Source organism: Sorangium sp. So ce362 (assembly GCF_051519845.1).
Taxonomy (GTDB): domain Bacteria; phylum Myxococcota_A; class Polyangia; order Polyangiales; family Polyangiaceae; genus Sorangium.
Window position 1 is genome coordinate 4152371 of sequence record NZ_CP150332.1, and the last position, 57671, is coordinate 4210041.

Genomic DNA, 57671 nt, shown 5'->3' on the forward strand with positions numbered 1-57671 from the left:
GCGCAAGGCCGCAGAGGCCGCCCGGACGAAGCAGCTCGACGCGCTCGCGAGGCGGCTCGACGCAGCGTGGAGCGAGCTGGAGGCGCTTGTCGCGAAGAGCGCCCACGACGAGGCGCTGAAGCTGGCCATCGACCTTCGCGACCTTGCCGCGCGCGATGGCACGAGCGCTGGGTTCGCGGAGAGGTTCGAGGTGATGCGGAAGCGACAGTCGCGGCGCCGGGGCTTCTTCGACCGCTGGAAGCGGGAGAACGCGCCGAGGCGATGGTGAAGATGGTGAAGAAAGACGAGGGCCGAGCCAGGCGCCCGCCGCCGCAGCCAGCGGAGCGTCCGCTCGACGACGGCGTGCGCTACGGCCCGGAGACGTGGCGCGAGATCGACGGCGTCGCCTTCTGCCACTGGGATCGGTGGCTCCTGCGGCTGGCGCTGGCGGAGCCGCGCGGCCTCGCTGCGATCCAGCGTGAGCTCCGTGCGCGCACCGCGAATCGGCGCCTCGACCGCGACGTGGCCGAGGCGATGCTGGCGCAGGTGGTCGACCTTCGTGGCCGGCTCGCGCGCCTCGCGCGGACCCCGGAGGCGATCGGGCGGCGATGACGGTCATCATCGAGATGATGGACCGGGTCGACGACTCCCTCGCGGACATGAGCCAGGTGTTCGCGGCGAGCGAGCGCGCGTACCTCGCGCTCGCCCGCGAGCATGCCGGGCTCGACGGGCTCCTGCGCGACCTCCTCGAGCTCGCCGCGTGGGAGAACTACGGGCTCCTCCGCGGCGTCGACGACTTCCTGGGGGCACTCAAGGAGGAGCACGCGGACCTCGCCGTCCGTGAGCTTTCCGGGATCATCGCGGAGCTGCGGCGAGAGCGCCTCGATGACCAGCTCGCCCTTGCGCTCGCGCTCCGCAAGGCGGTGCTGGCCCCCTGGGGATAGGATGGGAACCGCGGCGCGCCGGCCTCGCCCAGAGGAAGTGACCTTCGGAGCGCGGCGATTCCCATCCTGAATCGCCGCCGTCCGCGCCATGATCGGCGAGACGCTGAGTGCGCTCGTTGCGCGGCCGCGCAACGCGGCCACAGCCGGCGCGCTGAGAAGGGGGGTGAGGGGCCCAGGTGTGGCGGAAATTCGGCGGCGGGGTCGACGTCCACGTGTCGCTCGCGGAATCGTGGATCTCGGCGCGCTCGCCCGCATCGACGAGGCCGCGCGAACGCAGTGGATTGCGGTCCGGAGGGGGTCCCGAGGCCGCGCGAACGCAGTGGATTGCGGTCCGGAGGGGTCCGGACCCCCCATCTGGCACAAAAACTGGCGCTTCCGAGGGGGTGGTGGCGCAGATTTGCGCGGTTTTGGACGCTGTTTGGCACAAAAATCCACCCGAAAGACGGTCCGTGGCACGTTCCGGAGGGGTCCGGGACCCGGTGTGTCGCAATGCATTGCGTCTGTGCCGGTGCCGGACCCCCCTCGCTTGGCACAGGATCGAGCCGTTTGGCACACCCCAGGCCGGTGCGCCGTTGAAATTGACACAGAGCGCAGCGCCGATCCACGCGAACGACGTGGAGTGCTGAAGTGCCTCGCGATCGCCGGGAGCGGGATCGTGGCGATGTTCGACTTTCTCGCGAAGGAAGCGCTGGCCGAGGGGACGCTCGTGACCGTGCTCGAGGAATTTCGGACGATGAGCTGGCCGATTCACGCGCTGTATCCGAAGAATCGGCATTTGTTGCCGAAGGTTCGGGTGTTTATTGATTTCTTTGCGGAGATCTTCGCGCCGTCAGGGCCGCGGCGGCGGGGAGAGCGCCGGCGGAGCGCGCGGCGTGGGTGAGAGGGGAGTTGATGGCTCTGGTCTGGCGTCTTGGACCGGGCGTCGCTACGCCCCGAACTCCGCGATTGACCGGCAGACGCGGCGGAGCCGGTCGCGCAGCCACCGGTGCGCGGGGTCGGCATCGAAGCGGGGGTGCCACGCCTGCGCGATGGTGATGGCTGGCGTGGTCGCGGGCAGCGGGAACATGACGAGAGCGAAGCGCGGGGCGGCCTGCGCGAGCCAACTCGACAGGGACGCGCCGCGAGTGGCACCTGCTGCTGCGCGGCAGGAGCTCGAAGCGGCGGCGGAGGAAAGGCTGCAGCAGATGAAAGAGGCTGCCGAGGAGAGACGACAGGCGAACCCCCGGGTGCAGTGCTGAAGACGGCTTCACCGTGCGAGGCCAGGTACAGAGCGCTGATCGCGATCAGCCGATCGCTGATCGCGATCACCTGTCGCACACCACCCGCGGCGCCTCGGTTGGGCCCGTCCCTGCGCGGTAGCTTCCTCGCGCACGAGCAGCGGCCTTTTTCTTCCGCATGCCGGATCCTGGCTGCCGGCCGGCTCGTGATGCCGGTTGCCGCAGCCGCAGAAAGGCGCGCATTTTGAGGTGGCAACGAGGCTGGCATCGCTCGTGCTCCTGCCGATGCCCAGAAGGACGGACCCATGGCAGAGCTCTTCTTCCAGAACCTTGTGAACCACCGCCCGGACGTGGTCCTGACGGCGACGTACGAAAACCTCCAGGCGTTCTACCGATATCTCGAACGCGCGAAGCACCACCTCGATCGCACGCGCTTCGAGCTCGGCTGGACGCTGCTCGGTGCGGTCGTGCGGCTCGACCCGCCACGCGGCGCGCGTGACGCGTCTTCGTGGCGCGCACAGCTTCAACAGCTTCTCGGGCAGCGCCGTTTGTTGCTGCGCCCCGCTCGCGGGCCTGCGCTCGCCCCGATCCATGTTCACGCCCAGGGCGGCTTCGTGGTGCTGGACGCGGCGCCGCAGCCCGGCGTGGAGATCGAGGTGAGCGTCGAGGGGACAGGGCAGGCGCTTCGAGCACTCCCGGTACCGATCAGTGCCGACGAACACATCCTGCCGGCGCTCGCCGATGCGGGCCCGGTGTGGATTGAGCTCGTGCAGCCCGCGGACGAGAGGAGCACAGCCGCGATGGACGCGTTCCTCGACGAGGACACGGACAAGGTCTACGAGGTTGTGTCGGGCGAGCGCGAGCGCGATGCCTACGCGGCTGCGCGCCGGATTGGCGTGCGGGAGCGCGACCCCGACCGTTTTGCGCTCCTGTTGACGCGTCTGCCGCGGACCCCTGTCCTGTGCATGCGCCCGAACACCTACGTGGTCGACTGCGAGATGCGCGCGATCCAGGCGCTGGAGAATCAGCCGCTGGCCGGGCATCGTCCGCTGATCCGGCTGTTCGAGAACCGTGAGAAAGTCGAGTGGCCGCGGCCATCGCCGCCCGCCGACTCCCCTGCCTGGCAGGTGCTGACCCGTGAGGAGCGGCCTGGCACACGCGATCAGCGCGAGTTCGTCGAGCGTGCGCTCCGGACGCCGGACTTCCTGCTGCTCGAAGGACCGCCAGGGTCGGGGAAGACGACAGCGATCGTCGAGCTCATCCTCCAGTTCGCTTCGCGTGGCCAACGTGTGCTGCTTTGCGCATCGACGCACGTCGCCGTCGACAACGTCCTCGAGCGCCTGAAGGACGCGAAGCGCCCCGGCGGCCCGGTGCTCGCGGTGCGCATCGGACCCGAGAAGCGCGTCGGCGAGAAGATCAAGGACTACTGCCTGAATCGGATGGTCGCGAAAGAGCTCGCGAACGTGCGCGCGGCCCTGGAGGAGACTTCGGAGCGAAGTGCGGGCCAGACGCACATGCTCGAGGCGTTGCGCGCCGAGGATGGCTCCGAGACGCTCAAGAGGATCCTGCTCGACTGCGCGGAGGTCGTATGCGGCACGACGATCGGGATCCTCAAGCACCCCGATATCGAGGGGAGGGTCCGGGGGGGCGGCGTGTGGGAGCCCATCTTCGACGCGCTCATCCTCGACGAGGCGAGCAAAACGCCGTTTGCGGAGTTTCTGGTGCCGGCGCTGCTCGCCCGGCGCTGGATCATCGTCGGTGATCGTCGCCAGCTGTCGCCTTATGTCGAGGAGGGGTGGATCGAGACGAACGTGGAGGCTGCGCTTCCCGCGGCGTCGCGCGAGGAGACGGGTCGGGTACTTCTGGACGCGTTCACGCTCAGCCGGTCCGAGGATGGCGCCCTGCTCGTGGCGTCCGAGAGCGAGGAGGTCCGTTCGGTCTACGCAGAGCGGATCGTGGAGCTTTTCCCCGGTGAGCCCGTCGTTCGTCTCGATGCCGGTGAGCTGCCTGGGCCGCTGCTCCTCGCCGCAGCCCGCGCGGTCATCGGGACGCCAGCCCAGCTTGCAGCGGTCGAAGAGAAGCTCCCGCTCCCCACCTGCGCCGTCCGCCTTCCGGCCGGCGAGCTCGAGGCGACACGACGTCGGCACGAAGCGCGGGCACGGCGCCGCCAAGATGACGAGGAGTCCTGGGCGAAGTCCGTGACATGGCGACTCGTGCGCGACTACGAGCTGCGTCTGTTGCCTGAGCTGCTGGGTGGCGAGGAGGGCACCTCCGTCGCGCAGAAGTACGCGCGGGAGCTCGATCTGCTGCTGCCCCGCGCGGGTGGCTCCCATCTGTTCGCGCGGGTGCGCGAGAACATCGAGCGTGTCCGTCGGGTCGCGCTGCCGTCGATCCTCGAATCGCTCCAGGTAGGCTTCGATCCGGCGCGCACGGCGCAAGGGCGGGGCTTCTGGAGCAACACGCTCGCCCTGGGGCTGACGCCGGCGGAGAAGACGGAACGGCTCGTCTCGCTCCGCTACCAGCACCGGATGCACCCGGAGATCGCCAGTTTTCCACACAGGCACATCTATGGCGGCGAGCTGCTTGAGACTCCCGAGGGCATGGCGGAGGATCGCCCGTTCCCATGCCCGAGGTATCGCTCGCGGGTGGTGCTGCTCGATGTCCGTGGACAGGAGACGAGCCGTCCTCCTCTCGCCAACGAGGCCGAAGCTTGCGTCGTCCTCGAGGAGCTGCGCGCGCTCGTGACCTGGGCCGCAGGCGTGCCGCGCAGGGAGCCTTGGTACGTTGCCGTGCTGACGTTCTACCGCGGGCAGGAGCGGCTGATCCGAGACCTGCTCCGCGCAGAGACGGGCCAGCACGGCCATCAACGGCACTTCACGTTCGATGACGAAGGTCGACGGCTCCTCGAAGTCGACCTCTGCACCGTCGACCGGTACCAGGGGCAGGAGGCGGACATTGTACTGCTCTCGCTAGTCCGCACTCGGAGCCCGGGCTTCCTGAACAGCCCCAACCGGCTGAACGTGGCGATCACGAGGGCGCGCTACCAGCTCGTGCTCATCGGGCACGGGCAATTTCTGGCGAAGCAGAAGGAGCGCGCACCGCTCTGCTCCCGGCTCGCATGGGATCTCAAACACCGGGGTTACGTCGAAATTCGTTACTAGAAGGGATGAGCCATGAACATCGTACTGCGACGGACTGTCAACGTCCAATGGGCGCTCGTGCAAGGGAAGGTCGCCTTCGCCGAGAGACGCGTGGCGGAGCACGCCGTGGTGGCTTGGGCGGCGGAGCGGCTGCGTGACGGACTCGAGACGCGCGCCGAGCAGCTCTGCGAGCCCGCGACACAGGGGCCGCTCCTCGGGCTGCCGCCCGTGGTGGGCCGGAGGCTTGCCCGGGTCTGCGGAGAGCTCGGCTTGCTCCACCTCGACAAGGAGCGGATTGTCCGGCTCACGCCGGAGGGCGAGCGTGTGGCGGCGAGTGACGAGCCGCGTGTCTTCGTCCCGCAGAGCGGCGCCTGGTGGGTCTTCTGGGCCGAGGATCCCTTGATCTCCCAACCGCTGCTGCGCGTCGAGCCCGGCAAGGAGCCGCCAGCGCACAAAGAGCGCCAGGCGAGGAACGGAGAGCGCGGCGAGGCGAGGCGGCAGTTCCATGACCTGCCCGACCCGATCGCGGCGCTCTGCGATGAGCGCGGCGAGCGTCCGCCGCTGGAGCTCCCGGCGGCGAGGGATGGCCGTCCGGTCCGCATCGTCGCGCTCGAGCGCAAGGTCGAGCTCCTGCGCTCGGAGGACCGGTTCACGGTCGAGCTGAGGTTCGAGCCGGATGCGACGGAGGGGTTGCTCCGGCTCCGTGGCCGTGTGGCCGACAGCAGCATCGATGGGACGCTGCCACCGCTGCAAGGTCGGGAGCACGCGCACGTATGGCGCACGCTGCTCGGGTCGAAGGGAGCAGAGGACTGGTGGAATCCGCGCTCGGGGAAGCTGCAGGTGCCGTTCAAGGGCCTGCGCGACGAGGCCCGGGAGAGCTTCCGGCTCCAGATGTCCTTCAGGACGCCGGAGCTCGATCGGCTCGGGCGATTCGACGACACGGTGGTCGACGGCATTCCCATCGAGCCGGCCACGCCAGGCGACGCGCAGCGCTGGTTCGAGTGGCTGCTGGAGCGACGGGCCGACCGCACGCAGTGGCCCGACGTCTTCACGTCCAACGCCGTGGAACTGATGCAGCTCTTTCCGGGCCTCAACGTCCGTGCGCAGGCCCAGAGCGATTTCGCGCGCGGGGTCCGTGGAGCGGAGCGCCCACGCGCCGCGTACTGGCATCTTCAGGCACCGCTGGACCTTGATGGAGGGGTATCGTGATCAGCAGCAGCATACCAGGCACACCCTGGGTCGAGGATCGATCCAGTGACGTCATCGAGGACATCTGGGCTCCCACGGGCGCGGCCACCGCGGCGCGGGCGCCGTCGACCGGCCGCATCCTCCAGGCGGAGGAGAGCGGGATGCTGGGCCGCGCCGTGGCAGAGGTGGTCGAGACGGCTCGCGACGTGGTGCTCGTCTCGAGCTTTCTCTTCGCCGATCCTGACACGGAGCGTGCGTTGCTCGACGCCGCCAGGCAGCGCCGCGTGAGGGTCTACCTCCTGGTCGCCTCGGAGGCGCGGCTCGATAAAGAGGTCCGCGCCGACGACGCGTTCGCGACCAAGACCGTCGAGGAGCACAAGCGGCTGCTCGATCGGCTCGCGGGATGGGTCTATGTGCGCTCGGCCGAGCACTTCCATGCGAAGTTCGTCATCGCCGATCCGAAGAGTCTGCCGCGGGGTGTGCTGCTCACAGCCAACCTCACCCGCGCTGCGCTCACACGGAATCACGAGCTCGGTATACGCTTGCGGCCCGAGGAGGCCCGAGCGCTCTCCGGGCTGTTCACCTGGGCCTTCTGGGAGTCGGCGCAGCGGGAGCTGCTCGAGGAGGGGCGCCTGCCACCGGTGGCGGCGCCGGCACGGCTCCCGCTCCCGGCTCCCGCGGGCGGCATCGTTGCGACAGCTGGAACGAGGCGTGATCTGCGCGCTGCCGTGCTCAACCTGATTGCGCAGGCGAAGCGCTCGCTGGTCGTCGCGACCTTCGGAATATCGGACCCTGAGGTGGTGGGTCTGATCGAGGCGCGCGCTCGGAGCGGTGTCGCGGTCACGCTCCTGGTTCGCCATCCTCGCTCAGCGATGTTCGAGACCCTAAGCCGGCTCGCGCGCGCGGGCGTGGAGGTGCTGGGCGTGAGCCAGTGGCTGCACGCCAAGGCGATCGTCGCCGACGGCGCGCGCGGCCTTCTGCTGACGGCGAACCTGGAGGCGCACGGACTCGAGCAAGGCTTCGAGGCAGGCGTGCAGCTCGCGGGTGACGACGCCGGCGACCTCGCGCGGGTGCTCGCCTCCTGGCGAGCGGCGGCTGCGTCGCGGCTCCGGGCATCGGAGCGTCTCGGTGAGCTGCGAGGAACGGTCCAGGTGATGAACGGCAAGGGTTACCGCGATCTCACGGTCGAGGCGAAGGGGCGGCTCGACGACGGCGTCACCAAGGTCGACTGCTGCACCCGGATCGCGAGCGCTCAGCCTCCCCCGCAGCGCCGCGCGCCGGACGGGAGGCTCTATCAGCAGGTCGAGCACGTGTGGTCGATCGAGCCGCCGGTCATCGCCAAGGGCGCGCGCCCTTCGCCTGCCCCGAAGGATGCAGAAGGGCCGGTGCCGCCGTTCCCGATCCACGTGGAGCCCGGCGGTCGGCGCGTCTTCGCGATCGACGGCCTCGGCGAGCTCGACGCCGCGCGGGCGGCCATGGCGGCGTTCGGCGTCCAGGCGGTCGTGCTACGGGGGTGAGCGATGGGTGTACAGGCGACGGAGGGGCTGCTTACCTGGGCGTCGATTGGCGGCGGGCCGGCGGTGGTGGGGGACGTGCTGCGCCTCTTGCGCGAGAAAAATGCGCGGATCCGCCGGGTGCTGTACCTGATGCAGTCCGCGGACATGCCACTGCCGGCGAGGGGGGACCTGGGCAACGTCGAGCTCGATCGGATCCTCGTTCCGCTCACAGATCCGACCCATCACCGCGTCATCCATCATGCTCTTCGAGAGATCGTCCTTCCGCGACTGCGCGCGCTGGACGGGCCGCTGCATATCAACGTGTCATCGGGTACCCCGGCGATGCACGCCGTGTGGCTCGTGCTCCACGCCGGGGGCGCGCTGCCGCCAGGTGTGCGGCTCTGGTCCGCACAGCGGCCAAGGACCGGCCCGACGCGGCTTGATCCGGTCGACTTCCCGATCGACACGTATCTTGCGGAGATCCGCCGCAGCGCCGCAGCTCGCCCCGCGGAGGCGCATTACGACACTGAGTGCCGCTCGCCTCGGCGGCGACGAGCGCTCGAAACCCTTGCCCGTTACGCCCGGCTCCCGCGGGCGCCGCTGCTGGTGCTCGGGGAGCGGGGGACGGGGAAGACACGGCTGGTCGAGACGTTCGTGGGGCCGCTGAAGAACCGGACGAAAGTGATCACGGTGACGTGCGGCACGCTCGATCCGCACCTCGCGATGAGCCTGCTCTTTGGACACGTGCGGGGCGCGTTCACCGGCGCAGTTCGCGACCGGAAGGGCTTCATCGAGGAGGCGGCCGGCGGCGTTCTCTTCCTCGATGAGGTCCAGGACCTCGAGCGGCCGGTACAGCGGCAGCTCGTGCGCACGCTGCAGGATCCGGAGCGCCGATTCCGCCGCGTCGGCGAGACACAAGAGAGGAAGGCCGATGTCGAGGTCGTGTGTGCCTCACACCTTCCGTTCGAGGCGCTTCGCAGGCGGCTCGACCCCGACCTGTTCGATCGCTTGAGCCTGCTGCTCATGGAAATTCCGCCGCTGCGCGAGTGCCGCGAGGATCTGCGAGACGACTGGGCCCGCGTATGGGGGGAATCGCGCTCCTTCGAAGATCTCTCCCTGGAGGCTCCGTGGAGCACGGCCATCGCTCGTGCCCTCCAGGAGGACCCGTTACCGGGGAACCTGCGGGACTTGCAGCGCCTCGCGTTGATCCTCATGGCGCGCGCCGTCGGCTCGCCTGGCGGTGGGGACACGGAGGAGGGGCTGCGCGAGTGGAGGGGGTTGCAGGCACAGTTCCGCGGCGCGGAGCATAAGGGAGTGACGAAGCTCGTCGGGCTCGGAACGGGGACGTGGGAAGACCGCGTGCACGGGTTCAAGCGGAGGCTTGCCCGCGCGGCCCGGCAGGAGCACGGGTCGTACGTGGCGGCGGCTCGGGAGCTCGGCGTCAGCGAGCGGATACTCCGCGAACACGCGAAGAAGAAGGAGTAGGGGGCGACGACGCGGCACGAGGGGCGCCGCTACGAACCTTGATCAGATCGGCAACCTGAGCGTAACGTCGACGGCCCGCATGACGACGCCGATCCCGGATGAGATGCTCGACGCGATCCTCGCGATGCAGGTCACGATCGCGTGGGCGGGCGAAGGTCGATGCTCGCCGCGGCGCCTCGGCTGGTGGGACACGGATCTGATCGACGACGCCGGTGGCGGCGACCTCTTCGCGCGGCTCCTGCCGCAGACGCATGTCTGGGCGTCCCTCGAAGCCGTGCGTGAAGCGGCCCGGCGCACCGATGCGAAGGCGCGCGCAAAGATGGCCGATCCCGACAAGCTGCGGACGCTCTACTTCCTCGGCTTCGAGCTCGACGAGCAGCTCGGAGATCGCTTCGCAGCCCACAAACGCTCGGTGCGCCCGCCCGCGGAGGTCCTGCCGCTGCCGCTGCCCCTCACCGCGGACTTCTCGAAGGAGAAGCTCGTCTCGGCGCTCCAGGGAGGCGACGTGCCCTTCACGACGGTCCCGAACGGGCGGCAGCTCAAGGGCAAGCGGCCCGACACGGCCGACGGGCTCGCCAAGCGCCTCTGCGCCGCGCTCGTGCCGCTCGCCGAGCAGTACCCGCTGCCGTTCTACAAGCTGGAGGGGTGACCGGCGGGTGGAGGCCGTGACGATCGCGACAGACCCTCCGGGCGGACCCGCGGCACGCGCCTCCGAGGCGACGGAGGTCCACACGCGCATCCTCCGCCTCGCCCTGGGGATCGAGGACTCGCGCGCGTACTGGGAGCACGTCGACCCCACGGTGCTCGCCGCCGAGCGCGCCCTCCTCGCCTTCGAGCAGCGGTGGTTCGGGAGCAAGAGCCTCGAGCGCGTCCGCTTCCTCCTCTCGAGCTTCGTGCACCGATACGCGACCGCGGAGGCGCGCCTTCACGGGCGCGCCGTGACCAGCCACCCTTCTCGCTCGAGACGCTCCACCGTCCGGACGATCGCCTGGACGAGCGGCCCCGTTGCGCGAACCCCGAACTCGATGTTGTTCCGGAGGCCGCCCGCCGTGAAGTTGGCGGAACCCACCAGCGCGACATGGGCATCTGCAACGATGGCCTTTGCATGTAGCATTGCGGGGATCTGCATCGCGGGCTCCACGTTCTCGAGGGCCCGCAGCGGACGGGCGGCTGCCGGCCAAGAGCGCCGGAACTGGCGCGCCGAGCCTCGTTCCCGATCCCCGACCACCGTCACGTGGAGCTGGTCGAGCCCCCGGCGAGCCAGAAGCCTGTACAGCGATGGTTCGGTTATCTCGAAGCCCACGATGAGGATGCTCTGCTGCGCACCTTCCAGAAGTGTGCGCACCACATCGGAGGTCGATAGCACGCTCCGGTCTGGCGTCGGCAGGGTCGCGACGAGCTCGACCGTTGTGTCGTGGCTCTTGACGCCAGAACGCTCCCGCAGCGCGAGGGCTCGAAGCGCTTCGAGCAGGGTGACGGATGGGGTGTGATCGAGTGCCTCCGCGGGCAAGCCGAGGGCTGACCAGCCGGGCAAGCCCGGAAGCGCCCTCATGACGCCGGGCGTGAACACGTCGAGGGCGCGGGACCTCGCCAGTTCCCAGGCCGCCACGAGCGTGCGAGGCGCGATGCGGCTCATCATGTCAGCTCCGCCAGGAGATCGCGGAAATACCCCACATGCGGTGCCTCCGGGGTGCCGACTAGCATGGCTCGGTCGAGTCGCAGGTTGAAGTGCTGGCAGGAGGTCTCGGGGGCCAGCAGGCACGCGTGGCAGGCGGCGAGATTACCGGGGGACGACAGCGCGATGGTGCCCGTGATGCACAGGGGGTCCGAGGAGCACCAGTCCATCGAGACCAGCATCTCGCGGATAGCGTTCTCGAGGCGCTCCTCTTGGCCCTGTCGGACGAGGCCGCCCAGCGTGCCCTCCGAGTCCGCGCTGCCGGTGTGGATGAGCACCCCGGCCATGTCACGCGGCTCGAAGCCGACATACAGGCGCTCGCGCAGCGCCGCGCTGCTGTAACCACATGTGAGCGACAGCTGGCGCATCAGCGCGTGAGCGAACGAATGCAGCAGCAGGAAACGTGGCGAGGTCTTGCGGGTCTCCTCCATCGGGTCGGTCTCACGTGCGCCGCGCCGTTCGGCGAGCAACCTGGCCCTCTCGGTGACAGCGAGGTTGGTCTCCCAGAGATGGAGTGTCTCACCCTCGAAGCGGATGAAGATGCCCTCGCCGCGCAGCTCGACGGCCGGCAACCAAGGGAGAGCCTGCCCGTAGAGCATGCCCATCCGGCTCGTCGGTGAGCGGAACGAGGTCGACGGCGGATTGACCCGGGTGAAGCCGACCTGCGCTCGCACCTCACGGAGCCGCCGGGCAAGCACGACCCCACCGAGGTGGGTACCGAATTCGGGGGGAACAGACTCGGGGCGCGTCTGGAACTCCCCCTGATCGACAGGCTGCTTCTCCGACGTCAGCAGCTGAAGATACTCCGCCCACTCGAGCGGCACGTCGGGCGAGTCGGCGTCGAGGGCCTGCTTCCAGTCGGCGAACAGACGCAGGAGCACATCCTTCGGCTTGCCGGTCTTGCCGGTGAGGTCGAGCATGTCGATGAGATCGGGCCACCTCTCCGGTGCGTTGCGCGTCACGTCCGCTGCGTAGATGCCGACGATCTGCGATAGGTCTGTCGAGAAGGGCGGGATGTCGAGCGCGGACTCGATCACGGGGTAGTAAACGTTCGAGGCCCCGCGTTGCAGCACCCTGGGCGTCTCCTGGCAGGACTCGGGCGCGAGGGGTAACCAGGGACGTTGACCGGTGCAGTATCTGAAGCGGAGTGGAGCGAGCGCGCCGGTGGAGAAGGCACCCTCGAGGCTCCGGCGTGTGGACCTGCAGTCCTTGCCTGCGCAGCTCACCAGCTTGCCGGCAAGACCGGCTCCGACGGTCTCGAGCTTCAGGCGAGGTTTCTCGCATGTGCAGCCGATCCAGCGTATCCAGGGGAACTCGGTGATGTGACCGCGCTTGCAGGCGACGATGAAGCGCACCGGCACGGCGAAGACCTTGTTACCGCCATCGGTACACACGCCGCACCAGCGTTCGGGGCGGTTCGGCTCCTGCAAGAAGTCGTCGTCGCGTGCCAGTTTCTCGCACCGGGGACAGAGCAACCAGCGGGGGAAGCGCACGATCGGGAGAACGTCCGACCAGAAGGTGTCGTCGTCGTCCTTGACCGGAGGCAGGCGGAAGCCACCGACCGAGAGTCGCTTCTGGAGCCGGGGCTCGTTTGCTCGCTGGACGTGCAGAAGCCCCGCGTGGCCCTTCGGCGCGGCGTCATCCCACTCCTCCAGCCCTGCTACGAGGCCGGAGAGCGGGGCGCCGGTGGGTGCACGCATGTCGACGACGGCTCCCGCTCCGAATGTGCTGGCCACGTGGCTGCGACGCACCTTGCCGATGATCCTCGGACCCTGCGGGGCCGTTGGGCCGGAGGTGGGCGTGGCCGGTGTCCTCGGGCGCTTAGCCTTCCTGGTCTTGCTTGCTGCCACTGACATCTCCTGTGGTGCTCGTCGGGGCCGCTGTCCGCAACGCGTGGACCATGCGAAATCGCACGCTCGGTTCCACCTCGCGCATCGAGTTGGGGGTGCTCAGTGCGGCGTGCCTCCAGCCCCGCGATGTTGCCTTCGCCTCGGCGACCCTCTCGGCCGAGACCAGCAGGCTACTCGCCGGGCGATAGTCGTCCCAGAAGTTCGCGAGCGGGCCACGGGCGGCCCACATCTCGAGCAAGGCCGAGATCTGGGTGCGGGTCTCGTCTGCCTCCCCGCGATCGCAGTGCGACGCCCGGTCATACAGCGCGTGGGCGTACCGATCGAGCATCTCCCGCCGCTCGTCGGTGAGCTCCGCGTCCTCCTGCATTCCGGGCACCAGATGGCGAGCCAGTGCTACCAGCGCGGCATGGAGCGCCTTGTCCCGGGCCCGGGGAGCGAAGGGCGTCACCGACGTGGCCTCCACCTCGCGATAGAGCGCCTGATGCCAGGTCCGGAAGGATTCGTAGTGCGCCCGGTCTCGCGCGCGACCTGCATTGTAGACGGTGAAGATGAGCCCGGGAACTTGATTCCGGCCGACCCGCGAGCTCGCCTGGATGTACTCCGCCATGCTCTTCGGCTGCCCGTTGATCACCATCAGGCCGAGCCGGGGGATGTCGACGCCGACCGAGATCATGTTGGTTGCCAGCACCACACTCACGTCCTGGTCAGGCAGCGAGCGCTCGAGCCTCACGAGGATGTCAGGGATCTCGGCGGAGGGCACGCGGCTCGTCAGCTCGAGGGGCTCCTCGATACGGTCGCGAGCATTCCTTCCGTGCGAGCGGGCGTACACAGCCATGCTATCGTTGACGTCATCGAGCATCATCACGAGAGCGCCACCGAGCTCGCGCATCGAGTTGAAGTAGGCAAGCAGCGTCCAGTAGGGGTCTCGCTGCTCGTCGCAAGCGAAGAGCCCCTCGGTCGGCGCTGCTCTCTGCATCGCAGCCGCGCAGGTGGCTTGAAGCGTGAACTTGGGGCTGCGCCCGACGGTTGTCACACCCACGTACACCCGGCCCGGCACGGAGTCATCCTTCACGGCGAAGCATGAGTCCTCCCAGTCGATGGCGGGAGGCGGGAACTGCGACACATCGCGATCGAAGAGTCCCCGAACCTGCTCGCGTGCACGCCGGATCGTTGCTGTGCTGCCGATCACCTTCGGCGGGATGCCGTCGCGAGCGCAGATCCTGTCGATCGCAGCCTCGTACAGCCCGACGACGGTGCCGAGCGGCCCGGAGATCAGGTGGAGCTCGTCCTGCAGGATGAGGTCGGGGGGCAGGCCGTTCCTGCCCAGCAGGCGGCCGGTCGCCGCCTTGCGGACGATCTGGGCAAACTTGTCGACTGTGCCGATGAGGAGCGAGGGGCGCCGCTGGTAGACCACCTCATCGATCGTGAACACCGGGAGGGGCGCCCCGTGCAGCGGGCACGATGACAGATCGCACTCGACGGTGTAGTCGGGTCCAGTGCCGGCCCTGTCCCAGACCAGGCCCGGGCTGCGGCAGGCGGGGCAGCGTGTGAGCTGGCGAGCCTTGCGCATCTCGTCGGCGGAGGAGCGTGCATCGGCGAGCGTGTTTGGCGTCGCCTCGGCTCCGACCCATAGCCCGATGCTGAAGGGCTCGGTGCCGAGCGAGAGGTCCTCTTGCTGTGCTGCCTCACGGCGGAGCAGCTCGCAGGCGAGCACCATCCTTGATGCACGCTCGAACTGCTGGACCGTGAGCAGGCGAAGCGTGTAGCGCATGATGGCGGCGACACCTGCGCCGTCGTCCGGCCGCGGCTCGTGACGGAGCCTGCGGTGGAACAGCAGGAATGCCACGAGCCCGAGATAGGCCTCCGTCTTGCCGCCGCCGGTGGGGAACCACAGAAGATCCATCGTGCAGCGCTCGTCGGTGGGCCTGCCGTCGCGCTCCGCGGTGACGAGCCCAGGGATGCCAAGCAGCTGGAATGCGAGCTGGAATGGCCTCCAGCGAAGCTCCTCTTCGTCGTTTCCGGTGGTCCAGCGCCTCTGCAGGAGCATGGCATCCTGCGCGAGCTTGAAGGCCCGGAGCGCGGGCTCATCGTTCGCGAGCAGCTCGATGCAACCGCGCATCCGCGCCGCGATGTGACCTGCCCGTGCAAGGTGCTGTCGCGCCTGCTGGGCATGTCCGGGTGGCAGCGCTGACGCGTCATGCTGGCGTGCGTCGATCCAGCTCGTGTAGGCACGAGGAATCACCTCCAGCATCGCGAGAAGTTGCTCTCGCGATGCACTGGCCAGACCGCTCGCGAGGAATGCGCCGGTCCGGGAGCCGGTGACGGCGCTGGATCCGGCGGCGAAGACCTCGTGGCCGTCGGGGTTCATGGCGGGTACGTGCTGCTCTGGAACCCAGGTGGCCTCGACGAACCGGCCCCGCTCATCGCTGCCCCAAGTCGCGGAGCAGGTGTGGCCGACGGCCCATTCCTCCATCCCGCGGTAGATGAGATTGCTCGAGGCGAGGTCCTCGTCGGCGCTCGAGGTGCGCGTTCTCGCCGGGCGACGCGGCACGAGCTCGGCACCCTCGCCAGCGCGAACCCGGAACGAGACCTGGAAGTACGAGGACTCCTCGAGCTCGATCCGCCCCTTGACGGCAGGTCGCACGTTCTCCAGCACGACCGTGACCTGTAGGCCGTCGCCGGACGGCAGGGTGCGTGTCCACCACCTCAGACCGTCCACGGCGGCGTGCGGCATGAGCCTGCCGTCGCCGAGCTCGATGTCGATGGTCAACTCGACGGGCTCACGCACCCAGCATTCCTTGCTCCGATGTCCCTCGTTCTCGGTGACATCGTCACCTTCCAGCCACCGTCGAGCGTAGCGGCCCGCGGTGCCCTCCAGCCTCATCGAGCTCCCGCGCAGCGAGAACGAGACACCCATCGATGAGGGGCGCCGCATCGCGCTCATCGGTATAGGCACGTCGGGACCACCGTCGTCGTCCGATGCCTCGCCGCGATCGTCGTCTTCCTCGGCGTTGACCTCGGCCTGGAAGAGCTCCGCCTGGTCGGGATAGAGGATGCCCGTCAGGTAGCGGTCGGATGGTCGCTCTCGCACGAGGCGCTCGCGCTCTCCACCTACCGGACCCACGAGATCTGCCTTGACTGCCTCGATGAACGCCTGTCGAGTCTGATTCATCGCATCACCAGTATCGCTTGATGAAACCCATGCCTGCTATCACAGGTGCGAGCACCAGCCTGGTGTCGCGCCACGGGAAGGGGAGTCTCTCGACGTGAGAATGATCCTGCCCCAGCGCGACCGTCGTCACATCGAGCCAGGTCAGGTGTCCTACTCGCATCGGTGCGCTCACTCGCCTGCGTGCGCGCGCGCTGACGACCGATCGAAGCGCATCGCCGCAGCCGTGCGAGAGTGCGCCGATGACCTTTCCGTCGTCGATCTCGAGCTGGCGCGTCCAGGTACCGCCTCTGTCGGTGTTGACGTGCACCGAGGCGAGCATGCCGTCGAACGAGGCGAGGCGCTCCTGGATGCTCGTCGCATGCGCGCTCCCCTTCATCAGCATCCCCCAGACGGGATCGGTGTCTCCCTCCCGTCCGATCTCGACCTGCAATCCGTTGTGGGTGGAGTGCCAGGCCCTGTCCTCATGGTATCCGCACACCGCGGCCTTGTGCCGGCGAATCTCGAGGCTGCTGATGGCGCGGCTCGCTGCCACGTACATCACGCGTGCCTCCTCGTCGGCGGCATCGATATCCGTCGGCACGGAATCGTCATCGGGCAAGCAAAAGACGACGCGATGCGCCTCGCGGCCCTTGGAGCCGTGCACCGTGCCCACGATGGGACCACCAGGGCCGAGCTCCCTCGTGAAGGCTTCATCCGGGACCACGGTCGCTGCCAGGCGATTTGCCACCTTCCGCAGATCCACCATCGTGCCCGTGGCGCCCATCCGGAGCAGAAGGTTCCAGGCCTGCTCGGCGGTCCAGTCGCGCGCCAGCCAGCTGTCACTGCAGGCGACCGCCCACGCATGATCGAACTGTCCGCGCGAGATGCTGCCGGGGGACCGGCCCTGCGACACCAGCGCGTTGCTCACCGATGCGATCCACGGTGCCGCGACGCGCGGGAGGCCGCCGAGACGAAGGCGGCAGATCAGACCGGCGGACCTGAGATACGAGAGTGCGAGGAGTGCATCCACGCGGCGACGAAACAGGACGAGAGAACGCTCGGCATCGGTCGCGAGCTCGTCGACGACCGGCGCGAGCTCTCTGGTGTGAAGCACCTGTGGTGCCGCGTGCGTCGAGAGAAGCGACCGGATCGGCGCGAGCCGCTCGCCGCGAGGCGTATCCATCACCATCCCGCGGGCCCCGGCGAGGAGTCCGAGGAGCGCTGCGTTCGAGGTCCGGTGGACCTTGACGAGCGATGGTCGCGATATCTTGCCATCGAGGCGACCCAGGACGTCAATGAACCGCTCCCCGTCGGTCTCGCTTCCGGCATCCGTCGACCAGCCATAGATGGCCTGCGCGGGGTCGAGGAACACGGTCCACCCTGCCTCGGCACGCAGTGCATTGAGCAGCTCGATGACGAGCGCCGCGCGTACGCCGACGAGGTCCTGCGCCTCGTCGACGAAGACGTGACTGAAGTGGTAAACGTACTCCGCGAGCTCTGGGTCCTGGCCGGAGCGAGCACGCTGAAGCGCGGCCATCGCACTCTCGATCGACTCGCTGTAGGAGCCGACTGGACCCGTCTCGCGTGTACCGGTGGCCACCCGCCATGCAAGAGAGTCCAGTGTGCGGATCTCGACACCACGGGCGAGCGAGGCACCCCGCCTTGCCATCCCGGCGATGCGATTGCGCAGCTCGTGAACCGCGGTGCGTGTGAAGCTGAGAAGGAGGATGCGCTCGGGAACCTCGCCTGCGTCGAGCAGGTGAGCGACGCGAGCGCATGCGACGTGGGTCTTGCCGCAGCCGGGACCCGCCTCGACGAGCTGCCTGGCGCCAGGCCTGGCAGTCACCACGGTCTGCTGGTCAGCATCGAGCATCAGGGGGGATCTATCCTCGGCACGAGTGAGTCACGGTAACATCGGCATCCCGTCCATGAGAACACGTAGCGATGCCTTGTCGAGGAAAAGTTCCGCCTGGCCGGTCGCCCGATACCTCATTCCGGCGGGCGCCTGTAAGTCAATCAGCGTCTGTGTCGGATCTCCACCGTCGGGTGTACGTCGTCCATCAAGATCTCTCCTTGCGGGAAGACAGCAACTCTGATAGTGGAGGGACCTTCGCGGCGAGATGGGACGACGCACCAGCCGATGGAGGATCGCTGTCGAGCGCGAGACGGTCCTCCGCCCGCGCACCTCGAGAGGTGGCTCGCCAGCTCATTGACAGGACCGCCTCGGTCGCCGGCCGAGATCTGCGTGCCCGTGTCATGCGTCGCGCAGCGCACCCGCGATGCGGGGGTCGCGCAGGCCCGCGCACCCGCCGGCGCGCGACGGACTTGACCCGCGCCGCGGGTACTATAAAAAGCGAAGACCGTGACCCAGCGCGACCTAGTCGGCAACGAGGGCAGTGCCGAGACTGCGGCGCTTGTGAAGCGGATCCGTGCGCAGCGCGGCCTCACGCAGGAGGGGCTCGCACGTGAGCTCGGCGTCTCCTTCGCGACGATCAACGGCTGGGAGAACGGACGGCACCGTCCGATCCCCGCACTCGCCCGGCGCCTCGCCGAGCTGGCCTCGTCGGCGCACGACGCTCCGGTGCCGCCGCCGACGAGCCCGCCTGCATGCATGTCCGCTGCTCCGGCCGTCGCCTCGCTCGATGTCGCGGAGGTCCTGCCGCCGGCGGTCCTCGCCGACGTGCCGCGCAGGGTTGCGTCCAGTGGCTGGCCTACCGACGAGCGAGAGCGACGGGACTTTCACCACCGACCACGTGAGTTTCCCCCAGGGGTGAATCGCTGGCGCGCCGCCATGATCGCGCGCCTACGCGATGAGCCCGAACGTTCCCCTCTGGCCGCGCGGGCGGTTCGCGCCGCGCTCGCCCGCGCGCGCAGGGCGGCCGTTGAGAAGCTGACCGGCGAGGCCGAGGAGCAGCTGATCGTCGAGACACTGCGCGCCCTGATCGACGACCTCCTCTCCGCGCTTCGCGAGGTCGCCCGCATCGCCGCCGTTCTGCATGGCACGCCGCGTCTTGGCAATCACGACGACCCTGTCGACGAGCTGATCTACATCATCCTCTCGCGCAAGACGCGCGAGGACGCCTACCAGCGGACCTTCGCCGCGCTGAAGTCTAGGTTCCCTCGGTGGGAGGACGTGCTGGATGCACCTCCCGACGAGATCGAGCGCATTGTATCGCCCGGCGGGCTCGGCGAGAAGAAGGCCCTCAGCATCATCGGTGCACTCCGTGCGGTGAAGGAGCGCTTCGGGGCCTGCACGATGGAACCGGCTCGCTCGTGGAGCGACGCCGAGCTCGAGGCGTTTCTCGTTTCGCTGCCCGAGGTGAGCCGGAAGAGCGCGTACTGCGTGATGATGTTCGCGTTCCACCGCGAAGTGCTTCCGGTCGATGCGCACGTCGGTCGCGTGATGTCAAGGCTCGACCTCTACCGCGATCTCGGGCTCGGTCTCGAGGGGCTCGATCACAAACAGCTGCAGGCGATCCTCCCGGAGCTGATCCCGCCCGATCTCCGTCCTGCACTTCACGTCAACCTGCTCGTTCACGGCCGGGAGATCTGTCGCGCGCAGAAGCCGCTCTGCACCGAGTGCGATCTGCGTGGCTTCTGTGGTCACTTCCGTCGCGGCGAGGTCCAGCGCGTCGAAGCGCTTGGCAGGCCACGCGTCGTCGACCTGTTCGCGGGAGGCGGAGGGCTCTCGGAGGGGTTCGAGCGAGAGGGGTTCGAGGTTGCGCTCGTCGTCGATGCGGATCCGGTCGCGATGCGCACCTACCGGTTCAACCACCCCGCGGTGCGCGAGGACCGAATCCTGTGCCGCGACATCAGATCCTTCGAGAAGGGTGAACTGCGTCGCCTCGCTGGCCGCCGGCACATCGACGTGCTGATCGGCGCCCCGCCTTGCCAGGGTTTCTCGCACGTCGGGCACCGATCGAAGCGGACCAAGACCGGCTACAGCATCCGCGACGACGCCCGGAACTATCTCTACGAGAACATGGTTGCCGCGGCGCTCGAGCTGCGGCCGAGCCTGTTCCTGATGGAGAACGTGCCTGGCATGAAATCGGCCCGCAAGGGCGATATCTCGTTCCTCGACGAGGCCTCTCGCTCGCTCGAGCGTGCGGGCTTCAGGACGGCGACGTGGCGACTCAACGCGGCGGCGTTCGGCGTTCCGCAGGACCGAGTCCGGTACTTCCTCGTCGCGGCACTCGATGCCCGGTTCCCGGAGCGACCGATCGAACTCTACCAGGACAGCCTCGCGAGGGAGTTCGATCCGCACGCCCTGCCACCGATCACGTTCGATGAGGCCACGTTCGACCTGCCACCGCTCGGCGCTAATGACGGCGATGTCGTCAGTCTCTGGCCCCGCCGCGAGCGGATCGATGACGATGCGCGCTTCCGCCGCTACCTGCAGAAGCTCGGCATTCTTTCCCGCTCACGGCTGCTCTTCAATCACACGGTCCGCTACCACAACGAGCGGGATCTCGAGCTCTATGCTCTGCTGCAGCCGGGCGAGGACAGCGTCCATGCGATCGAGCGTTACGGCCGCGCGGACCTCATGCGGTACCGTGCGGATGTCTTCGATGACAAGTACGCCCGTCTTCGGGGCGACAGGCCTTGCAAGACGATCGTTTCGCATCTTGCGAAGGATGGTAACGGGTACATCCACCCGTCACAGGTACGTTCGATCAGCTTCCGGGAGGCCGCGCGGATCCAGTCGTTCCGCGACGACTACGTCTTCTGCGGGTCGCCCACGGATCAGTGGGTGCATCTGGGAAACGCGGTGCCGCCCGTGATGGCCGCGGCCATCGCCCGGAGCTTTCTTGCTGCTCTTGCGAAGGAAACATGATGCAGATAGACCAGATCCAGTCGGGCGTCGCAGCCTTCGAGCCACGCGCCAGGCTGCTCAAGCTCATTGGGGCGGAGCTCATCAGCGACGACATCGTCGCGCTGACCGAGCTGGTGAAGAACGCGCACGATGCGGATGCCTCCACGGTGACGATCCAGTTCGTCGGCGTGACGGGAGATCAGGGTGAGATCCTCGTTCGCGACGATGGCCACGGCATGGATCTCGCCACGCTGATGTCGCGGTGGATGCAGCCGGCCGGCAGCGCGAAGGGCCGTGAGGGCCGACGCTTCAGCCGGGGCGGTCGTCGCGTGCTGGGCGAAAAGGGCGTCGGCAGGTTCGCCGCCGACAAGCTCGCAGCGCACCTCGAGCTCGTGTCTCGCCCGTCAGACGCGTCGGCAGAGATCCACGCGGTGTTCGACTGGGATCAGTTCGAGTGCGACGATCGCATGCTCTCCGAGATCCACAGTCGCTGGGAGGTGAGGCCGCCTGACTGGCTGGAGTCGCAGGGCACGGTGCTCAGGCTCACCAGACTTCGCGCTCGCTGGAACGAGCGTCTCTTCCGGCGGCTGTCGACGCGGCTCTCCCGGTTGATCTCACCGTTCGGGACGGGTGCGAAGGGTTTCTCGATCTGCATCGAATCGGACGAGTTTCCCGACTACTCGGGCGAGGTCTCCACGGGTTTTCTCGACGCGGCGCCCTACACCCTTGAGGCCGAGTTCGACGGCGAGGCCGCCATCACGCTGCAGCTCAACGGCGGCCCCAGGCTGACGCAACCTTGGTCGGCGCGGTCGCCGCCGACGTGCGGGCCTGTCCGTGCCCGTATCTTCGCGTTCGACCTCGAGGCCGACGCGCTCGCTCGCATCGGCCCGCGCACCGAGGTGCGGGCGTGGCTGCGCGAGTGGTCCGGCATCTCGGTGTACCGCGATGGCTTCCGCATCTGGCCCTACGGCGAGCCCCATGACGACTGGCTGCGCCTCGATCAGCGGCGCGTGAACAACCCCGTCGTGCGCCTGAGCAACAACCAGGTCGTCGGGTTCATCGAGATCTCCGCCGACCACAACCCGCACCTCCGAGATCAGACCAATCGCGAGGGCTTGATCCACAACGCGGCGTTTGACGACCTGCAGCGGCTCGTCCTTCACGTGATGCTGGTCATCGAGGCCGAGCGTCAGAGCAAGCGGCACCCTGGCGGGAACAAACCCGAACGCAGGACGGGCAAGTCAGCAGCCGGGGAGCTTGACGGTCTCACCGAGACGCTCGAGCGCCTCGCCCGGAAGGCCGACGGCCCGCTCAGCGACGAGTTGCTTCGTGCCACGGAGCGCGTGCGCATCCAGATCGAGAGCCGGGAACTGGTACACCGGCGCACTCTCGACGGTTACTCGGATCTGGCAGCAATCGGACACACCGCATCACTCCTCGGACGCAGCGTGAACGCCAGTCTGGCCGACATGCGTGCGCGCGTGTCGTTGCTGCGTTCCAGCATCGACCGCCGACGTGGTGCCGACCCGGTGGAGCTCGTGACCAGGGTTGACGAGCTGGAGGCGACGCTGGACAGCGTCACCGGGCAGCTCGCGCTTGTATCCGCGGCCGGATCGGGGACTGCGCGGCGGCGTCGCGGCATAGAGATCCCGGCGGAGCTCTTCCGGCTCCGTGTCTCGCTCCGCCCGGTGCTGGTGCAGGAGGAGGCGTCGCTCGAGATCGAGGCGCCCGAGGAGGGCGTGCTGCGGACGGAGATGCGACCCGAGACGTTCGCATCGGTCATGAACGTGCTCGTACGTAATGCGCTCGAGTGGCGCGTGCCCGATCGGGCGCTCAAGATGAATGTCGTCCTCCGCGAGGCGGACGATGCACTCGAGATCCAGTTCTCCGACAACGGCCGAGGCGTTCTCGCCTCGCTCGAGAACAAGCTGTTCGAGCCCGAGATCTCGGGCCACAATGCGGCTGGCATGGGCCTGACGATCGCGAGGAACGTCATCACCGCGCACGGCGGCAGCATCGTGCTCGTCATCGATCGCCGCAGGAAAGGCGCGACCTTCCGCATCCATCTGCCTCGCAAGCGATCTCGTGCCACCTCACCTCGAACCGCATGACCGGCGAGCAAGCGACGGTAGTCGACCTTTTCAGCGGGGCAGGAGGGCTGTCGCTCGGCTTCCAAGCAGCGGGCGCGCGCATCCTCGCCGCCGTCGACGCGAGCGAGGCGGCGGGCCGCACCTTCAGGAAGAACTTCGATGTTCTCCAGTCCGATGCGCCTCCGCGCGTGTTTATCGGCGATGAGGGCGATATCGAGGACCTGGATATCGAGCGGATCGCGCGGCGCGATGCGGGGCCGGATATTCTCGTCGGTGGGCCACCCTGTCAGGGCTTCTCGCGTGTGGGCCGGGCCAAGCTGGCCAGCTTGGCTGACGATCCGGAGGCGGGCGACCCCCGCAACGAACTGTACCACCGCTTCGTCGGGGCTGCGCGCTTCTGGAGGCCCTCGGCGGTGGTGATGGAGAACGTGGTGGGCATGCTCTCGGTGAAGGGCGAGAATGTCGCCGAGGCGGTGTGTGACGAGCTGGCGGGCTGCGGTTATCGGATCGGCTATGCCCCGCTCAACGCCGCCTGGTACGGCGTGCCCCAGTTTCGAGAGCGCCTCTTCTTTGTCGCGCTGCGCGAGGATCTCTGCCTTCTGCCGTCAGTTCCCGATCCGACACACCGGGTCGAGACGCCGTCCGGCTATCTCCGGCCCCCGGAGGCCATAACGCTGTCGCTGCCTTTCATGCCGCATTTCGAGCTCGAGGTGCGCACGGCGCGTGGGCGTGCTTCCGCCATTACCGTATCCGACGCCCTCGATGATCTGCCGCGGATCACCGAGCACCTGTCGTCGACGCCCCCGAAGGCTCGCCCCGATGATTTTCGCATATTGCGGCTGCACGAGCGCGAGCCGACGACATCGTTCGCCAAGCTGATGCGCCGCTGGCCAGGGCTGCCGGAGCTCGATGGAGTGCGCGATCACGCCATCCGCCGCACTCCTCGCGACTTCGAGACGTTCCGGCGCATGAGGCCCGACGACCGGTACCCCGAGGCGATGCCCATCGCCCGAGAGCGCTTCCGCGAGGAGCTGGCTCGCCGTGCCGCCACTGGCGATGCTCCTGTCGAGGGCACAGCTGCGTACGAGGAACTGCGTAGGCGCTTCGTTCCGCCGTACCCGGAGGACAGATTCGTCGACAAGTGGCGGAAGCTGAACCCCGACCGCCCATCGTGGACCGTGCCCGCCCATCTGTCGCGCGACGCATATTCTCACATTCATCACGACAGCGAGCAGGCCCGCGCCATCTCGGTGCGCGAGGCCGCCCGGCTGCAGTCGTTCCCTGACGCCTTCGAATTCGTCGGCAACATGGGCGACTGCTTCACGCAGATCGGCAACGCCGTTCCTCCCGTGCTTGCATGGGTGCTTGCTGACCACATCCTGCGCTTGCTCGGCCGCCCGTCGCTGCCGTGCCCACTGTCGGTCGCGACGCGCGGATGATCTGCGCTGTCCGAGCAGAGGTCCGGATCAATCCTGTACAGTTTGTGTATATTGCCTCGTCGATGAGGGTGCGAACCGCAGGGAGGCTGGCCGTGTTTCCTGTCATCCCGAGGGTGGCGGGACGACGATGCGCAGCCCCATCTTGGCGTGATTTTTCCTGTACACCTGCATCAGGAGCCTGCGGTGGGCAGTGAGTTCTCCGAGCTGCCGCCTCGCGCCAGCGCCGTCCTGCACTCGCTGCGAGCGGTGGGCTACGACCTGCCGACGGCGATCGCGGACATCATCGACAACAGCCTTGGTGCCAGTGCGACGCACGTCCGCGTGACGATGCAGTTCGATGGCGCCTCGAGCCATGTGCGCATAGAGGATAATGGATGTGGCATGTCGGCCCACGTGCTCGAGGCTGCGATGCGCCTGGGAACCCATCATCCGTCGGTCGCGAGGGCGTCGAGCGACCACGGGCGCTTCGGGCTCGGCCTGAAGACGGCTTCCTTCAGCCAGTGTCGCCGTCTCACCGTGAGAGCACGGTCCCTTGGAGGTGCACAGGAGACGCGTTCGTGGGATCTGGATCACATCGAGAACGCGGACGTCTGGGCTCTCCGGCATGGCGCGTGGGACGCGACGTCCGAGGCCCGCCTAGGCCACGTGCCGGAGAATGTGAGCGGCACCATCGTGCTCTGGGAGAAGCTCGACCGCGTGATCGAGGCACCGCAGAGAGCGAAGGCACACGAGGATTTCGATCGCAAAATCGGCGAGACGATCGAGCACCTGTCGATGGTTTTTCATCGCCTGATCGACGCGAAAGAGGATCGGCTCTGCCTCGCGGTGAACGGCAGGCAGCTGCAGGGCTGGGATCCAACGCTGCATCGCCACCGGCTCACCCGGCAGCTGCATGATGCGAAGCTGCCCGTTGGCGGTTCGATGATGCACGTCGTGCCATACGTGATTCCGCCCGAGAGCAGGCTCTCTGCCGAGGACGCTCGTCGAGCCGCAGGTCCGCACGGGTGGCTCGCTCACCAGGGCTTCTATCTGTATCGCAACCGCCGCCTGCTGGTGACGGGCGGCTGGCTGGGCCTCACCCGTCGTGATCCGCAGTGCTCCCTGGCCCGCATCCGGCTTGATGTCGACAACCGGCTGGATGACCTGCTTCGCATCGACATCCGCAAGGCGAGCGCCCGCATCCCCGACCAGGTGCGTCCCCGCATGCAGAAGATCGTCGAGAAGACGAGGCTGGCTGCCGCGGAGGCCTGGCGAGATCACTCGGTGTCACGTCGGCACCTGACCGCTCGTGGCGAGGTGCACCCTGTCTGGCTCGTGGATGCCACGCTGCCGTCGCCGCGGCTGCGCGTGAACTCTGTACACCCCGTTGTGGCCCTGCTGCGAGGCAAGCTGGGCAACGATGATGGGTTTCTCGACGTGTTCCTGGCGCTTCTGGGAGGATCCGTTCCCGTTGACACACTCCTGCAGCTTGGCGGGGATCCGTCGCCGTCGCGGCAGCCGTCCTCTCAGAAATCGGTTCCCGAGGAGCTCCGGTCAATGACCAGTGAGGTGGTGAATCTGATGAAAATGCATGGAATGACAGCGGGCGATATCGAGAACCGGCTCGCGCTCGTCGAGCCCTGGTCAGCGCTGCCGCGGTCGGCGCTCCAGGCTCTGCTGGAGCAATTGCCGTGAATGCGTCGCTGAACGACATTGCGAAGAAGATCTATGATCATGCTCGTCTAGACGGCGCCGCTCACGACGCTGCCATCGACCGAGTCGCCGCCGCGCTGCCGGTGATCTCGCCTCGAGCGACGCCAGCGGAGGTCGCCGCGACAGCTGCGTTTCTGCGCGAACAGGTCCGCTCTCAGGAGGCGCCCACCGTGATGCAGGGTGAGCTGCCCTTCGCACCCTGGTTCGAGCCGTCGATGAAGGACGGTTGGCTCCGCTGGCGACGGTACCGGCGCTACCTGCTCGAGAAGAAGGGATGGGCCTTCGACAGTGTGGCGGCGCTGGACGCGAGCTCCGACGACATCGTACGCCAGCTCGGTGATCCGGCGTCGGGGGGCGCGTTCGACCGACACGGCCTCGTGGTTGGCTCCGTGCAATCGGGCAAGACCGCGAGCTACATGGCGCTGATGAGCAAGGCGCTTGACGCGGGCTACAGCGTAGTGATCGTGCTCGCTGGCATCCACAACAGTCTGCGTCACCAGACCCAGACGCGCATCGACGACGAGATCGTCGGCATCGGGACACAGCTCGGTAGTACACAGCGCGAGGTGGTCGGCGTGGGGTTGCTCGATCCGAGGGCAGAGCACCCTCCAATGCAGTATCTAACAGGTCGCGGCGAGGACGGCGATTTCTCGGCGCAGGTCGCCCGCAAGGTCGGCGTACACCTCGGCCAGACCCCGCTGTTGCTCGTGGTGAAGAAGAACGTCGTCGTCCTCGAGAATCTCATATCTTACCTGCGTGGCCTTCCCGTGGCTGTGAACGTTGGCCACGGCATGAAGCAGCTGCAGCGAATCCCGTTGCTGCTGATCGATGACGAGGCCGACCAGGCATCTATCAACTTTCGCCCCGTGCGGGGCGACCTCGATGAGTTCGATCCGTCGCTTGACCCGAGCCGCGTGAACGAGCAGATCCGAAAATTGTTGGTCACGTTCGCGCAGCGCACCTACGTCGGTTACACCGCCACGCCATTTGCCAATGTGCTCATCCCGCCCGAGGGCGTGCACCCGATGCTGGGTCCGGACCTGTTTCCGCGCGATTTCATCGTCGCGCTGCATCCGCCCGACGACTACATCGGCCCTCGTCAGGTCTTCGGGACGGGGCTTCTGCCAGACGGTACCGAGGTCACGGGCATGCCTGTGGTGCGCGTCGTGAGCGATCACGAGAAGTTCATACCCGAGAAGCACCGTCAGGAGCACGCTCCCACAGCGGTCCCGTCCTCGCTCCGCAACGCCGTTCTCTCGTACCTGATCGCCGGTGCCGTGCGATGCTGCCGGGGTCAGTCGACGCGGCATCATACCCTGCTCGTTCACGTGACGCGATTCACCGCCGTGCAGCAGCGAGTGGCGAGCCTGATCGAGCGACTGCTGGCGAGACTGTGCTCGATCCTCGAGTACGGCTCCGGCGCACCCGGAACCCCGGAGAGCCCCGGTGCCCTGCTGGCCGAGCTCAGATCTGTCTGGGACCGAGACTTCGTACTAACCTCTGGCGCGATGAACGCAAGCCTGCCGCCCTGGGAACTGGTGCAGCAGCAGCTTCTGCCCGGGCTCAGGCGTGTCAGTCTTCGCATCATAAATGGCGATGCGGCCGATGTGCTCGACTACGAGAGGCAAGCGAGAGGAGGCGCCTGGGTGATCGCCGTGGGAGGCGACAAGCTCTCTCGTGGGCTCACGCTCGAGGGGCTATGCGTCTCGTACTATCTACGCGCCAGCCGCACCTATGACACGCTGATGCAGATGGGCCGCTGGTTCGGCTACCGTCCGGGGTACGCTGATCTCTGTCGCATATTCACCACGGCCGAGCTGGTATCGTGGTTTCAGCACATCGTGCAGGCAACAGAGGAGCTCTGGGATGAATTCGAGACGATGCAGCGGCTCGGCAGCACACCCCGACAGTTCGGTTTGCGTGTGATGGCGCACCCAGCGATCGAGGTGACGAGCCCGATGAAGATGCGCGAGGCCGAGCGGATCTCGCTCAACTACTCGGGCGCTGTGCAAGAGACGATCATGTTCGACTTAGCGGCGGATGTCACGGCCGCCAACCATCAGGCGGTTCACTCGTTCGTCGTGGGCCTTGGTGAGCCCGCTCCGCGTGAGAATAACCGGGGACCGTACCTGTGGCGCGATATTCCAGCGGCGAACACGCTGCAATTCCTGAGGGCGTACCGGACCCATCGGAACGCCCTCACGGTCATCTCGTCCCGCCTGGCCGACTACGTCGAGCAACATGTGCCCCGGGGGATCTTGACCACCTGGATGGTGGCGGTGATGAGCACGAAGCAGCCGATCGCTTGCAGCGGCACTGGCACGGCCGGAGGCCGGGTCGTGGATCGTTTCCAGCGCGCGATCCTGACCGACGTGTCGACCCCCGACTGCACCCGGATCCGCCGCATGCTCAGCCCCGACGACGAGCTGCTCGACATCGACGAGACCGAGCTCGGTCTTCTGGCCCGCCACCGCAAGGGGAAGAGCTTGCAGGACCCGGTCACGGCACAGGATGCGAGGGGTTATGATGTCGAGGGCCCGCCTCCGATGCGCATAGGGCGGCCTGCCTCGAGGGGCCTGCTCATCCTTTACCCGCTCGTGCTGGGGCCGAAGGGGGCGGATCTGCGAGGCAACCCGACCATCTGGGGAATGGCGCTCAGCTTCCCGCGCTCGAGCCAGCTTCTCGACCACGAGTTCGTCGCCAATCCCGTCTGGCTGGAGCAGATGAACGCAGGCTGATATCACAGAGGAATCATCACCATGGCCACACTTCAGCAGTTCGGGCAGGAGCTGATCGATACGCTGGGCGAGCGATGCGAGACGACGGCTGCAGACTTCGAGGAAATCCTGCTCCGGCACGTCTTCGGCCTGCTCGAGGACGACACCGTGCAGGAGGATCTCACTCTCTGCTTTCACAAGCGAGAGGACATGTATGCCGATCCGCCGGATCTCGAACTCAAGGTGAACGGGTACGACGTGCGTGACGAGGGTGCCACGCTTGACCTGTTCGTCGTGCTGGGTTTCCCGGACCAGCCTTGCGAGCGCGTCGCCCCTGCAGACGCGAACATGGCGTTCCGTGCGGTGCAGGCGTTCTTTGAGCGCTCACGCAAGGGTCTGGCTGCGGACCTCGAGGGCGACGAAGCAGAGCCGCTCGCGCAGCAGATTGGCGGCCTGCAGGCGCTTCAGGAGGTCAACCTGACGCTGGTCACGAACGGCGAGGTGAGGAACTGCGATCGCAGCACCTCGACGCTCGACGGCATCGTCGTGAAGCGCAAGGTGCTCGATCTGCGGGGTATCCAGAGACTCAACGAACCCGACGACATCATCGTCGAATTCTCGAGTAACGACCAAGTCGGTCTTGCCTGCGTGCAGCTGCCTCAGGAAAACGGGGTATTTCGCTCGTATCTGGCCGTGGTACCAGGGAGCGCACTTGCCGACCTGTACGGCAAGCACGGCCAGCGGATGCTCGAGGCGAACGTACGCGCTTACCTGAAGTCGGGCGGCAAGGTGAACCGCGGGATCATCCAGACCGTGGCCGATTCACCGCACATGTTCTTTGCCTACAACAACGGCATAACGGCGATCGCTGAAGGGCTCGACGTGCGACCCGAGAAGGACGGCCTGCGCATCATGCGGTGCCGGAATCTTCAGATCGTCAATGGTGGTCAGACGACGGCCTCGATCTATCACGCCAAGCGGACAGGAAAGAAGCTTGACGGGGTCTTCGTCGCGATGAAGATCAGCGAGGTGCTCGATCCGTCCCGGTCCGAGGACATCGTCCAGAAGATCAGCCAGTTCGCCAACAGCCAGAACAAGGTGAACTTCTCGGACCTCGGTTCGAACCGCAGCTTTCACGTCGAACTGCACCGCCTGTCACAGGTTCAGGTGCCGAAGGGACCGTTCTCCAACGGCCGGGGTGCGTCGCGGTGGTTCTACGAGCGGATGCGCGGCCAGTACGACAACGAACTCGGGCGCCTCAAGACATCGTCCCAGAAGAAAGACTTCCGGGCGAGGTTCCCCTCGTCACAGTGCATCACGAAGACCGACGTCGCACGCTATATAATGATCTGGGAGCGCCTGCCACACGTGGTCGGTACGGGCGCCGAGAAGAATTATGTGGCCTTCCAGAGGCGTTTCATCGACGAGATGAAGGTCGTGCCGGGCGAGGAGTGGTTCCAGGAGCTCATCGGAAAAGCCATCATCATCGAGGCGTGCGATCGGCTGGTTCGGTTGACGCGGATCCCGGGATACAAGGCGAACATCGTTGCCTACGCGGTTGCGCTGCTCACCGAGAAACATTCCGACGCGATCAATCTGCGCAGGGTATGGCACGAGCAGCGGGTTCCGAAGAAGGCCGAGGACTGGATGGTCGCGGCAATCCCGCAGGTTCGTTACCACCTCGTGCATCCCGAGACGCCCGGGATGAACGTCACCGAGTGGGCGAAAAAGCCGAGGTGCTGGGAGAAGTTGCTGGAGGACGGGGTCACGGCTGGCTGGTAGCATGCGTGCCGGGAAGACCTCGCCAGCGTGTCCCTTGACCAGCGTGGCTGCTGCGAGTGCGCCTGCACGATGGCGTCGGCCGGGGTTGAGCTATCGTGTGCCCACCCGACGCCGACCCATCCATGGTCTCATCCGCGCCCCCCACCGCATGCGCAGCAACCCCCCGCTAGTACGCCCAAGCCGGCCGCGAGCGCCACGCCGGATCCACCTGCACCTGGCACCGTCCATCATCGGCCGATCGCTCCCCGCTCCGCCTCCCGCCTCGCCACCACCGGCCCCGCTGCTCAGCGAACTCCCGCCCTCCGTCGCGCCGGTGCCTCCAGCCCCGCCCCCTCCGGTCGCGTCGCTGCTTCCGGACCCGCAACCTTGCCCCTGCGCGCACGGCGGCCCCGCTGGCCACGCGAGCGGATCCTCCGAGTAGGCGGGCAGCCGCGCGAGCATGTCGGCCGGCGTTCCGCCGGCCATCGACTCGGGCGGCGAGATTGGCCCGCACTCGCCGGTGGCCCGGAAATCATCGGGATTCCGTCTGCCGAGCTGCTCGAACATCACGCCGCTGAGCCTTGCTGACGTGAAGCGCGCGAGCATCTTTCTCTCCTCGCCGAAGAAGTGGAAGTTCATGGTCCCGATCCGCTTCAGCAAGGAGAGGACGGGCAGGTTGGCGCTCGACGTGACCACGCGAAGCCAGGTCACGTTCGTCTGCACGAGCGTTTCGTCCAGCGGCTCCCACCACATCAATTCATCGACGCTGAGGTGGAGATTCTCGCCGACCAGCACGTCCCATTCCCCCATGGGCGAGTATGAGCCGGTCACGGCCTTGGGACGCTTGCCCACGCTGAGGCTCCACCGGCTGCACCTGCGGATCGGCTTCGCCCGGCAGACGACGACGAGCCTCGGGTTCGCCGCGGCGCGGGCCGTCGATCTGGCGCTCCGGGTCCCCGACCGCCCTTCAATCCGCGTGATCATCAAGGACGTGGCAGGGCCGTCGTCGCTCAGGCCCGGGCGCTTGCAGGTGACCGTCGGCGAGGCCTGGACGGAGGTGTTCTTCGGCCTCGAAGGGCCCGCCGACGAGCGCGTCCGCGTCGAGGTGTACCACCCGGACAGCACCGAGAAGGTCCACGGCGCGACCCCTGACCGGTGGTACTCGGTGAGCGGCACCTCCCGCGGGATGACGCCGCCCTCGGCGCCGCCGCCCGCGCCGGAGGGGTGGGCGAGCACGATCGCCGACGAGGGCATCCGCAAGGTGTTCCTGCACATCGAGAAGCACGGCGTGGTAACGGAGCCGGAGGTGACGAACCTCCTCGGATCGGCCCGCGCCTTCCGGAGGTTCTCGCTGGAGTTCGACGACTACCTGCCCAGGCTCCCGTTCAAGGTGCGGATCGAGCCCGGGGAGGGCGGCAAGCGCTACGTGCGAGAGGGTGACCGATGACGAGCCAACGAGACCGCGAGCACATCTTCGAGCGCCTCCGCTCGGGCGTCGTCCCGGAGCGCGGCCTGGAGGCGTTCGCCGTCGGCATCGAGAAGCAGCGGGCGGAGATCGGCCGGCTGCTCGATCTGGCCAAGGCGGGCGAGGGCGTCTTCAAGTTCCTCCGCGGCGGCTATGGCTGCGGCAAGACCTTCATGGCCCGGCTCGCGTTGCTCGACGCGCAGGCGAAGGGATTCGCCACGAGCTTCGTCGTCGTCTCGGACAACGACCTGCACTTTCACAAGTTCGACGACGTATACCGGAAGGTCGTCCAGGAGCTCGGGACCAGCTCGTGCCCGCGGGGCGCTCTGGGCGACATCATCGACCGCTGGATCGCCAAGGTAGAAAGCGCGCTCATCGGCGGGGGGGCCGACGAGCGCGCGTTCGATTTCGATCAGAAGGTCCAGCGGCGGATCGAGGAGGAGATCACGTCGATGACCGGCGGCAAGGCCCCCGAGGATCTCGGGCGCGTGCTGCGCGAGGTCTTCAAGCTGAAGCAGGTGGGCAAGGTGCGCGAGGCGGGGGCGCTCCTGTCGTGGCTCTCTGGCAGCGAGAACGTCAGCGCGTCCGAGAAGAAGGCGGCCGGCATCAAGGGCGACATCGCGAGCAAGGACGCGATGGCGTACCTCCAGGGCGTCCTGGAGATCGTCAAGGCCGCCGGCTACAACGGCCTGGTCATCGTCATCGACGAGGCGGAGACGATCCTGCGGATGCGCCAGGACGTGCGCGGCAAGTCGCTGAACGGCGTCCGGCAGATCATCGACGCGGCCGACCGCTACAAGGGCCTGCTCTGGATCTTCACGGGCACGCCCGAGTTCTTCGACGCGCGCCGGGGCGTCGCGGGGCTGCAACCGCTCCACGATCGCATCCAGTTCCTGAACGAGGGCGGTCTCGTCACGATGCGGCAGCCGCAGCTGGAGCTGAAGCCCTTCGACAAGGGCCGCCTGAAGGACGTCGGCCTCCGGCTCCAGCAGCTCTACACGATGAGCGACCCGAACATCGTCGCTCAGAAGGTGACGCCGGAGCGGATCGAGTCGCTCGTCGGCGAGGTGAGCCGGGGCTTCGGCGGAGACGTGGGCGTCGTTCCGCGTCAGTTCCTCCGCCGGCTCGTGAACCTCTTCGACACCGTGGCGGAGAACCCCGACGCGTCGCTCCCCGAGCCGCAGCCCACCGTCGAGGAGCAGCGCGCGTCGGAGGGAAAGAGACCTTACGAATACCAGCCGGAGCCCGACGACGAGAAGGGCTATCCGGTGGCGTCGGTGGAGTTCTGATCGGAGGGGGAGAGGACGCGATGCGGAGCCGGGAGGTTCGGGACGCGGTTCAGCTGTCCTGCACGCGGCGCGCGCCGGGAGGGCGGCGCGCGGACCGCGGGCGCACATGACGGCCTTCGCGCGCTTCCCCGCCCGCCTCCAGCAGGCCATTGTGTCCCGCCTCGGGTGGACCAGCCTGCGGCCCGTCCAGGAGATGGCGGGCGAGGCGATCCTCGACGGGAAGAACGCCGTGGTGCTCGCGCCGACGGCCGGCGGAAAGACGGAGGCCGCGATGTTCCCGGCGCTCGCGAGCCTCATCGAGCGCGAGCCCGAGGGCGTGGGCGTCATCTACATCGCTCCGATCAAGGCGCTCCTCAACAACCAGGAGGAGCGCCTGGGCACGTACGCCGAGATGGTCGGGCTCCGGCGCTTCGTCTGGCACGGCGACGTCACCGATCGGGCGAAGCGGCGGTTCATCAAGGAGCCGGCGGAGATCCTCATGACGACGCCGGAGTCCCTGGAGGTGATGCTCGTCTCGCCGAAGTCGCCGGTGCAGCGGCTGTTCAAGGAGCTCCGCCTCGTGATCATCGATGAGATCCACGCGCTCGCGGGGACGGATCGAGGCGCCCACCTGATGAGTGTCATCGAGAGGCTCGCTCCGTCGAGCCAGAACGACGTCCAGCGCGTGGGGCTGTCCGCGACGGTGGGTAATCCCACCGAGATCCTCGCGTGGCTTGCGGGCTCGTCCAGGCGCGATGGCGTGGTCGTCGATCCGCCGAAGATCCCGGCCAAGCGGGACCTTTTTGTCGGCTTGCACGACAGCGTCGCGGGCCTGGCCGTGGAGGCTGCGGCTCGCGCCGTTGGGAAGAAGAGCCTCTTTTTCTGCCCGTCGAGGTCGCTCACGGAGAGCGTCGCCGAGCGGATGCGCGGGCGGTCCATCGACGTGTTCGTTCACCACAGCTCCGTGTCGCTGGAGGAACGCAGGGCCGCGGAGGAGCGGTTCGCCCACGGGACGAACGCCTGCATCGTCTGCACGTCCACCCTGGAGCTCGGCATCGACGTGGGCGATCTCGACCTCGTGTTCCAGGCGAATGCCCCGAGCTCGGTCTCGTCGTTCATGCAGCGCATGGGACGCACCGGGCGCCGAGCGGGCACCACCGCGAACACGACGTTCCTCTGCGAGGACCCGGAAGCCGTCCTGCAAGCTATCGCGCTCATCGAGCTGGCCCGGGAGGGCTGGGTCGAACGGGTAGCCCAGCAGGGGCGGTGCTGGCCGGTGCTGGTTCACCAGCTCCTCGCCATGACGCTCCAGTACGGCGCAATCAGTGTCGAGCGCTGCTGGGAGCAGCTCGCGAAGGTCCCCGACTTCAGGTCCATTCCACGGACCGAGCTTGACGAGCTCGTCGAGCACATGAAGACGCAGGACTTCCTGTTCGAGGCAGGAGGTTTGCTGTCCATGGGGCAGAAGGCCGAACGGGCATACGGCAGGAAGAACTTCATGGAGCTGTATGCGGTGTTCTCGTCGCCGGTGCTGTACCGGGTGGTGACGGGTGCGGGGCGGGACCTGGGATCGCTCGAACAGGATTTCGTGGACCGGCTCGTCGAACAGATGAGCTCTTTCCTCCTGGGCGGCCGTGCGTGGGCCGTCGAGCGCGTGAGCCACGGCGATCGCGTGGTCGTCGTTCGCGAGGCGCCGGGCGGCGTGAAGCCGACCTGGGGCGGGTTCATCCCGCAGCTCCTCGGGTTCGAGCTTTGCCAGCGGATGAAGCGGGTGCTCACGGATTCCGCTCGCTACCCGTACGTCGACGCGCGCGGGATGAAGCAGATCGAGGAGAAGCGCGAGGATCTGGGCGATCTTCTTCGGCGATCCGGCCACGCGGTGCAGATCGACGGCAGCGTCGCCCGCTGGTGGACCTTCGCGGGGGGGCGCGTGAACCACACGCTCAAGTACGGGTTCGAGGTCGCGGAAGGGTGGAAGGTCGTGGCCGACAACTTCCAGCTTCGCATCGAGGGGGACGGGATTGGCCACGAGAGCGTTCGGGGGGCGATCGGCAGGATGTCGTCGTCGGCCTTCTGGGACGCACCCGAGTTGCGCCAGGCCGTGCTCGCGCGGTTGCCGGGCTACCGGCTGTCGAAGTTCCAGGACTGCCTCCCCGAGAAGCTCGCGCTGGAAGTCATCGAGAGCTATCTGCTCGACGTGGCGGGGACGGTGCGGTGGCTGGCGGCGTCGTGAGCGACCACGCGTTTGCCGCTTGGCCGGGAAGCGGATCACCGGCGCCTGGCATGCGCCGCTGTCCGCTGCGGGGCCTGCCCGAGCAGCCGCCCGATAGATCGCCCGAAGTGAACGACGGGCACGTCACGCCCCGAGGAGCGCCGCTCTCCCGAGGTGGCTCGGCTCGCCCGACCTGACCTCCCGGGGCGTGGCCGGGACTGCTACACTGCGCTCCATGAGCGATCCGGCCGAGAAGATCCTCGACGAGGCGTTGAAGCTCCCTGAGAGCGAGCGGCGCGTCATCGCGCTCCGCCTGCTCGACAGCGTGGGCGAGGAGCCGCCCGAGGAGATCGAGCGCGCGTGGACCGACGAGGCTCTACGTCGCCTCGAGGATCTCCGCACCGAACGCACTCAGCCGATCCTCTGGGAGGAAGCCCGGAAGCGCATCTTTGCGCGGGGCTGACATGGCGCGACGCGTCCTGTCCTTATCACGGCGGCCCCGGAGCAGGGCCCCGAGATCGAGCGAGGCGTGCGGCGCCTGCTCCTGCAACGCTTCCCGTACGGCGTGCTGTACGCGGTCGAGCTGAAGCGCGTCTTCGTGCTCGCAGTGACGCACCGCCGGCGCCGCCCCGGTTACTGGCGCGGCCGCGGGGGCTGACGCTTCGGCTCGCGACCTGCGTCGAGACCGCGCGTACTCACCGCGGGCAGAAGAGCGATGATCTCGAGCTCCAACCGCTCGCAGCTTACCTTCTTTCGTTCTTCTCGACGTACATGAGACCTGCTCTCGAAGCTCGACCAGCTCGCGGAAGGCCTCGTCGCTGCCATGCTGGCCGGGGTGCGGCCTCTCACTGTTGACACACCCTGCGAAACGCTTGGTTCACCTCGCCAGCAGTGACGGGGAGCTTCAGCCTGCGGATGGTGGTCCCGAGGGGGTCCCGAGGCCGCGCGAACGCAGTGGATTGCGGTCGGGAGGGGGTCCCGAGGCCGCGCGAACGCAGTGGATTGCGGTCGGGAGGGGGTCCCGAGGCCGCGCGAACGCAGTGGATTGCGCTCCGGAGGGGTCCGGACCCCCCATCTGGCACAAAAACTGGCGCCTCCGAGGGGGCGGTGGCGCAGATTTGCGCAATTTCGGACGCTGTCTGGCACAGAAATCCCCCCGGAAGACGGTTCGTGGCACGTTCCGGAGGGGTCCGGGACCCGGTGTGTCGCAATGCATTGCGTCTGTGCCGGTGCCGGACCCCCCCTCGCTTGGCACAGGATCGAGCCGTTTGGCACACTCCAGGCCGGTGCGCCGCTGAAATTGACACAGAGCGCGGCGCCGATGACCCTGGCCCCATGGCGCGCACCGCTCCGGATCGTCTGGCAGCGGCGCCGCCTCGGCCGAGAGCTCTCTGTGACCGACCCGCTCGGTCGAATGACGATCACCGAGCGCGATCCGGACGGGCACGTCCGCTCTTCACCGGCTTGGCGGAGGCAACGCCGGGGTCGTTGCCGGCGAGCTTGTCAACCGCGGCGTCTCTGTGAGACCGATGGCCGTGCAGCGCATGCCCGACCTGCTTCGAGAGCTCCTCCTGCGGCACCACGCGTACGTGCCGAGCGACAACGACTTTCAGCGGCGGGCGCGGCTCCTGCAGGCTCTCTGGCGCGAGGAGCAGGGCCTTCCGATCGGCGAACATCGCGGGCAGCCTCTCGGCTCGCGGCTCACGATGCCGAGCGCGAAGGACACGCTCGCGAACTACCTCACCGGCACGATCCGTGACGTGGTTCGCGCGGAGGTGCTCGACCCGGCGCGAAGCCGCGGGAAGCTCTTCAGCCAGCCTCGGATCTGGAACGACCTGCTCTCGAGCCAGCCACTCTGCTTCAACCTCTTCGGCGAGCTACAGCGCGACCTCCCTCTCGCGTCGCGCGTCCTGGGCCGCCTCTCCGGCGGCCGCATCGCGACGGTGAGCGCGATCGACTTCGAGCACTCGCCCGGGCGCGGGGACCCGAAGTACACCGGCGACCGCTCGGCGTTCGACGTCTTCGTCGAGTACCGGACGCCGAGCGGCGCGAAGGGTTTCCTCGGGGTCGAGGTGAAGTACCACGAGGACCTGAGCGACCCTCCCGCTCCGCATCGGGCCCGGTACGACGAGATCGCCGCGTCGATGGGGACCTTCAAGCCGAGCCACATGGCGCTGCTTCGGACGAAGCCGGTCCAGCAAATCTGGCGGGACCATCTCCTGGCCGGGAGCCTCGTTCTCGATGGGGACCGCGGGATTGCCGAGGGGCTGTTCGCGATCGTCTACCCTGCGGGCAACGCGGCGTGCGCGCGAGCGATCGAGCTGTACCGGGCCTGCCTGGCCGACACGCGGACCTTCTCCGCCTGGACACTCGAAGCCGTCGCCGGGGCGCTCAGGTCCGAGGGCACGCCTGCGTGGCTCGCCGCCTTCGACGATCGGTACCTCGCGTTCGACAAGATCACGCCGTGACCTCCAAGAGCCTGCTCTGACGGGACGTCCTTGACCGGGGTCCGCGGTGGACAGAGCGTGCGGACGATGTTCGGGTGTCGACACCGATCTGCTCCGCTCGTGCAGGTGGATGGGGCGCTCGATTGGCCGCGCTGCCAAACGACGCGGCGCATCGTGACGAGCACTCGCGGTCAGGCGTGCCCAGGCGGCGGTGGCGAAGCTGCGCTAGACGCTCCGGCTCTCACCGCATCGTCGGCCGCCGTCGCCGCGCAACGCGGCACACCCGCGCGCCGACGGGGAGAGTGAGCGGGCCTGGGTGGATCACCCGCGCAGCGCGCGGAGCCGTGGACGCGTCACCGCTTCTTCTTGCAGCCCCCGTAGCGCTCCACGCTCTCGATCGCCGGCGGATTGGAGAAGTACGTCGCGTCATACCCGCCCGTGATGAGGACCGAGCCGTCTTGCAGCGTCGTCGCGGTGTGGAAGGCCCTCGGGATCGGGTCGTCGATCACGGTCCACGTGTTGTTTGCCTCCTTGTAGATCTCGGCGCCCTCATCGCCGATGGCCATCACGCGGCCGTGGGACATGGGCGCCACGGCGGAGGCCCAGCTGTGGCGGAAATTTGGCGGCGGGGTCAGCGTCCACGTGTCGCTCGCGGGATCGTAGATCTCGGCGGTCTCGCCCGCATCGACGAGGACCACGATCTCCTCCTCGGTGCCGCCGTAGATCTGGCCGCCGCCGCCGACCACCAGCACCCGCCCGCTGGGCAGCAGCGTGGCCGTGTGCTGCATGCGAGGCAGGTTCGTCGGCGCCGCCGCCGTCCAGGCGCCCGTGGCCGGATCGTAGATCTCGACGCCGGTGCGACCTTCGGGCATCTCGTTGCCATTCAACTTGTACCCGCCGGCGACGAGCACGCGCCCATCCTGGAGCAGCGTCGCCGTATGCAGGTGGCGAGTCACCGACATCGACCCTGCGGTGGACCAGGTGTTCGTGGCAGGATCGTAGAGCACGGCCTCCTTCAGAGCACTGTCGTCGTCGCTGCCGCCCGTGCGCAGCACCAGCCCGTTCGGCAGGGGAGTCAGCGCCGTCTGGGCAAACTCCCAGCCACGGGCCGCCTCACCGGGCGTGAGGGGGACGCTCGTCGTCGCGCCCGTGCTCGGATCGTAAACAAGCCCGCCCGGGCTGAAGAGCACCCGGCCGTCCGGCAGGGGCGCCGCGCCCACGGGGAACAGCGGGTAGGGCAGCGTGCCGCCGGTCGTCCACGCGTCGGCGGCGGGATTGTAGAAGTCGACCGTCGTGGGGTAGGGGTAGTCGCCACTGCCGCCAGCGACCATCACCTGGCCGTCCGGCATGAGCAGGGCGATGTGCCGCTCTCGCGCCCGGGGCAGCGGCGCCACAGAGGACCACTCCGCGTGGACACCGATGTGGCCGCGGCACTTCTTCTTCTGCTTCTCCTTCTGCTTCTTCGCGTGGTGGTCGGCCGACGGCGCCGCGTTCGCCTGGAGCGCCGCGTCTTCGAGCGCCGCTTCCGCGAGCGCCGCGGGCTCCGATGCAGGACCGCAGCCGGCGGCCACGAGCGCGGCGAGGGAAAGGAAGGCGATCAGACCACGATGGCAGTGACCGGTGGGAGACATGGTAAGACCTCGTCAGGTGTTGGGGGAGGACGGAGCCGTCCCCTGCGGGGACGCGCCACGAGCGCCGAGCGCAACAGTGGATCATATCAGAGGATCATGTGGGTGAGCGCGAGTTCCCCGGATGGACCCGATCCGTGGGCGGTCACCCGCAACACAGACGCACACTGCGCTTCTCCTGTGCGTGCCAGGATCCGATGTGGAGGTCCGCGCCGGATTCGGCCTGGAAAATTTCGACGGTTCACCGGAAAGCATCGCGTTATTCGCTTCGGCCATTCCGTGTGGCTTCTGAATTTTCTCATTTCATGTCCCATTTTCTCAACTGACCGGCTCCCATCCGACCCTGGACGTCGTGAGCCCGTCGGCAGTGCTGAATCGAGACGGACGTTGCGGTACGGTGCGCGCGCATGGCGAAGCCGAATCCCCGGATCTCGAAGGATCGTCAGCTCCGTCCCGTGGCGCGCCCGGCGCGCGGTACCCAGCGGGACGACCGGCGCCCCAAGGTCGTCGACCTCCGCCTGCTGCGCACCTTCCTGCGGGCGCCCGGCCCCCTCGACGAGCGCGCGGAGCCGCAGCCCCCGGCGTCCACGCTTCCTCTGCCCGGTGACGACGTCCCCCTGTCCCTCGACGAGATCGAGGCGGCCTTCCGCGATCAGTCCGTGACGCGCTTGCCGTGGATCCGACAGGCCGCCGCCGTGCTGGATGCGCGGCAGACGCCGATGACCGCGGAGGAGATCGAGACCTTCCTCGCCGGGCTCACGAGGTACCGAGAGAAGCTCGGCCCCCGCAACGGGCCGGGGAAGAGCGACCTCTTCATCCACGGTGACGGCGGACGGCTCACGCTGAACCCCGCCGCGCCCGGCCTCGTCGCGATGCGGCGGGCGATCCGCGAGCTGTCACAGCCGGTGCTCGTCCAGCGAGCGCAGCGCCCGTCGCGAGAGGCGCAGCGCCCGGAGCCGGAGGCGCAGCGCGCCGCGCCGGAGCAGCACAGGGCGGTCCGTCGCGCGAAGCTCGACGCGGAGGCGCAGCGCGACGCCGAGATCGCGCGCGCGTCCCGTCGCGCCGTCCTTCGCGTGGTCCCTTCCGCCGCGCATCCGCAGGCCGTGGCGCTGCTCGACGTCGGCCCGCGATCGATCCAGACCTTCATCGGCCGCGACGCCGCCGAGCTCGCTGGGCTGCTCGCGCGGTTCGACGTGATCGCGGGGCTCCACATCCGCGACACGCTGCACGCGCTGGGGTTCGACGCGGACCGCTGCCGGGTCGTGGACCTCGGGCCTCCGCAGGCGTCCAGGCGCCTGGACCGCACGGGCCGTACGCTCCAGATCACGCCGGAGCTCGTCATCGCCGGAACCACCCGCATCAGCCGTCCTCTCGGCGAGCCCGAGCGGATGGCGCGCTACCTGTCCGAAGGCGACCACCAGCGGCTTGCGCGTCGGATCGAGAGCGATGTCAAGGCGCTCCTCTCCTTCTACCAGTACGGTGTCCTCCACGGCTCCGTTCGGCTTCGCTATGGCCCCCTCGACGAAGCGCTGGCCGTCGACTGGGCCCTGCCCGGCGACGTGAGCCTCCACCAGCAGCTGAAGAGCGCCCGCGAGAAGTGCGCGGCCGTCGACCTGGTGATCGGCGCAGCGCCGGGCTGGGCCGATCCGTGGTCGCGGGCGCGGCGCGTGCGCGTCGTCGACCTCAGCTGGCCTGAGGTCGTCTTGACAAGGGACGAGGAGGGCAACGTCCTCCCGATAGGACGGGATGAGATCCAGGCGATCCGCGTGGCGCCTGACGATGCCGCGCAGTGGGCGTGGAACGAGCTCCGGATCCCGGACGAGCAACCGTAGGGAACAGGCCGTCCATCTCGACGTCTGGAGGCCACACGCCGCTGTCCATGTGTTCAGAGCGCTCGGCCCGTGGACTGTGCGAGCTGCATTGGACACCCCACGCAGCGCTTATTTTTATTTTTGTGAGAATTTGAGAGGGGTTCACGTAACGCGAATGGCGGCCGATTTCGGCTCTACGAGTTGTTCTTCCGGATCTTCTGAAAACTGATGCTGGTATAAGAGCGACGCCGCGCGGAACGAGTCCGCGCGGCGTCGGGTCCACCTCGGTGCCGCGAGGCGAACCATGCGCGCTCGTAGACGACTGATCTGTTCATCACAAGGGGCTATGGCAGCCGCCCTCGCGCTGTGCTCCAGCGCGCTCGCCGCGGACCCTGCGCCACGGTCCCGCGAGGTGGATGCGCTCATCCGCGAAGCCGATGCGGCCGTGAAGCGGCTCGATGTCAACCGCGCCCGCGACCTCTGGGCGCAGGTCTACGCGCTCAAGCCTTTGACGATGGCGCTCTGTCAGCTCGGCCAGCTGGATCTCCGCCTCGGGCGCCTGGAGGAAGCCGCGGCGGAGCTATCGAAATGCGTCGAGCAGATGCCTGCGCCCACCAACGCCGTCGAGCGCCGCCGTTACGAGGTGAGGCAAGCCGATCTCGCCGCGGTACGCCAGCGCGTGGCGGAGATTCACCTGCTCGCGCCCCCGGACGCGGCGCGGCTCCTCCTGAACGGCAAGGAGGTGAAGGCCGGCAGCCCGATCTACGTCGCGCCGGGCCAGCACGAGGTGACCGTCACCGGGCGGCACGGGCAGGTCGCTCGCACGCTGGTGAAGGTCGCAGCCGGCGAGTCGCGAAACATATCCCTCTCCTTCGAGAGCCCGCCAGGGGCCGCGGCGCCGAGAGCTCGTCCACCTGCGCGTGTCACAGCAGCGCCGGCGCGGATAGCGCAGGCGCCGGCGCGATCCGGGCCGAAGCCGTGGATCGTTGGCACGGGCGCCGCTGTCTCGACGGCCCTGCTCGTCACGGGCATCGGGCTGCACCTGGCGGCCAACGCCTCGGACAACGAGGCTGTCGCGAGGGTCGCCCAGGTAGGCGACGAGCAACTGCTCCCGAGCAGCCCCGAGTTCCGTCAGGTTTACGACGAGGCAACAGCCGCCAACACGCGAGCGAACCTGCTGCACGGATTCGGATCGGGGGCGCTCATCGCCGGCGCCGTGGCGGGCGCCGCGACGCTCATCTACGTCGTATTGCCGCATGACACGGAGATCCGGGCTCGCGCCGCCGGTGCGGAGGTGACGATCGCATGGTAGCCAAGGGCGAGATCTGGGAGGGGCACGAGCTCGTGAACGAGCTGGCTCGGGGCATGGTGCGCACCTTCCTCGCGAGGCAGCTCGGAGACACGAGGGAGCTCGTCTGGGTGCACGTGCGGGAAGGCGCGCGGATCGAGCGCGACGTGTTTGCCGCGGAGATCGAGCGCTTGCAGCGCCTCGCCGACAAGGTGCCGCAGGTCGCGCGCGTGCTTTACGGCGGGCTCAGCGGGACCGTCGCCTGGGCAGCGACGCCGTTCCACAAGGACGCGATCCGGCTCAGGGACGCCACGCGCGCGGCGGATCTCGGGCTCACCGCCGTGAGGATGCTCATCGAGCTCGGGCAGAGCCTCGCGCGCGCGCACGACCTCGGCGCGATCCATGGCGCCTTGAGCCCGGAGCGGGTGCTCATCGCCGCCGAGAACGGGTACGCCATCACCCACTTCGGCTTCGTTCGCCTCTTTCAGCTCGCCGAGGAGGAGGCGCTCCGGGAGCCGTGCCACGCGGCGCCGGAGCTCATCTTCGGCGGCCGGCTGGGCAAGCGCACCGATGTCTACGGATTCGGCACCGTCATGTACGAGCTCCTGTGCCAGCGCGAGCTCTACGCCGACGAGGAGCATCGGACCCTGTCCGAGAAGACCTGGGAGCCCAGGTTCCCCATCACGGTTCCTCCGGTGCTTCGCTGTGTGATGAAGAAGGCCCTCGCGAAGGAGCCGAGGGACCGGTATCCCAGCGTGGAACAGATGCTCACGGTGCTGGCGGCCATCGCCGACGCGTGGGCGGAGCTGGGGCGAGCGCCCGCGGACCTCGAGGACGCTGCTGTGACCGGATCGCCCGCGGAGCGCCAGGGGGCTCCCGAGGAGGCGTGGGAGCCATTCGCGCGCGACGAGGAGGCGCCGATGGCTGCGCCGGTGCCCGTGGTGACCCCGAGCCTCGACCGGGTGCTCGAGGACGATATCGCCCCGATCGAGGTGCCTTCCCTCGATCCCCCGTCGCGCCAGGCGCGCGAGCTGGCGGGACCGGCGCCGAGCCCGCCACGGATGCCGGAGCTGCCTCTCCCGGTACGCTCGAGCGAGGACACCGGAACGCGTGTCGCGCTGCGCTGGCTCGGCGCGCTGCTCGTGCTGGGAGCGGCGCTCGTGCTGGGAGCGGCGCTCGGGGCCGGGAGCGCGAGGTCCTGGCGGCAGCGCCCTCCCGAGGCCGTTGCGCGCCTGGCGCAGATCGTCCAGCCCGCGGCCCTTCGATCCGGCGCGCCGTGTCCTCTCAGGCCCGCGGGCGCCCTTCAGGAAGCACCAGTTACCGCGCCGTCCGTCGCGCCTCGGTCCCTGGCGAACGGCCAGGCCATGGTCGCGCGGGAAGCCGCAACGCGGCGGCCGTCGCCGGAGGTCGAGCACTGTGACGGTATCTACGCGGGCTATCTATGCGGGCACGACAACTACTGAACCGCGGGCAGCAGGAGGGGTTCACGATGCACCCGGCAGCTTGGCTCATGCTCGGCGCTCTGGCGCTCGTCGCCTGTGGGGATGAGCTCGAGCTCTACGGGCCCCGCATGGATGATGACCCGGTGTTGCTCTGGGTGGGACGTCACGCGGAGGCGCCGCCGTGTCCTGGAGATCGCCTGGACTACTGGGAGGGGTGGGCTTATGAAGCCGCTTCGGACGAATGCGGCCCGTGCACTTGCGGCCCCGCCGCATGCGTCGCGCCGTCGAGCCTGACGACGTACGCCGCGATCCGCTGCGACGGCGAAGGAGAGCCGCTCACGATCGCTGCTGAGGAGGGCTGGCATGGAACATGTGTTGCTATCGATCCCCCTGTCTCGAGCGAACGCTTCGCGTCCGTCCTCTTCGCGCCGCCGGCGCTGGCTCCCCAGTGCGCGCCCTCGCCGCCGCTCGAGCCGCCGCCCATCTCGGGAGGCTATGCAAGGGCCTGCCCGCTGGACTCGTACGTTTCCTGGGCGGACTTTGCCATCTGCATCACCCCGGAGGCCGATGGGCTGTGTCGGCCTGGCTTCACAAATCGCTTGGAGTTCACGATGCGACTCAGCGACAACCGCGCGTGTACCCCATGTGCCTGCGGCGCTCCGACCGGGGGCGGCTGTATGGCCGACGTCATGCTGTATGGAGACGGCACGTGCAATACCCAGATCGATCTGGCTGCGTTCATCGATCAAAGAGACAACCCATGTCACGATGTTCCTGCGCCGCTGCCGCTGGCGGCAGTGCGCGCAGTGCTCACCCGCGAGGAGCCGGGCTCCTGCACGCCAACGCCGGCCACCTCCAAAGTGGTTGGCACGGTGGAGCGAGGCGAGAGGCGCGTGTTCTGCTGTGAAAAGTAGCGCTCGCCTGGGAAGCTGCGCACGCGGAGGGCGCTCCTGCCAACGCACGAGTCACTCGTCGCGGATAAACCGGCGCGTATCGGAGGACGACGAGCCGTATGACTGTCCAAATCTCGCGGAGAGCCCTGGTGTCCGGTGAAAGGGTGGTGGTTGCGATGCGATTTTCCGTGGTCTACACGCTGGTAACGCTCGCGCTGCTCGGCTGCTCTTCGCCGTATCCCGACGAGCTGCCTCCGCCGGACCTCCGAGATAGAGTGTTCGTCTACGTGACGGGTTATCAGAATAAGCGGGAATGCATACTGAATGAGCAGCTCCTGTGGGAGTCGTTGATCGAAGATGTACCGATTGAAGAGGTTGAGCAGGACAAATGCGAGCCGTGTGAGTGTGGCCCGGCCGAGTGCGTCCTGCCGTCCAAGGTGACGGTACATGCATCCGTCTGCCCCGGGGACGGCGCCGCCGGCACATTCGATGCCGGCGCGTCGTGGGATGGTTCCTGTGCGGCGCCCACTCCGCGCATAGAGAGCGACGCCTTCGCCGCGGTGACGTTCGACCCGCCAACGCTGGCTTCCTGCGCACCCGTGTCGCGAGCGCCGGAGCCGTCGCGTCGCGCTCTGGCGTTCGCCACGGTGTGCGCGGCCGACCCCCAAGGTTCCGGTCCCACATCCGCGGTCCCCTGCTATCCTCCGCAGGAAGACGGAAGCTGCTGGCGTGGGTACAGCGTTCGGCACGAGCTCACGACAATCGTCGATACCCGCACGTGTGCCCCTTGTAAATGTGGTGCACCGAGCGGCGGGAAATGCGCGGTGAATACAATATTATATCAAGACAAATATTGTCTGGACGAGCTGGATAGCTATTTTATTTCGGATAAAGATCCGCCGATGTGCAGCAGGGGGACCACCGGACCGCTCGCGGGGATGCGGTCTGTGTTCACCCAGACGGAGCCGGGTACGTGCGCCCCTTCTGTCTCCGAAGTCGAGGGCGGCGCGCTCGAGCGGGGGATCACTCGCGCGCTGTGCTGCAAACACTAGAGACGCTCGGCAAGCGTCTCTCGTTCTGTTATCGGCCTGAGGGCGACCCGGATCGGACGCCCTCCGCCGCCGACCTCGCGTGCGCCCCTCATTCCTCATCCCAGGGCTCGACCAGGGCACGCAGCGCGGCGAGCGCACGCGTGCGCCTGTACGCGGTGGACATGGGGACCTCGATCTTCTCGACAAGGTCACCCATGGACATCTCCTCGATGTCGTGCCCGACGAGCACCTCGCGCTCGTGGGGATCGAGCCTGTCGATCGCGTCGAGCACTCCGAGCCGGGTCTCCTCCGCGACAAGGAGGCTCAGCGCGTCAGGCGCCGGGTCCGGGACGTCCAGCGGCTCGTCCAGGAGCACCTCTCTCCGCCGCGACGCCCGTTCATGGTAGTGCGAGCAGACGTGCAGCATGATCCTGTTCAGCCATCGCTCGGGCCTCGCGTGCTCGGGGTCGTACGTGGGCCAGCTGTGCCAGACGCAGAGCCAGACTTCGCCCGCCACGTCGTCCCGATCGCTGGCTGGAACGCCGAGGCGCTCCAGCCAGCGCAGCACGTCGCGGAACACCTTCGGGCGGAACAGGCTTGCTGCCGCAGCAGAGCGCGTGTCTTCGGTTGGCGGCCGATGCATCGGTCCTCTCCTCAAGGGGCAGCCGTCCGCCGTCATCGCGGCGGCCGCTGCCTGCCCACACCGGGCAGCGTGGCGTTGAGCGGGGAGCGGTCGAGGTCGTCCCAGGCGTCGCCGATCTCGGGAAGCGTGTCCTGGCGCTGTATCGGACGGTCCGCGCGTCCGGCGTCGGGCGCTGCGCGCGCCGGCCTGAGCTCGGGTCTGGAGGCGGTCAACCGTGGGGAACGCGGCCTCGGCGGCGGAGGCAGGGCGCCACGCTGGCTCGACACGACGAGCTCCGGATGCGCGGTAGCCGGCGCAGGGATCTCGGCGGGTGCAGAGGGGGCGGGCTCGCGCCCCACGACAAGGGGCGCCGGGGCGAAGCCCGGCGCCGGCACGCGCGCCGGATGCCTCCGCGCCCGCGTCGCCTGATCGACCAGGAGCAGCAACGTCTCGTCCGTCTCCGTCCGGTACTCGTCGTGCAGGCGCCACAGGTACTCCCAGTACCGCGCGGGCGCGCCGGTGAAGCGCTCCAGGCTCCGCGCGAGGCCCGGCGTGATCGGGAGCTCGTTCTTCAGGAGCCTCTCCACCTCCTCGGATCTCAATCCGGCGGATCGGGCGAGGTCTCGCTTCCAGTCGGCGTTCCACGAGCACAGGCTCTCCAGGATCCCGCCAGGGGACGGGACCAGCCGCTCACGAAACTCGGTCGCCTCCGCGACGATGGCGTCGATGTGACAGCCGAGGAGGCGGCGATATCGTTCGATCTCGTGAAGCTCCCAGTTCTTGTGGGTGGTCAGGGTCTTGACGGCCGCATCGCGCGCCCGTTCGGCGGCTGCGCGCAGGCCGCGCTCCACCCCGAGCGCCTCCCGCGCCGCGAGCGCCAGGCCGAAGGCAACACAGGCGATGATCGCCAGCCCGACCGGCGACAGAGGAGCCATCGTGTGAAGTAACCGTTCCATGAGGTGATCTCCAGAGGACAGAGCACGACCCGCCCGGCAGCCCAGCAGGGGCGCCCGTCACTGTCGGAACCAGGCACGGCGCGAGCGCCGTGATGTCAGAGAAGCCGTCGCTCGTCTGGCGGGCCCACGTGGAGCGAATCGGCGCTGATGCCCTTGATCATCAAGCCCGCCTCGCGGGCCCTGGCCTGCACGATCAAGCCGACGGCGCGATCCGACAGGCGGTCGCCGAGCTGGCCCCAGCGGTTGATCCCGACGAACAGCGGGCCATGTGCAGGCAGCGCAGCAGCGTCGAGCCACGCGCGCACGGCGCGCACGGGACAGGTGATGGGGTGGCAGCCACGCGGCAGGAGGATCCGCCGCGCCGGCACGACGAGCTCGATCTCGTCCGCAGCAATGCGCACGTCGGCGACGTCCAGGCGGACGAGGTCCGCGCGCCGGAGCCTGGCGGCGTAACCCACGAGAAGGAGCGCGCGATCGCGCAGATCCACGAGGTCGTCGTCGATCGAGGCGATGATCTGGCGGATCTGCTCGGCCGTCAGCGGGGCCGCTTGCTGTTGCTCGTGAGCGCCGCCGGCGACGAGGCGACGGCGCCACGCGATGACGATGGGGGAGCTCGTCGGCGGAGCCTGGCCGGAGAGCTCGTGCGCCTTGGCGATTGCCTGGCCAGCGGCCTTGATCGTCGACGGCGCCAGACGCTCACGCGCGAGCGACGCGAGATAGAGGACGACCAGGCGCGGCCGGGCAGGGAGGGGGAGGGAGCGGCGCGCGGCGCACCAGGCCACGAACTGGCGCCACTGCGCCCCGTAGAGCCGGCGGGTGTTGTCGGGCAGATCGGCGTCGTCGAACAGGCGTAGAAGCTCGGCGCATCTCCTCACGGCTTCGCTGCTGTTCATGGTCGACGATCGCATGAGGCGGACGTGGTCCTCGGCGCATGGCCCACCCACCCATCCCAGAGCCACGCTCGGGATCCTGGACGCCGCCTGCGTTTGTGGGCCGAGAATGGATCGATATCGGAAGTCATGCAAGAGGTATCGGAAGTCATCGCGACGGAAGTGGACCCCGGCGTCGAGCTGACCGGCATGCGCGTCGAGGCACACGGCCGCGCTGGGCCGGCGGGTCAGAGGAGGCGTCGCTCGTCCGGCGAGCCCACGTGGAGCGAGTCCGCGCTGATCCCTTCATCGAGAGGTCGGCTCGTCCTCCATCGACGTGGCCATCCGGCGAACGTGCTCGGCCGTCAGCGGGGCCGTCGGATGTTCAGCGTGACATGGTTGGATTTGGCGAGCGCATGAGTGAGACGGACGTTGTGTGCTGCGCGCCGAGGCAGCCACTCCAGAGCTACCCGTGGCGGTGCTGGGGCCTGTCGGCTCGTCTGGCCGGACGATGGATCGCGAGAGGACGCCACACCACGAGCTTGATGCTGTCCCACCCTCTTGCGACGGAGCGTTGACAAGCGCGGGCGTTCCCGCCGAACCTGACAGTGACGAATGGGACGCCGTGGCCCTCGACTCTTCCCTCGTGCGCGTCTTCCACGAGGAGGCGGGCGGGGTGGTGGATCTGCCGGAGCGGTCGCGATCCTGGTCGCGATCGCGATAGCGTTCAGCCTGTACGTGCTCGCGGCGATCCTGGCGGCGATCGGCGCGGTGCTCGCAACGCCGTACCCGTGGGTCGCGCTGGTGCTCGTCGGCACAGGTTATATCGTTTACCGCGAGCGCCTCGCGCGGCTCGGGCGGGCGGGATCGGGGGGCGGCCGCCCGCTCGCGGTGCTCGCGGTGCTAGCGGCGCTGACCGGCGTTGTTGCGCTGATCCTGTTCGCGCTCGTGATGGTGCTGAGGATCCCCGCCGTCTGGATCCTCCTCGGGGTCGGCGGCGTCGGCTACGCGATCTACCGAGTGGCGCGGCGGATCCGGCGCGAGCGCCTGGAAGTGCTGTTCCTCGACGCGGTGGCGGCCCGCCACGCGTCGGATCCCAGGGCTGTCGAGCTGCTCGGCGCGCTCGAGCACCGCGGAAGGCACGAGGCCGACGCGTGGCTGCTCGTCGCAGCCGACGCCGCGAGCCGCGCACGATATCAGGATGCCCTCGCGGCCTTGGAGCGGGCCGCTGCGCGAGTCCATGGCATCGGTCGGCTCTCGTCGGGCATTGCGCTGGCCTTCCCCGGGCTGCCTGCGCCGCTGTCGTTCCGCCCGGAGGGCGGGGGAGCCGGCAGCGTGGAGGTCGCGCTGGCCCAGATGCATGTGCTCGCCGGGGCTCCGCGCGAGGCGCTCGGTGCCCTCAAGCTCTCCATCGCCGATCCCGCCTATTCCTTGGGCGTGTGCGCGCTGGCGGATGCGCACGTCGCGCTGGGCGAGATCGACCAGGCAACGACGGCGCTGAAGCAAGCTGCGGATGCTCCGAACTGTGCCCCAGAGCTGTCGCGCAGCCTGCGTTACAAGCTGGCGCGGTTGCTGGAAGATCACGAGTCCCGCTCCGCCGCCGTGCGGGAATACAAGGCGTTGCTCGCTCAGGGCGGCCAAGAGGACGCGGTCGAGCGCCTCCAGGCACTGCGGACAGAGATCAAGCAGGAGCAGCGACGCGAGGAGGAGGCGCGGAGAATCGAGGAGGAGGCGCGGAGGATCGAGCAGGCACGGAGAATCGAGGAGGCGCGCGTCGAGGAGGAGGCGCGCCGTCAGCGGGCGTTGCGGGCAGAGGAGCAGGCAACGCTCGAGCAGGCGCTCGCAAAGCTCGAGGCGGCGAGGGGACCTGCCGGACGGAGGAGCGCCGTGCGGGCGGGCCTCGACCGGCTCACGCTCCAGGAACTGCGCGATCAGCTCCTGCTGGAGGCCTCCCGGATCGAGGTCGATGCTGTCCTGGAGAAGGTGGATGGGCTCAAGACCGCGGCAGCGAAACGCCGCCACCTGCTCGCCGCGCTCGAGGCCCTCCGCGCCGACGAGATCCCGGACGACCTGCAAGCGCAGCAGATCCGATGGATCGAGGAGGCGCTCGCGGCGCTGGAGATGTGACGATGGCAGATCAGGATCCGCCCAGCACGCCGCCCGAGCCTCCCGCAGCGCCGCCCGGCCCGAGCCCGGTGCCGAGCCTGGAGGGGCTCTTCCCGCGGCCCCATCCGTCGAGCGAGACACTCTTCCTGCTGGGCGTCGCGGCCATCGTGCTCGGACCGTTCGCCGGCGTGCCGGCGATCCTGCTCGGCCGGCTCGTGCTCCGCGAGATCGCCCGCTCGGAGGGGCGATACACCGGTGAGGCCAGGGCGAGGCTCGGCTTCCGCCTCGGGTGGGCCGGGACCCAGGTCTACACGCTGCTGTTGCTCTACGTGATCGGCGCTGCCTCCGGACCCGTTGCGCTCGCCGTGCTCGGGGCAGGCGTCGTTGCCGGCCTGGCGATCGCGATTGGCGACAGCGTCGCGGGGGCTCCGCGGCCGTTCGCGGCCGCGGCACGGGCGTCGCGCCAGGCGCCGTGGGGGATCTACCCCGCTATCGCCGGCCTGCTCGGCGTGGGCCTCGCGGGCTTCCTCACGAAGCAGAGCGCCGACGAGCGTGCCCGCGTGGAGGCGCTCGCCGCCTGTCAGGAGGCGCGCCGCAGCGCGGGTGAGGCCCTGGAGGCGGCGAGCTTCGACCTGGCCCGGTCGCATCTCCGGGAGGCGCGGACCACCTGTGTCGAGGGGGCGGCGCTGCAGGAGGCCGCGCGCACGGAGGCGGATGTCGACGCGAGGGAGCGCGAGGCCATCCAGCAGCGCGCCGAGGAGGAAGCCGCCCGCAAGGCGCGCGAGCGCGTCGAGGAGGAGCGGGAGCGCGCCGAGGAGGAGCGGAGACAGGCGGAGAGGGAGCGGGCGGCCGCTGTGCGGTTCAAGGACGTCGCTCCGGCGATTGCACGTCAGGTGCAGGTCGCCTCCGCCAGGGCAACGCAGCGACGGTGGGACGATGCCCAGGCCGCGTTGAGCCAGGCGGAGCTCGCGCTGGACGAGTTCCGGGGGACCGACGTGCAGCGGTCCGAGCGCTGCGCTGCGCTCCTCGCGCAGGTCGTGCGGCTGCGGCCGGATGTCGACGCGGGCGTGGAGCAGACCCGGCGGCGGCGAGAAGAGGAGGAACGGCGGCGGCAGGAGCTCAAAGCGGCGGCGGAGGAGAGACTGCAGCTGATGAAAGAGGCCGCCGAGGAGAGGCGACAGGCGAGCCTCCGGGTGCAGTGCTGCGACGGCACGCTCTCGCCGAGCTGCCTGTGCGGCCGCCCCTCGTACCGTGGCTGCTGCTCGCATCATGGAGGCGTCTGCGGTTGCCAGGATTGAGGGGAGGCGTCTATCGAGGGCCTGGCTCGTGATGCCTCTTGGACGCGCGCTGATCTGCCGTAGACTCGCTCGTTCATGACGACGAGCCGGCGCGGTCTCTACGAGATCCTGATCACGGAGGCGCTGGCCTCGGGCCTTCGCGAGCTCGACGCCAGCCTGGAAGCCCGCACCGGGGCGCTCCGCGCCGCGGAGGCCGCCGACCGCATCGCGCTGCATCTGGGTCGCATCGTGCAGCGCGCCATCGCCGGTGTTCCCGACCAAGAGCGGGTGAGCGTGGGCGTGGGTCTGGCGCGGAGGCTCCTCGCGCAGATCGACGAGGTGATCGCCGGCGCGGAGGTCCAGCCGGATGCGCCGGTGGAGCCGGGAATGGTGCTCCGGGCCATCGTGGGGCGCCAGCCGGACGGCAAGCCGGAGACGATCGCCGAGCCGCTCATCCCGCTCCTCGACACGACGCTGCTCACCAACGCGCCTGGCGAGCCCAGGGTGGGTCACCAGCTCCTGACGGAGGCGCGCTCGGCGGACCGCATCGACATCGTCATGGCGTTCGTCCGCCGGAGCGGCATCGCCCCGCTGCTCGAGGCGCTCCGCGTGCATCGTGAGGCGGGCCGCGAGCTGCGCGTGCTGACGACGACGTACACGGGCTCGACGGAGGCGTCGGCGCTCGACGCGCTCCGCAGGATCGGCGCGAGCGTAGGCGTCTCGTACGACACGGGCACGACGCGCCTGCACGCGAAGGCCTGGCTCTTTCATCGCGCGTCGGGCTTCTCGACGGCCTATATCGGCTCCTCGAACCTGACGCACACCGCGCAGACGAACGGACTCGAGTGGAATGTTCGCGTGTCCGGCGCCCGCAACCCGGATGTCGTCGCCAAGGTCGCCGCAGTCTTCGAGAGCTACTGGAACAGCGGCGATTTCGTGCCGTACGACCGCGAGGAGTTCCTCGCGCGCGTCGAACAGGCATCGAGCGGAGCGTCCTCGGTGATGCTCAGTCCGATCGAGCTCCGCCCCGAGCCGTTCCAGGAGCGCCTGCTCGAGCAGATTGCGCTCTCCCGCGAGCGCGGGCATCACCGCAACTTGCTCGTATCGGCGACCGGAACGGGAAAGACCGTCATGGCGGCCATCGACTACGCCCGGCTCCGGGAGGCGCTGCCCCGCGCGCGCCTGCTCTTCGTCGCGCACCGCGAGGAGATCCTGGAGCAGAGCCTCGCGACCTTTCGTCATGGTCTGCGCGATCACGCCTTCGGCGAGCTGTGGGTCGGCGGCCGTCACCCGCGACGCTTCGAGCACGTGTTTGCTTCGATTCAGAGCCTCTCCGCTGCAGGGCTCGACGATCTCGATCCGCGCCATTTCGACGTGGTGATCATCGACGAGTTCCACCACGCCGCTGCACGATCGTACCGCGCCTTGATGGAGCACGTGCAGCCCGTCGAGCTCATCGGTCTCACGGCCACCCCCGAGAGGAGCGATGGTCTCCCGCTGCTCGGCTGGTTCAATGACCGGATCGCCGCAGAGCTGCGGCTCTGGGACGCGATCGACCAGCACCGGCTCGTCCCCTTCGTGTACTACGGCATCCACGACGGGCTGGATCTGCGCGAGGTGCCCTGGCGCCGCGGGCGCGGTTACGACGTCGAGGGCCTCTCGGGGTTGCTCACGGCCAACGACGTCTGGGCCCGGCAGGTGGTGGCCCAGCTCGCCGCGCACGTCGACGATCCGCGGAAGATGCGGGCGCTCGGGTTCTGCGTCAGCATCGAGCACGCGCGGTTCATGGCGCGCGTCTTCCGCGAGGCCGGCATTGCGGCGACGGCCGTGTGGGGGGACAGCCCCGATGGCGAGCGGCGCGCGGCGCTCGCGGAGCTCGGCGCGCGGGGCGTCAACGTTGTCTTCTCGGTGGACCTGTTCAACGAGGGCATCGACGTCCCTGCGGTCGATACGCTGATCCTCCTGCGCCCGACCGATAGCCCCACGCTCTTCTTGCAGCAGCTCGGGCGCGGCCTGCGGCGCAGCGCCGGCAAGACCGCCTGCACGGTGCTCGACTTCGTGGGGCACCATCGCCGCGAATTCCGCTTCGATCGCCGCTTCGGAGCCCTGCTCGGCGGGAGCCGAAAGGAGCTCGTTCAGCAGATCGAGGGCGGGTTCCCGTTTCTGCCGGCGGGCTGCCACATGGAGCTCGACCCGAAGGCGTCGGAGCTCGTGCTCGAGAACATCCGGCAAGCCGTGCCGTCGGGGTGGACCGCCAAGATCGAGGAGCTGCGACGCCTCGCCCGCGGCGGTGGCGACGTGAGCCTCGCGCGGTTCCTGGAGGAGACCGGGCTGGAGATCGAGGACGTGGTTGCCGGACAGCGGTCGTGGTCAGACCTCCGGGCCGATGCGGGGCTTCCGTTGCTGGGCGCGGGGCCGCACGAGGAGGCGCTGCGGCGCGCGTGCGGGCGGCTGCTGCACGTCGACGACTTCGCGCGGATCGAGGCCTATCGCCGGCTGCTCGCGTCCGCGGCGTGTCCGGATTCGGGAGCGATGAGCCTCCGCGAGCGCCGACTCCTGCGCATGCTCGTCGCCTCCGTGGCCGATCGCGCGATCGGCAAAGCGACCCCCCTCGCGCAGGCGTGCGCTCTCGTCTGGGCGCACCCCCAGGTGCGCGCGGAGCTCGTCGAGGTGATGGACCTGCTCGCGGACCGCGTCGACCATGTTCACCGGGCGATCGCGACCCACCCGGACGTGCCGCTGGAGGTGCACGCGCGCTACTCGCGCATCGAGATTCTGGCGGCGTTCGGGGTCGGGGGCGGCGCGAAGGTCGCGCCGTGGCAGACCGGCGTGTACTGGGCGAAGGACGCCGGGGCCGACCTGCTCGCGTTCACGCTCGACAAGACGAGCGGGCAGTTCTCGCCGACGACGCGCTACCGCGACCATGCCATCAGCCGGCAGCTGATCCACTGGGAGAGCCAGTCGAGCACCCGCGCCGAGAGCGAGACGGGGCGGCGGTATCAGCAGCACGCGGCGCTCGGCACGGCGGTGATGCTGTTCGCGCGGCTGCGCAGCGATGAGCGGGCGTTCTGGTTCCTGGGCCCGGCGAGCTATGTGCGGCACGCGTCCGAGCTGCCGATGGCGATCACGTGGAGGCTGCACCACGCGCTGCCGGGGGACCTCTTCGCCTCGTTCGCGGCGGCGGTGGCGTGATGTGGGCCTCGCCCGCTCGACGGTCGGTTCGCTCCCGCCCTCGATGAACGATGTCAGTCTGGATGAGACAAGACGCTGGGCAAGGAGGCGCTCGCCTGCACGGAGCGCGGCCTGGCAACCAGGTAAGTCACGCCGCATCGGCGATGCTCGTGATCTCGTTCCGGCGAGCCCTCCGACGAAGCCAGAAGGTCCTTGCGCCGAAGACAGAACACGTGAGGGGGTATTCTGCAGAGTGTGTTCCGTGCGATTCTCTCCCCGGGATGCAGCTGTTTTTGCTTCACTGTCCGGACGACGACGACTGCGCGATGGCGCTTCGCCCTCACCTCGATGAGGTGTGCCGCAAAGAGCGTGTCGAGGTGCTGGGTGCCTGTATCGCCGGCGAGCACGTGGAGCGCGGGCTCGAGGAGCGCCTCCGCGCGGCCACGCATGTGGTCGTCCTTGTCACTGCCCGGCTGCTCGACTGGCCCCAGTGGACCCGTGTCGTCCGTAAGGGCTTTACGCGCGCCCGCGATGAGCGGGGGTGGATGCACGTGGATGGCCGCGCGCAGCCTGCGTATGCTCGGCGGTTCGCGATGGCGGAGCCGTTCTACAATGGCCAGGCGCGGGTCGAGCGCTTCGATGGATCGCTGGAGATCATCGATGAGGCTGGGCGCACGATGGTCGTGCTGCGAGCCGCCTCGCGGAGCGAGCTCGAGGTGCTCTCTGCCTCTGCCGGGTTGAACACCTGCGCTGCGCGCCAACCCTCCACTGACGCTCTCTGACGCGGCGATCGAGTACGCGGGACCGCTGCGCTGCCGCTGGCGCGAGCTGCCACGCGCGCTCCGGTCAGCCTCGTGGAGGCCGGACGAACCGGCGAGAACGCCGAGCGCGCTCGTCGCGCGGCCGCGCAACGCGGCCACACCGGCGCGCCGAGAGGGAGGGTGCGGGGGCCTCCCGAGGCCGCGCGAACGCAGCGGATTGCGGTCCGGAGGGGGTCCCGAGGCCGCGTGAACGCAGTGGATTGCGGTCCGGAGGGGTCCGGACCCCCCATCTGGCACAAAAACTGGCGCTTCCGAGGGGGTGATGGCGCAGATTTGCGCAATTTTGGACGCTGTTTGGCACAGAAATCCCCCCCAAAGACGCTCCGTGGCACGTTCCGGAGGGGTCCGGGACCCGGTGTGTCGCAATGCATTGCGTCTGTGCCGGTGCCGGACCCCCCTCGCTTGGCACAGGATCGAGCCGTTTGGCACATCCAAGGCCGGTGCGCCGCTGAAATTGGCACAGAGCGCAGCGCCGATGCCTGGCCCCATGGCGCGCACCGCTCCGGTTCCGAACAAGAAGGTTCGGGTGTGTGTTGATTTTCTCGCGGAGATGTTCGCGCCATCCGGAGCGCCGCGCCGGGGAGAACGCCGGCGGGAGCGGGCGACGTGGGTGAGGCGCTCTTGAGCGGAAGCAGGAGATTCCGAAGGATGCAATGGGTGCAACTCGGCGGTCCCATGTGTTGGCGGGCGCGTGCGCGCTGTGCTGATACAAGCGCGCCCCTCCCACCTCGTGCGCGATGGCCCCAGTTCTCATGGGCACACTCGGCGCTGCTCCTCCGTAGCCGCCAGCACGAACTGCTGTCGCTTGTGCTCTTTCCTGGTCCAGGCCGAGGGCAAGATCGACGAGGAGGTCGTGCGACCCTCGCGCGCGCCGGGTGGGCACAGGCGACAGAACAAATCTTCACCGTGTCGTTGTCGAGGCGTACCTTGCCGTGCACCCGCAGCTCCACGCGGCGCGTGTCACCCCGATGTCGATGTCCGTTTCCTCGCCCCCCGTTTCCTCGCCCTCCGTTCGCACTCTCCTCGAGTCGCTGCCCTCGCGGGGGCGCTTGATCGAGCTCGCGCGCTACGTCGGCGTCTTCGTGCCCCAGCGTGGCACGAAGGCCGAGCTGGTCGCCGCCCTGGCCCGCTCCGAGCAGGTCCGCATGCGTTCCGTGGTCGAATGGATGGGCCGCGACGAGCTCCGCGCCGCCTGCCAGGCCCACGGCCTGGACGCTTCCAGCCGCGCGCGCCAGGCGCTCGCGGAGCGCCTCCTCCACGCCCTCGGCGACCGCAAGAGCGCCCCGCCGACGGGCCTGTTCGGCGCCCACGCCGCCCCGCGCCTCTCGCCCGTGAAGGGGGACATCGCGCTCGTCCGGCAGCGCCAGTACCTCGTCGAGGACGTCGTCACGCCCGAAGCCCCGGACCAGGCCACCCGCGTCGACCTCGTCTGCCTCGACGACGACGCGCAGGGCGTTCGCCTCTCGGTCCTCTGGGAGATCGAGCTCGGCGCGAAGGTCTTGCAGCCCGAGGCCGAGGGCCTTGGCGCGGTCGCCTCGCTCGACCCCACGCGCCGCTTCGCCGCCTACTTCCACGCCCTCAAGTGGAGCAGCGTCACGGCCACGCGCGCCGATCTCTTCCAGGCGCCTTTCCGGGCCGGCATCAAGCTCCTCGACCACCAGCTCACGCCTCTCAAGAAGGCCCTCGAGCTCCCCCGCGCGAACCTCTTCATCGCCGACGACGTGGGC

Annotated in this window: 40 protein-coding genes (2 of these 40 running past the window's edge); 30 read left to right on the forward strand and 10 right to left on the reverse strand. The window is 68.5% G+C overall.

Annotated elements, in window-relative coordinates; genetic code table 11:
* The 4 genes from WMF17_RS16165 to WMF17_RS16180 all read left to right on the forward strand — a co-directional run.
* A protein-coding gene (locus WMF17_RS16165; protein WP_437650292.1) for a hypothetical protein crosses the window boundary here: on the forward strand, positions 1-268 show its 3' end. Its footprint begins 848 nt before the window's first position; 268 of the gene's 1116 nt are visible here — the last part of the coding sequence; its start codon lies beyond the left edge, outside the window; it ends in the stop codon at positions 266-268.
* A 2-nt stretch (positions 269-270) separates the two neighbouring features.
* Complete coding sequence (locus WMF17_RS16170; RefSeq protein ID WP_437650294.1) at positions 271-591, forward strand: hypothetical protein; 321 nt, start codon at positions 271-273, stop codon at positions 589-591.
* Complete coding sequence (locus WMF17_RS16175; RefSeq protein ID WP_437650296.1) at positions 588-923, forward strand: hypothetical protein; 336 nt, start codon at positions 588-590, stop codon at positions 921-923. The genes WMF17_RS16170 and WMF17_RS16175 overlap by 4 nt, the downstream gene beginning before the upstream one ends.
* Positions 924-1542: 619 nt before the next feature.
* Positions 1543-1803 carry a LysR substrate-binding domain-containing protein gene (locus WMF17_RS16180; RefSeq protein ID WP_437650298.1) on the forward strand — a complete coding sequence of 87 codons (261 nt, stop codon included), beginning with the start codon at positions 1543-1545 and terminating at the stop codon, positions 1801-1803.
* Positions 1804-1848: 45 nt separating this feature from the next.
* Here the strand turns inward: WMF17_RS16180 and WMF17_RS16185 are convergent, their stop codons facing one another.
* The gene (locus WMF17_RS16185; protein ID WP_437650300.1) at positions 1849-1989 is read right to left on the reverse strand and encodes a hypothetical protein; all 141 of its coding nucleotides are present in this window, start codon (positions 1987-1989) and stop codon (positions 1849-1851) included.
* A gap of 618 nt (positions 1990-2607) precedes the next feature.
* Between WMF17_RS16185 and WMF17_RS16190 the strand changes: the two genes are divergently transcribed.
* The 5 genes from WMF17_RS16190 (at position 2608) to brxE (ending at position 10098) form a co-directional block, all read left to right on the forward strand.
* Positions 2608-5301, forward strand: a complete 2694-nt coding sequence (locus WMF17_RS16190) for an AAA domain-containing protein (protein ID WP_437650302.1) — start codon at positions 2608-2610, stop codon at positions 5299-5301.
* 12 nt (positions 5302-5313) lie between these two features.
* On the forward strand, positions 5314-6489 hold the full coding sequence (locus tag WMF17_RS16195; protein ID WP_437650304.1) for a hypothetical protein: 1176 nt from the start codon (positions 5314-5316) through the stop codon (positions 6487-6489).
* Entirely contained in the window at positions 6486-7985 is a 1500-nt protein-coding gene (locus WMF17_RS16200; protein WP_437650306.1) for a phospholipase D-like domain-containing protein, read from the forward strand. Before WMF17_RS16195 ends, WMF17_RS16200 begins: the two co-directional genes overlap by 4 nt.
* A gap of 339 nt (positions 7986-8324) precedes the next feature.
* Entirely contained in the window at positions 8325-9449 is a 1125-nt protein-coding gene (locus WMF17_RS16205) for a sigma-54-dependent transcriptional regulator (protein WP_437650308.1), read from the forward strand.
* Between the two features lie 79 nt (positions 9450-9528).
* On the forward strand, positions 9529-10098 hold the full coding sequence (gene brxE / locus WMF17_RS16210) for a BREX-6 system BrxE protein (RefSeq protein WP_437650310.1): 570 nt from the start codon (positions 9529-9531) through the stop codon (positions 10096-10098).
* Between the two features lie 276 nt (positions 10099-10374).
* Here brxE and WMF17_RS16215 read toward each other — a convergent pair whose 3' ends face one another.
* From WMF17_RS16215 to WMF17_RS16230, 4 genes are read right to left on the reverse strand one after another with little or no spacing between them, the layout of a single operon-like run.
* The gene (locus WMF17_RS16215) at positions 10375-11088 is read right to left on the reverse strand and encodes a phospholipase D-like domain-containing protein (protein ID WP_437650312.1); all 714 of its coding nucleotides are present in this window, start codon (positions 11086-11088) and stop codon (positions 10375-10377) included.
* Complete coding sequence (gene drmB, locus WMF17_RS16220) at positions 11085-12980, reverse strand: DrmB family protein (RefSeq protein ID WP_437650314.1); 1896 nt, start codon at positions 12978-12980, stop codon at positions 11085-11087. The genes WMF17_RS16215 and drmB overlap by 4 nt, the downstream gene beginning before the upstream one ends.
* A complete protein-coding gene (locus WMF17_RS16225; RefSeq protein ID WP_437650316.1) occupies positions 12946-16146 on the reverse strand; it encodes a helicase-related protein in 3201 nt (1066 codons plus the stop codon). The genes drmB and WMF17_RS16225 overlap by 35 nt, the downstream gene beginning before the upstream one ends.
* Before the next feature lie 4 nt (positions 16147-16150).
* Positions 16151-17998 (reverse strand): UvrD-helicase domain-containing protein, encoded by a 1848-nt coding sequence (locus WMF17_RS16230; protein ID WP_437650318.1) that lies wholly within the window; start codon positions 17996-17998, stop codon positions 16151-16153.
* 489 nt (positions 17999-18487) lie between these two features.
* Between WMF17_RS16230 and dcm the strand changes: the two genes are divergently transcribed.
* The 6 genes from dcm to WMF17_RS16260 all read left to right on the forward strand — a co-directional run bounded on the left by dcm (position 18488) and on the right by WMF17_RS16260 (position 30658).
* The gene (gene dcm / locus WMF17_RS16235; protein WP_437650320.1) at positions 18488-20959 is read left to right on the forward strand and encodes a DNA (cytosine-5-)-methyltransferase; all 2472 of its coding nucleotides are present in this window, start codon (positions 18488-18490) and stop codon (positions 20957-20959) included.
* Entirely contained in the window at positions 20956-23049 is a 2094-nt protein-coding gene (locus WMF17_RS16240) for an ATP-binding protein (RefSeq protein WP_437650321.1), read from the forward strand. Before dcm ends, WMF17_RS16240 begins: the two co-directional genes overlap by 4 nt.
* Entirely contained in the window at positions 23046-24467 is a 1422-nt protein-coding gene (locus WMF17_RS16245; RefSeq protein ID WP_437650323.1) for a DNA cytosine methyltransferase, read from the forward strand. The genes WMF17_RS16240 and WMF17_RS16245 overlap by 4 nt, the downstream gene beginning before the upstream one ends.
* A 183-nt stretch (positions 24468-24650) precedes the next feature.
* Positions 24651-26141: an ATP-binding protein gene (locus tag WMF17_RS16250; protein ID WP_437650325.1), complete on the forward strand. Its 1491-nt coding sequence runs from the start codon at positions 24651-24653 to the stop codon at positions 26139-26141.
* Entirely contained in the window at positions 26138-28897 is a 2760-nt protein-coding gene (locus WMF17_RS16255; RefSeq protein WP_437650326.1) for a Z1 domain-containing protein, read from the forward strand. Before WMF17_RS16250 ends, WMF17_RS16255 begins: the two co-directional genes overlap by 4 nt.
* A 21-nt stretch (positions 28898-28918) precedes the next feature.
* Entirely contained in the window at positions 28919-30658 is a 1740-nt protein-coding gene (locus tag WMF17_RS16260; protein ID WP_437650327.1) for an AIPR family protein, read from the forward strand.
* Positions 30659-30748: 90 nt separating this feature from the next.
* Here WMF17_RS16260 and WMF17_RS16265 read toward each other — a convergent pair whose 3' ends face one another.
* On the reverse strand, positions 30749-31489 hold the full coding sequence (locus tag WMF17_RS16265) for a hypothetical protein (protein ID WP_437650328.1): 741 nt from the start codon (positions 31487-31489) through the stop codon (positions 30749-30751).
* Between WMF17_RS16265 and WMF17_RS16270 the strand changes: the two genes are divergently transcribed.
* The 6 genes from WMF17_RS16270 to WMF17_RS16295 all read left to right on the forward strand — a co-directional run bounded on the left by WMF17_RS16270 (position 31473) and on the right by WMF17_RS16295 (position 38050).
* Positions 31473-32084 carry a hypothetical protein gene (locus WMF17_RS16270; protein WP_437650330.1) on the forward strand — a complete coding sequence of 204 codons (612 nt, stop codon included), beginning with the start codon at positions 31473-31475 and terminating at the stop codon, positions 32082-32084. The genes WMF17_RS16265 and WMF17_RS16270 overlap by 17 nt on opposite strands.
* A complete protein-coding gene (brxD, locus tag WMF17_RS16275; RefSeq protein ID WP_437650332.1) occupies positions 32081-33391 on the forward strand; it encodes a BREX system ATP-binding protein BrxD in 1311 nt (436 codons plus the stop codon). Before WMF17_RS16270 ends, brxD begins: the two co-directional genes overlap by 4 nt.
* Positions 33392-33497: 106 nt before the next feature.
* Positions 33498-35603 carry a DEAD/DEAH box helicase gene (locus WMF17_RS16280; RefSeq protein ID WP_437650334.1) on the forward strand — a complete coding sequence of 702 codons (2106 nt, stop codon included), beginning with the start codon at positions 33498-33500 and terminating at the stop codon, positions 35601-35603.
* Between the two features lie 214 nt (positions 35604-35817).
* On the forward strand, positions 35818-36045 hold the full coding sequence (locus WMF17_RS16285) for an addiction module protein (RefSeq protein ID WP_437650336.1): 228 nt from the start codon (positions 35818-35820) through the stop codon (positions 36043-36045).
* A gap of 66 nt (positions 36046-36111) precedes the next feature.
* A complete protein-coding gene (locus tag WMF17_RS16290; protein WP_437650338.1) occupies positions 36112-36240 on the forward strand; it encodes a hypothetical protein in 129 nt (42 codons plus the stop codon).
* Positions 36241-37126: 886 nt separating this feature from the next.
* Positions 37127-38050 carry a PGN_0703 family putative restriction endonuclease gene (locus WMF17_RS16295; RefSeq protein WP_437650339.1) on the forward strand — a complete coding sequence of 308 codons (924 nt, stop codon included), beginning with the start codon at positions 37127-37129 and terminating at the stop codon, positions 38048-38050.
* A 332-nt stretch (positions 38051-38382) separates the two neighbouring features.
* On the opposite strand, the gene WMF17_RS16300 is transcribed toward WMF17_RS16295, so the two are convergent.
* Positions 38383-39660: a Kelch repeat-containing protein gene (locus WMF17_RS16300; protein WP_437650341.1), complete on the reverse strand. Its 1278-nt coding sequence runs from the start codon at positions 39658-39660 to the stop codon at positions 38383-38385.
* Between the two features lie 404 nt (positions 39661-40064).
* On the opposite strand from WMF17_RS16300, the gene WMF17_RS16305 reads away from it, so the two are divergent.
* The 4 genes from WMF17_RS16305 to WMF17_RS16320 all read left to right on the forward strand — a co-directional run bounded on the left by WMF17_RS16305 (position 40065) and on the right by WMF17_RS16320 (position 45112).
* On the forward strand, positions 40065-41489 hold the full coding sequence (locus tag WMF17_RS16305; RefSeq protein WP_437650343.1) for a hypothetical protein: 1425 nt from the start codon (positions 40065-40067) through the stop codon (positions 41487-41489).
* A gap of 325 nt (positions 41490-41814) precedes the next feature.
* Entirely contained in the window at positions 41815-42780 is a 966-nt protein-coding gene (locus WMF17_RS16310; RefSeq protein ID WP_437650344.1) for a tetratricopeptide repeat protein, read from the forward strand.
* Positions 42774-44219: a serine/threonine protein kinase gene (locus tag WMF17_RS16315; RefSeq protein ID WP_437650346.1), complete on the forward strand. Its 1446-nt coding sequence runs from the start codon at positions 42774-42776 to the stop codon at positions 44217-44219. Before WMF17_RS16310 ends, WMF17_RS16315 begins: the two co-directional genes overlap by 7 nt.
* 26 nt (positions 44220-44245) lie before the next feature.
* The gene (locus WMF17_RS16320) at positions 44246-45112 is read left to right on the forward strand and encodes a hypothetical protein (RefSeq protein ID WP_437650348.1); all 867 of its coding nucleotides are present in this window, start codon (positions 44246-44248) and stop codon (positions 45110-45112) included.
* A gap of 1119 nt (positions 45113-46231) precedes the next feature.
* Here WMF17_RS16320 and WMF17_RS16325 read toward each other — a convergent pair.
* The 3 genes from WMF17_RS16325 to WMF17_RS16335 all read right to left on the reverse strand — a co-directional run bounded on the left by WMF17_RS16325 (position 46232) and on the right by WMF17_RS16335 (position 48593).
* Positions 46232-46765, reverse strand: coding sequence for an RNA polymerase sigma factor (locus WMF17_RS16325; protein ID WP_437650350.1), 534 nt, complete (start codon positions 46763-46765; stop codon positions 46232-46234).
* Positions 46766-46797: 32 nt separating this feature from the next.
* Positions 46798-47700: a helix-turn-helix transcriptional regulator gene (locus tag WMF17_RS16330; RefSeq protein ID WP_437603006.1), complete on the reverse strand. Its 903-nt coding sequence runs from the start codon at positions 47698-47700 to the stop codon at positions 46798-46800.
* A 95-nt stretch (positions 47701-47795) separates the two neighbouring features.
* Positions 47796-48593: a tyrosine-type recombinase/integrase gene (locus WMF17_RS16335; RefSeq protein WP_437650352.1), complete on the reverse strand. Its 798-nt coding sequence runs from the start codon at positions 48591-48593 to the stop codon at positions 47796-47798.
* 714 nt (positions 48594-49307) lie between these two features.
* Between WMF17_RS16335 and WMF17_RS16340 the strand changes: the two genes are divergently transcribed.
* The 5 genes from WMF17_RS16340 to drmD all read left to right on the forward strand — a co-directional run.
* Positions 49308-50696, forward strand: coding sequence for a hypothetical protein (locus WMF17_RS16340; protein WP_437650354.1), 1389 nt, complete (start codon positions 49308-49310; stop codon positions 50694-50696).
* Positions 50697-50698: 2 nt separating this feature from the next.
* Positions 50699-51973, forward strand: coding sequence for a hypothetical protein (locus WMF17_RS16345; RefSeq protein ID WP_437650355.1), 1275 nt, complete (start codon positions 50699-50701; stop codon positions 51971-51973).
* A gap of 75 nt (positions 51974-52048) precedes the next feature.
* A complete protein-coding gene (locus tag WMF17_RS16350; protein WP_437650357.1) occupies positions 52049-55144 on the forward strand; it encodes a DUF3427 domain-containing protein in 3096 nt (1031 codons plus the stop codon).
* A gap of 305 nt (positions 55145-55449) precedes the next feature.
* Positions 55450-55905 (forward strand): hypothetical protein, encoded by a 456-nt coding sequence (locus tag WMF17_RS16355; RefSeq protein ID WP_437650359.1) that lies wholly within the window; start codon positions 55450-55452, stop codon positions 55903-55905.
* A gap of 1088 nt (positions 55906-56993) precedes the next feature.
* A protein-coding gene (drmD, locus tag WMF17_RS16360; RefSeq protein ID WP_437650361.1) for a DISARM system SNF2-like helicase DrmD crosses the window boundary here: on the forward strand, positions 56994-57671 show its 5' end (the start). It continues 2844 nt past the right edge of the window; 678 of the gene's 3522 nt are visible here — the first part of the coding sequence; the start codon lies at positions 56994-56996; its stop codon lies beyond the right edge, outside the window.

Coding starts and splice junctions, on each gene's coding strand:
- WMF17_RS16230 (WP_437650318.1), bottom strand. CDS start 17,998: ATGCTCGATGCTGACCAGCAGACCGTGGTGACTGCCAGGCCTGGCGCC.
- WMF17_RS16310 (WP_437650344.1), top strand. CDS start 41,815: ATGGCAGCCGCCCTCGCGCTGTGCTCCAGCGCGCTCGCCGCGGACCCT.
- WMF17_RS16320 (WP_437650348.1), top strand. CDS start 44,246: ATGCACCCGGCAGCTTGGCTCATGCTCGGCGCTCTGGCGCTCGTCGCC.
- WMF17_RS16305 (WP_437650343.1), top strand. CDS start 40,065: ATGGCGAAGCCGAATCCCCGGATCTCGAAGGATCGTCAGCTCCGTCCC.
- WMF17_RS16225 (WP_437650316.1), bottom strand. CDS start 16,146: ATGAATCAGACTCGACAGGCGTTCATCGAGGCAGTCAAGGCAGATCTC.
- drmB (WP_437650314.1), bottom strand. CDS start 12,980: ATGTCAGTGGCAGCAAGCAAGACCAGGAAGGCTAAGCGCCCGAGGACA.
- brxD (WP_437650332.1), top strand. CDS start 32,081: ATGACGAGCCAACGAGACCGCGAGCACATCTTCGAGCGCCTCCGCTCG.
- WMF17_RS16260 (WP_437650327.1), top strand. CDS start 28,919: ATGGCCACACTTCAGCAGTTCGGGCAGGAGCTGATCGATACGCTGGGC.
- WMF17_RS16335 (WP_437650352.1), bottom strand. CDS start 48,593: ATGAACAGCAGCGAAGCCGTGAGGAGATGCGCCGAGCTTCTACGCCTG.
- WMF17_RS16330 (WP_437603006.1), bottom strand. CDS start 47,700: ATGGAACGGTTACTTCACACGATGGCTCCTCTGTCGCCGGTCGGGCTG.
- WMF17_RS16175 (WP_437650296.1), top strand. CDS start 588: ATGACGGTCATCATCGAGATGATGGACCGGGTCGACGACTCCCTCGCG.
- WMF17_RS16295 (WP_437650339.1), top strand. CDS start 37,127: ATGCCCGACCTGCTTCGAGAGCTCCTCCTGCGGCACCACGCGTACGTG.
- WMF17_RS16355 (WP_437650359.1), top strand. CDS start 55,450: ATGGCGCTTCGCCCTCACCTCGATGAGGTGTGCCGCAAAGAGCGTGTC.
- WMF17_RS16170 (WP_437650294.1), top strand. CDS start 271: ATGGTGAAGAAAGACGAGGGCCGAGCCAGGCGCCCGCCGCCGCAGCCA.
- WMF17_RS16185 (WP_437650300.1), bottom strand. CDS start 1,989: ATGTTCCCGCTGCCCGCGACCACGCCAGCCATCACCATCGCGCAGGCG.
- WMF17_RS16195 (WP_437650304.1), top strand. CDS start 5,314: ATGAACATCGTACTGCGACGGACTGTCAACGTCCAATGGGCGCTCGTG.
- WMF17_RS16315 (WP_437650346.1), top strand. CDS start 42,774: ATGGTAGCCAAGGGCGAGATCTGGGAGGGGCACGAGCTCGTGAACGAG.
- WMF17_RS16345 (WP_437650355.1), top strand. CDS start 50,699: ATGGCAGATCAGGATCCGCCCAGCACGCCGCCCGAGCCTCCCGCAGCG.
- WMF17_RS16240 (WP_437650321.1), top strand. CDS start 20,956: ATGATGCAGATAGACCAGATCCAGTCGGGCGTCGCAGCCTTCGAGCCA.
- WMF17_RS16350 (WP_437650357.1), top strand. CDS start 52,049: ATGACGACGAGCCGGCGCGGTCTCTACGAGATCCTGATCACGGAGGCG.
- WMF17_RS16325 (WP_437650350.1), bottom strand. CDS start 46,765: ATGCATCGGCCGCCAACCGAAGACACGCGCTCTGCTGCGGCAGCAAGC.
- WMF17_RS16285 (WP_437650336.1), top strand. CDS start 35,818: ATGAGCGATCCGGCCGAGAAGATCCTCGACGAGGCGTTGAAGCTCCCT.
- WMF17_RS16280 (WP_437650334.1), top strand. CDS start 33,498: ATGACGGCCTTCGCGCGCTTCCCCGCCCGCCTCCAGCAGGCCATTGTG.
- brxE (WP_437650310.1), top strand. CDS start 9,529: ATGACGACGCCGATCCCGGATGAGATGCTCGACGCGATCCTCGCGATG.
- WMF17_RS16245 (WP_437650323.1), top strand. CDS start 23,046: ATGACCGGCGAGCAAGCGACGGTAGTCGACCTTTTCAGCGGGGCAGGA.
- WMF17_RS16300 (WP_437650341.1), bottom strand. CDS start 39,660: ATGTCTCCCACCGGTCACTGCCATCGTGGTCTGATCGCCTTCCTTTCC.
- WMF17_RS16215 (WP_437650312.1), bottom strand. CDS start 11,088: ATGATGAGCCGCATCGCGCCTCGCACGCTCGTGGCGGCCTGGGAACTG.